General features: G+C 73.4%; 48 protein-coding genes (1 of these 48 running past the window's edge). 23 read left to right on the top strand and 25 right to left on the bottom strand.

The genetic code is table 11. The annotated features are described in order from the left end of the window. From ACZ67M_RS32165 to fxsA, 3 genes are all read left to right on the top strand, one after another. Positions 1-331 carry the end of an amidohydrolase gene (locus ACZ67M_RS32165; RefSeq protein WP_361366688.1) on the top strand. 1,274 nt of this gene lie to the left of the window's left edge, so 331 of the gene's 1,605 nt are visible here — the last part of the coding sequence; its start codon lies off the left edge, out of view; it ends in the stop codon at positions 329-331. A 527-nt stretch (positions 332-858) separates the two neighbouring features. Beyond that, positions 859-1,707 carry a polyprenol monophosphomannose synthase gene (locus tag ACZ67M_RS32160; RefSeq protein ID WP_469853816.1) on the top strand — a complete coding sequence of 283 codons (849 nt, stop codon included), beginning with the start codon at positions 859-861 and terminating at the stop codon, positions 1,705-1,707. A gap of 46 nt (positions 1,708-1,753) precedes the next feature. Continuing rightward, positions 1,754-2,326, top strand: a complete 573-nt coding sequence (fxsA, locus tag ACZ67M_RS32155; protein ID WP_361366694.1) for an FxsA family membrane protein — start codon at positions 1,754-1,756, stop codon at positions 2,324-2,326. Between the two features lie 118 nt (positions 2,327-2,444). Here the strand turns inward: fxsA and ACZ67M_RS32150 are convergent, their stop codons facing one another. The 4 genes from ACZ67M_RS32150 to yczE form a co-directional block, all read right to left on the bottom strand. Then, the gene (locus ACZ67M_RS32150; RefSeq protein ID WP_003977404.1) at positions 2,445-2,819 is read right to left on the bottom strand and encodes an RNA polymerase-binding protein RbpA; all 375 of its coding nucleotides are present in this window, start codon (positions 2,817-2,819) and stop codon (positions 2,445-2,447) included. Between the two features lie 277 nt (positions 2,820-3,096). Then, a complete protein-coding gene (locus tag ACZ67M_RS32145) occupies positions 3,097-4,443 on the bottom strand; it encodes an MFS transporter (protein ID WP_361366697.1) in 1,347 nt (448 codons plus the stop codon). A gap of 53 nt (positions 4,444-4,496) precedes the next feature. Further along, positions 4,497-5,264 carry a glycerophosphodiester phosphodiesterase gene (locus ACZ67M_RS32140; protein ID WP_469853815.1) on the bottom strand — a complete coding sequence of 256 codons (768 nt, stop codon included), beginning with the start codon at positions 5,262-5,264 and terminating at the stop codon, positions 4,497-4,499. Beyond that, entirely contained in the window at positions 5,261-5,929 is a 669-nt protein-coding gene (gene yczE / locus ACZ67M_RS32135) for a membrane protein YczE (RefSeq protein ID WP_361366703.1), read from the bottom strand. The genes ACZ67M_RS32140 and yczE overlap by 4 nt, the downstream gene beginning before the upstream one ends. Before the next feature lie 101 nt (positions 5,930-6,030). Between yczE and ACZ67M_RS32130 the strand changes: the two genes are divergently transcribed. Further along, complete coding sequence (locus ACZ67M_RS32130; protein WP_125490457.1) at positions 6,031-7,533, top strand: SCO1417 family PLP biosynthesis transcription factor; 1,503 nt, start codon at positions 6,031-6,033, stop codon at positions 7,531-7,533. Positions 7,534-7,637: 104 nt separating this feature from the next. Here ACZ67M_RS32130 and ACZ67M_RS32125 read toward each other — a convergent pair whose 3' ends face one another. Together ACZ67M_RS32125 and ACZ67M_RS32120 are read right to left on the bottom strand one after the other, a co-directional pair. Next, positions 7,638-9,461 (bottom strand): hypothetical protein, encoded by a 1,824-nt coding sequence (locus tag ACZ67M_RS32125; protein ID WP_469853814.1) that lies wholly within the window; start codon positions 9,459-9,461, stop codon positions 7,638-7,640. Between the two features lie 56 nt (positions 9,462-9,517). Continuing rightward, positions 9,518-9,712: a hypothetical protein gene (locus ACZ67M_RS32120; protein WP_003977410.1), complete on the bottom strand. Its 195-nt coding sequence runs from the start codon at positions 9,710-9,712 to the stop codon at positions 9,518-9,520. A 279-nt stretch (positions 9,713-9,991) separates the two neighbouring features. On the opposite strand from ACZ67M_RS32120, the gene ACZ67M_RS32115 reads away from it, so the two are divergent. From ACZ67M_RS32115 to ACZ67M_RS32095, 5 genes are all read left to right on the top strand, one after another. Next, complete coding sequence (locus ACZ67M_RS32115) at positions 9,992-10,384, top strand: ankyrin repeat domain-containing protein (protein ID WP_469853813.1); 393 nt, start codon at positions 9,992-9,994, stop codon at positions 10,382-10,384. A gap of 332 nt (positions 10,385-10,716) precedes the next feature. Next, entirely contained in the window at positions 10,717-12,135 is a 1,419-nt protein-coding gene (locus ACZ67M_RS32110; protein ID WP_469853812.1) for a HEAT repeat domain-containing protein, read from the top strand. Positions 12,136-12,334: 199 nt separating this feature from the next. Further along, positions 12,335-13,462, top strand: coding sequence for a glycosyltransferase family 4 protein (locus tag ACZ67M_RS32105; protein ID WP_451855699.1), 1,128 nt, complete (start codon positions 12,335-12,337; stop codon positions 13,460-13,462). Continuing rightward, on the top strand, positions 13,459-14,616 hold the full coding sequence (locus tag ACZ67M_RS32100) for a glycosyltransferase (RefSeq protein ID WP_392014405.1): 1,158 nt from the start codon (positions 13,459-13,461) through the stop codon (positions 14,614-14,616). Before ACZ67M_RS32105 ends, ACZ67M_RS32100 begins: the two co-directional genes overlap by 4 nt. After that, entirely contained in the window at positions 14,613-15,467 is an 855-nt protein-coding gene (locus tag ACZ67M_RS32095) for an SGNH/GDSL hydrolase family protein (RefSeq protein WP_392239203.1), read from the top strand. Before ACZ67M_RS32100 ends, ACZ67M_RS32095 begins: the two co-directional genes overlap by 4 nt. Positions 15,468-15,531: 64 nt before the next feature. On the opposite strand, the gene ACZ67M_RS32090 is transcribed toward ACZ67M_RS32095, so the two are convergent. Genes ACZ67M_RS32090 through ACZ67M_RS32070 form a run of 5 tightly spaced genes read right to left on the bottom strand, consistent with a single transcriptional unit; the run spans position 15,532 to position 19,983 of the window. Further along, positions 15,532-16,401 (bottom strand): 5-oxoprolinase subunit C family protein, encoded by an 870-nt coding sequence (locus tag ACZ67M_RS32090; protein WP_469853811.1) that lies wholly within the window; start codon positions 16,399-16,401, stop codon positions 15,532-15,534. Continuing rightward, positions 16,398-17,033 (bottom strand): 5-oxoprolinase subunit B family protein, encoded by a 636-nt coding sequence (locus tag ACZ67M_RS32085; RefSeq protein ID WP_469853810.1) that lies wholly within the window; start codon positions 17,031-17,033, stop codon positions 16,398-16,400. Before ACZ67M_RS32085 ends, ACZ67M_RS32090 begins: the two co-directional genes overlap by 4 nt. After that, positions 17,030-17,788 (bottom strand): LamB/YcsF family protein, encoded by a 759-nt coding sequence (locus tag ACZ67M_RS32080; RefSeq protein WP_469853809.1) that lies wholly within the window; start codon positions 17,786-17,788, stop codon positions 17,030-17,032. The genes ACZ67M_RS32085 and ACZ67M_RS32080 overlap by 4 nt, the downstream gene beginning before the upstream one ends. Positions 17,789-17,833: 45 nt before the next feature. Beyond that, entirely contained in the window at positions 17,834-18,667 is an 834-nt protein-coding gene (locus ACZ67M_RS32075) for a putative hydro-lyase (RefSeq protein WP_469853808.1), read from the bottom strand. Further along, entirely contained in the window at positions 18,664-19,983 is a 1,320-nt protein-coding gene (locus ACZ67M_RS32070) for an MFS transporter (protein ID WP_450734267.1), read from the bottom strand. The genes ACZ67M_RS32075 and ACZ67M_RS32070 overlap by 4 nt, the downstream gene beginning before the upstream one ends. A gap of 119 nt (positions 19,984-20,102) precedes the next feature. On the opposite strand from ACZ67M_RS32070, the gene ACZ67M_RS32065 reads away from it, so the two are divergent. The 4 genes from ACZ67M_RS32065 (at position 20,103) to ACZ67M_RS32050 (ending at position 28,208) form a co-directional block, all read left to right on the top strand. Further along, positions 20,103-20,801 carry a GntR family transcriptional regulator gene (locus ACZ67M_RS32065; protein ID WP_392014423.1) on the top strand — a complete coding sequence of 233 codons (699 nt, stop codon included), beginning with the start codon at positions 20,103-20,105 and terminating at the stop codon, positions 20,799-20,801. Positions 20,802-20,972: 171 nt separating this feature from the next. Continuing rightward, the gene (locus ACZ67M_RS32060; protein WP_122617117.1) at positions 20,973-22,499 is read left to right on the top strand and encodes a hypothetical protein; all 1,527 of its coding nucleotides are present in this window, start codon (positions 20,973-20,975) and stop codon (positions 22,497-22,499) included. 103 nt (positions 22,500-22,602) lie between these two features. After that, complete coding sequence (locus tag ACZ67M_RS32055; protein WP_469853807.1) at positions 22,603-23,484, top strand: hypothetical protein; 882 nt, start codon at positions 22,603-22,605, stop codon at positions 23,482-23,484. 59 nt (positions 23,485-23,543) lie between these two features. Beyond that, entirely contained in the window at positions 23,544-28,208 is a 4,665-nt protein-coding gene (locus ACZ67M_RS32050; RefSeq protein ID WP_469853806.1) for a coiled-coil domain-containing protein, read from the top strand. Here the strand turns inward: ACZ67M_RS32050 and ACZ67M_RS32045 are convergent. From ACZ67M_RS32045 to ACZ67M_RS32025, 5 genes are all read right to left on the bottom strand, one after another. Beyond that, positions 28,197-29,318 (bottom strand): aromatic ring-hydroxylating oxygenase subunit alpha, encoded by a 1,122-nt coding sequence (locus ACZ67M_RS32045; protein WP_361366749.1) that lies wholly within the window; start codon positions 29,316-29,318, stop codon positions 28,197-28,199. The genes ACZ67M_RS32050 and ACZ67M_RS32045 overlap by 12 nt on opposite strands. Further along, positions 29,315-30,484 (bottom strand): N-methyl-L-tryptophan oxidase, encoded by a 1,170-nt coding sequence (gene solA / locus ACZ67M_RS32040; protein WP_469853805.1) that lies wholly within the window; start codon positions 30,482-30,484, stop codon positions 29,315-29,317. Before solA ends, ACZ67M_RS32045 begins: the two co-directional genes overlap by 4 nt. A gap of 18 nt (positions 30,485-30,502) precedes the next feature. Continuing rightward, positions 30,503-32,959 carry a GcvT family protein gene (locus ACZ67M_RS32035; RefSeq protein WP_469853804.1) on the bottom strand — a complete coding sequence of 819 codons (2,457 nt, stop codon included), beginning with the start codon at positions 32,957-32,959 and terminating at the stop codon, positions 30,503-30,505. Further along, entirely contained in the window at positions 32,956-34,041 is a 1,086-nt protein-coding gene (locus ACZ67M_RS32030; protein ID WP_392014437.1) for an S-(hydroxymethyl)mycothiol dehydrogenase, read from the bottom strand. Before ACZ67M_RS32030 ends, ACZ67M_RS32035 begins: the two co-directional genes overlap by 4 nt. A gap of 237 nt (positions 34,042-34,278) precedes the next feature. Next, positions 34,279-35,022, bottom strand: coding sequence for an IclR family transcriptional regulator (locus ACZ67M_RS32025; RefSeq protein WP_361366811.1), 744 nt, complete (start codon positions 35,020-35,022; stop codon positions 34,279-34,281). Positions 35,023-35,307: 285 nt separating this feature from the next. On the opposite strand from ACZ67M_RS32025, the gene ACZ67M_RS32020 reads away from it, so the two are divergent. Both ACZ67M_RS32020 and ACZ67M_RS32015 read left to right on the top strand, forming a co-directional pair. Continuing rightward, a complete protein-coding gene (locus ACZ67M_RS32020; protein ID WP_361366761.1) occupies positions 35,308-35,631 on the top strand; it encodes a bifunctional 3-phenylpropionate/cinnamic acid dioxygenase ferredoxin subunit in 324 nt (107 codons plus the stop codon). Further along, positions 35,628-36,833: an NAD(P)/FAD-dependent oxidoreductase gene (locus ACZ67M_RS32015; protein WP_469853803.1), complete on the top strand. Its 1,206-nt coding sequence runs from the start codon at positions 35,628-35,630 to the stop codon at positions 36,831-36,833. The genes ACZ67M_RS32020 and ACZ67M_RS32015 overlap by 4 nt, the downstream gene beginning before the upstream one ends. 109 nt (positions 36,834-36,942) lie before the next feature. On the opposite strand, the gene ACZ67M_RS32010 is transcribed toward ACZ67M_RS32015, so the two are convergent. Next, complete coding sequence (locus tag ACZ67M_RS32010) at positions 36,943-37,509, bottom strand: hypothetical protein (RefSeq protein WP_469853926.1); 567 nt, start codon at positions 37,507-37,509, stop codon at positions 36,943-36,945. Positions 37,510-37,936: 427 nt separating this feature from the next. Between ACZ67M_RS32010 and ACZ67M_RS32005 the strand changes: the two genes are divergently transcribed. From ACZ67M_RS32005 to ACZ67M_RS31990, 4 genes are read left to right on the top strand one after another with little or no spacing between them, the layout of a single operon-like run. Then, positions 37,937-40,648 (top strand): nitrate- and nitrite sensing domain-containing protein, encoded by a 2,712-nt coding sequence (locus tag ACZ67M_RS32005; RefSeq protein ID WP_469853802.1) that lies wholly within the window; start codon positions 37,937-37,939, stop codon positions 40,646-40,648. After that, a complete protein-coding gene (locus ACZ67M_RS32000; RefSeq protein WP_064726831.1) occupies positions 40,645-41,079 on the top strand; it encodes a roadblock/LC7 domain-containing protein in 435 nt (144 codons plus the stop codon). The genes ACZ67M_RS32005 and ACZ67M_RS32000 overlap by 4 nt, the downstream gene beginning before the upstream one ends. A gap of 10 nt (positions 41,080-41,089) precedes the next feature. Beyond that, the gene (locus ACZ67M_RS31995; RefSeq protein WP_161329009.1) at positions 41,090-41,485 is read left to right on the top strand and encodes a DUF742 domain-containing protein; all 396 of its coding nucleotides are present in this window, start codon (positions 41,090-41,092) and stop codon (positions 41,483-41,485) included. 46 nt (positions 41,486-41,531) lie between these two features. Continuing rightward, on the top strand, positions 41,532-42,137 hold the full coding sequence (locus tag ACZ67M_RS31990; protein ID WP_361366773.1) for a GTP-binding protein: 606 nt from the start codon (positions 41,532-41,534) through the stop codon (positions 42,135-42,137). On the opposite strand, the gene ACZ67M_RS31985 is transcribed toward ACZ67M_RS31990, so the two are convergent. The 4 genes from ACZ67M_RS31985 to ACZ67M_RS31970 form a co-directional block, all read right to left on the bottom strand. Next, a complete protein-coding gene (locus ACZ67M_RS31985) occupies positions 42,127-43,431 on the bottom strand; it encodes a serine hydrolase domain-containing protein (RefSeq protein WP_469853801.1) in 1,305 nt (434 codons plus the stop codon). The genes ACZ67M_RS31990 and ACZ67M_RS31985 overlap by 11 nt on opposite strands. A gap of 123 nt (positions 43,432-43,554) precedes the next feature. Beyond that, complete coding sequence (glpK, locus tag ACZ67M_RS31980) at positions 43,555-45,090, bottom strand: glycerol kinase GlpK (RefSeq protein WP_469853800.1); 1,536 nt, start codon at positions 45,088-45,090, stop codon at positions 43,555-43,557. A 39-nt stretch (positions 45,091-45,129) separates the two neighbouring features. Next, positions 45,130-45,879 (bottom strand): MIP/aquaporin family protein, encoded by a 750-nt coding sequence (locus ACZ67M_RS31975; RefSeq protein ID WP_361366781.1) that lies wholly within the window; start codon positions 45,877-45,879, stop codon positions 45,130-45,132. A gap of 328 nt (positions 45,880-46,207) precedes the next feature. Further along, entirely contained in the window at positions 46,208-47,833 is a 1,626-nt protein-coding gene (locus tag ACZ67M_RS31970; RefSeq protein ID WP_361366784.1) for a GGDEF domain-containing protein, read from the bottom strand. 149 nt (positions 47,834-47,982) lie between these two features. On the opposite strand from ACZ67M_RS31970, the gene ACZ67M_RS31965 reads away from it, so the two are divergent. Both ACZ67M_RS31965 and ACZ67M_RS31960 read left to right on the top strand, forming a co-directional pair. After that, a complete protein-coding gene (locus ACZ67M_RS31965; protein ID WP_392014455.1) occupies positions 47,983-48,792 on the top strand; it encodes a M15 family metallopeptidase in 810 nt (269 codons plus the stop codon). A gap of 48 nt (positions 48,793-48,840) precedes the next feature. Continuing rightward, complete coding sequence (locus ACZ67M_RS31960) at positions 48,841-49,377, top strand: NUDIX domain-containing protein (protein WP_361366789.1); 537 nt, start codon at positions 48,841-48,843, stop codon at positions 49,375-49,377. Here the strand turns inward: ACZ67M_RS31960 and ACZ67M_RS31955 are convergent. Continuing rightward, entirely contained in the window at positions 49,368-51,746 is a 2,379-nt protein-coding gene (locus tag ACZ67M_RS31955; protein ID WP_469853799.1) for a glycoside hydrolase family 31 protein, read from the bottom strand. The genes ACZ67M_RS31960 and ACZ67M_RS31955 overlap by 10 nt on opposite strands. Before the next feature lie 212 nt (positions 51,747-51,958). On the opposite strand from ACZ67M_RS31955, the gene ACZ67M_RS31950 reads away from it, so the two are divergent. After that, on the top strand, positions 51,959-53,935 hold the full coding sequence (locus tag ACZ67M_RS31950) for an acetoacetate--CoA ligase (RefSeq protein WP_385799516.1): 1,977 nt from the start codon (positions 51,959-51,961) through the stop codon (positions 53,933-53,935). Positions 53,936-54,057: 122 nt separating this feature from the next. Beyond that, a complete protein-coding gene (locus ACZ67M_RS31945) occupies positions 54,058-54,948 on the top strand; it encodes a hypothetical protein (RefSeq protein WP_469853798.1) in 891 nt (296 codons plus the stop codon). Between the two features lie 69 nt (positions 54,949-55,017). Here ACZ67M_RS31945 and ptsP read toward each other — a convergent pair whose 3' ends face one another. From ptsP to ACZ67M_RS31930, 3 genes are all read right to left on the bottom strand, one after another. After that, positions 55,018-56,688 (bottom strand): phosphoenolpyruvate--protein phosphotransferase, encoded by a 1,671-nt coding sequence (gene ptsP / locus ACZ67M_RS31940; RefSeq protein ID WP_469853925.1) that lies wholly within the window; start codon positions 56,686-56,688, stop codon positions 55,018-55,020. A 77-nt stretch (positions 56,689-56,765) separates the two neighbouring features. After that, a complete protein-coding gene (locus ACZ67M_RS31935; RefSeq protein ID WP_125495409.1) occupies positions 56,766-57,215 on the bottom strand; it encodes a PTS sugar transporter subunit IIA in 450 nt (149 codons plus the stop codon). A gap of 242 nt (positions 57,216-57,457) precedes the next feature. Further along, on the bottom strand, positions 57,458-57,671 hold a 214-nt coding region (locus ACZ67M_RS31930; protein WP_469853797.1), incomplete at its 5' end, for a hypothetical protein.

Raw genomic sequence — 57,671 nt, 5'->3', positions numbered from 1 at the left:
GTGGGGCACCGTCCGGGCCGCCGCCTTCCACCACACGCCGGAACACCGGGTCTCCGTGCGCGCGGCGTTCACGGCGCACACGCGCGGCGGCTGGCGGGCGGTCGGGCGCGACGACGCGGGAGTGCTGGTGCCGGGCGTGCCCGCCGACTACGCCGTGTGGCGCACCGGCGAACTCGTGGTCCAGGCCCCGGACGACCGGGTGGCCCGCTGGTCCACCGACCCGCGCTCCGGCACTCCTGGCCTGCCGGATCTGACCCCGGGCCGGGACCTGCCGGTCTGCCTGCGCACCGTCGTGGGGGGCCGCACCGTGTTCGTGCGGCCGGGCGAGTGATTGCGACGGCCGACAGGGCGATGATCTTCGGGCGCGTCCGACGTGCGTCTCCTCCGCGCTGACCTGGGCTTTGACGCGAAAGGCGCAGGTGGAACGACTGTTGACAGGCGACGGCGGGGGGCCGGTAGGTTCGGCCGGGTCCACCACCGGACGCCCGACCGGGGAATCTTCCGCGCACCGTCGCGGCGCCGCTGAGTCAGGGACGGTGCGCCGAACCCGGTGCACCGCCACTGGCAGCCAGGCTCAGCGCTCGCGCCACGACGAGGGATCGTTCCGGCCGGTCGGGAGGTGTGACCCCGGGTGGGGCCCGGGCGCTCAGTAGACAACGGCTTTCGGTCGACCCGCAGCCAGCGGGCCCCAGGTCGGCCCGAAGGGCGCCGGGCCCCCATCCGCCGCGCAAACGGTCCGAAACGGCCATCCCTACCCCGGTCTTGGGAAAGCGACACCACCGTACGCACGTCCTGTCACGTCACCGCAGGCGGCGGCGATTAAGGTGGTGCTCTGCGTACGGACACGAAGGGGCAGTGGTGAACGACGGCGACGGGACGCCCGCGGCGGCGGGGCAGGGGAGGCGGTTCGGTCCCCTGGGCACGGTCCTGGTGATCATCCCGACCTACAACGAGGCGGAGAACATCAAGGCGATCGTCGCGCGCGTGCGCGAGGCGGTCCCCGAGGCCCACGTGCTCGTGGCCGACGACAACAGCCCCGACGGCACCGGCAAGCTCGCCGACGAGCTGGCGGCGGAGGACGATCACGTCCAGGTCCTGCACCGCAAGGGCAAGGAGGGCCTGGGCGCCGCCTACCTCGCGGGCTTCCGCTGGGGACTGGAGCACGGCTACGGCGTGCTGGTCGAGATGGACGCCGACGGCTCCCACCAGCCCGAGGAACTGCCCCGGCTGCTGACCGCCCTCAAGGGCGCCGACCTGGTGCTCGGCTCCCGCTGGGTGCCCGGCGGCCGGGTGGTGAACTGGCCCAGGTCGCGCGAGATCATCTCCCGCGGCGGCAGCATGTACTCGCGGATCGCGCTGGACCTGCCGCTGCGCGACATCACCGGCGGTTACCGCGCCTTCCGCTCCGAGACCCTGGAAGGGCTCGGACTGGAGGAGGTCGCTTCCCAGGGCTACTGCTTCCAGGTCGACCTGGCCCGCCGGGCGATCAAGGCCGGTTACCACGTCGTCGAGGTGCCGATCACGTTCGTCGAGCGGGAGCTGGGCGACTCCAAGATGAGCCGGGACATCCTCGTGGAGGCGCTCTGGCGGGTCACCACGTGGGGCGTGGGGGAGAGGGTCGGCAAGGTCCTGGGACGCGACAAGCAGCCCGGCAGGCCGGCCGTGCAGGGCGACAAGTCGGCACAGGCGTCCGACAGGAACGCCTGATCGTCCTCTTACGCCGCGCTGAGCCGGGGCCAGGCACACTGGGGGTATGACGACTGGCGCTCAGACCCCCAGGTCCCCCGGCCGGCCTCCGCGCTCCCGGCTGCGCACCTTCCTGCCGCTGGGCATCGCCGCCTGGCTCGTCCTGGAGATCTGGCTGCTGACCGTGGTGGCCGGCGCGTCCAGCGGCTTCGTGGTCTTCCTGCTGCTGGTCGCGGGCATCGTCCTCGGCTCCGTGGTCATCAAGGCGGCGGGCCGCCGGGCCTTCAGGAACCTCACCGAGACGTTGCAGCAGCAGCAGTCCGGAGTCCCGCCCGAGGCCCGTCCGAACAGCGAGGGCAACGGCCTGATGATGCTGGGCGGGCTGCTCCTGATCCTGCCCGGTCTCATCTCGGACGCGCTCGGCCTGCTGATGCTGGTGCCGCCGGTGCAGAAGGCCGTCAGCCGCTTCGCGCAGCGCACGGTGGAGCGCAGGATCCGCGAGGCCGGCCCGGGCACCCTGGGCGACGCCTTCCGGCAGGCCCGGATGCACCGCCCGGACGGCAAGGTGGTCCAGGGCGAGGTCGTCCGGGACGACCCGGACGACGCGCCGCGGGGCCCCCGCCCGCCGCTGACCCACTGAGCCCTCCGGGGGCCGCCGGATCGCCGACGGCCCCCGGACACACCAAAACCGCGGGTGCCGCACGTGAAGCTCACGTACGGCACCCGCGGTGTTCGGTTGTGTCGCCTACGGTTTCCCGCTACGCACTCTTGCGGCTGTCTCGCGGATGGACCGCGATGTTCATCGCGCCGGAGCGCAGAACGGCCAGCCGCTCCTCGAGGACCTCTTCGAGCTCCTCGCGGGTGCGCCGCTCCATCAGCATGTCCCAGTGCGTACGCGCGGGCTTGGCCTTCTTCTCCTCAGGGCCGTCGCCGTCCACCAGGAGTGCCTGGGCCCCGCAGACCTTGCACTCCCACTCCGGCGGAATCTCCGCCTCGACCGAGAAGGGCATCTCGAAGCGGTGCCCCTTCTCGCATGCGTACTCCACGGCCTGGCGCGGGGCCAGGTCGATGCCGCGGTCCGTCTCGTAGCTGGTCACCACGAGGCGCGTGCCGCGAAGAGCTCGCTCACTCATGAATCGTGCCTCCCGGGCTTGTCGCCCACAGGACAGGTGTCGCTGTCGTCGTCATCCGGTCAACGTCCGGGCGGCGGTAAAGATTCCCGTCCCGACTCCCGATCCGGGCCCTGCGTCGCCGTCGCAGCCGCAGCCTTGCAACCAGTGCAGTACCCGCCAACGTCCGGTTTGTCACCTCTGATAACAGATGTGACATTGCGTTTCGGCACCTTTGACGCGCAGTAACGGTCCGCCTGGCAGGCCAAACGCGTACACTACAGCCCTTTCGCGTCGAGTGCTAAATCCTTTCGGGTACCGGGTTGCCCGCGTCGCCGATCGCACGCCGCACCGGCACCCGCGCGAGCAGCACGAAACCGAGCACGAAGAACGCCACCAGCGAGATGATGGCGTCCCGGTAGCTCCCGGTCAGCTGGTAGGTGAGCCCGAAGAGCAGCGGCCCGAGCCAGCTCATCCCGCGGTCGCTCAGCTCGTACGCCGAGAAGTACTCGGCCTCCTTGCCGGGCGGCACCAGTTGGGAGAAGAGGGAACGGGAGAGCGCCTGGCTGCCGCCCAGGACCAGCCCGATCCCGGCGGCCAGCACGAAGAACCACACGGGCGCCCCGGCCGGCAGGAAGTACCCGGCGGCGAGGGTCGCCGTCCAGGCCACCAGCGACCCGAGGATGGTCCGCTTGGCCCCGTACGTCCTGGCCAGCCGCCCCAGAGCCAGCGCGCCCACCACCGCGAGCACCTGGACCAGCAGGACCGCCACGATGAGGGTGGACTGCCCGAGGCCGAGCTCCTCGGATCCGTAGACCGACGCCTGGGTGATCACCGTCTGGATGCCGTCGTTGTAGACGAGGTACGCCAGCAGGAAGGCCAGTGTCAGCGGGTGGCGGCGCATGTCGCGGATGGTCGCCGCGAGCTGCTTCCAGCCGGTCCCCGCGGCCTCCCGCGCGGGGGTGCGGCGGTCGCGCAGCCGTCGTAGCGGGATGAGCGCGAAGGCGCCCCACCACAGTCCGGCGGACGCCAGGCAGATGCGGACCGCTGCGCTCTCGCTCAGTCCGAAGGAGTCGTGGGCGGTGTACAGGATCAGGTTCGCGATCAGGACCAGGGCTCCGGCCGCGTATCCGAAGGCCCACCCGCGCGAGGAGACGGCGTCGCGTTCCTCGGGCGGTGCGATCTGCGGCAGGTACGAGTTGTAGAGCATCATCGCCACCGACTGGGCGGCGTTGGCGACGACCAGGAGCACGCCGCCCAGCACATAGCGGTCGCCGTCCAGGAAGAACATCCCCGCCGTGGCCGCGGCGCCCGTGTACGCGGCCGCGGCCAGCAGCGGCTTCTTGCGGCCCGAGCGGTCGGCCGCGGCGCCCACCAGGGGCATCACCAGGACCGCCACGATCACCGAGAGGGACACCGAGTAGGCGAAGAAGGACCCGGCGCGCACCGGTATCCCCAGCGGATGGACGTACCCGTCGCCGTCCGCGGCCGACTCGGCGACCGACGTCAGATAGGGACCCAGGAACACGGTGAGCACGCTCGTCGAGTAGACGGAGCACGCCCAGTCGTAGAAGTACCAGCCGCGCTGTTCGCGCCGCCGGTCGGCGGCCCCGTCGGCCGCGTCCGTCCGCAGGGTGTCGGTGCCCACCCGTGCCCTCGCTTCCCCGTGCCCGCGCACCGCCCCGGGCGACCGGCCGGGACTCAGGCCCAGACGCCGCGGTCCTCCATGACCTTGCGCAGTGTGTCTATGTGATCGGTCATGATGCCATCCACTCCCAGGTCCAGGAGCCGGTGCATGCGGTCCGCATCGTTCACCGTCCAGACGTGCACCTGGAGCCCGCGCGCGTGGGCGGCGCGCAGGAAGCGGCGGTCCACGACCCGGATGCCCGACTGGACCTCCGGAACCTGCGCGGCCACCGAAGCACGGCGTGGGGCGACCGGAACACCCCACGAGCGCAGCCGGAGGCCCAGGACGCCGCGGATGCCGTACGAGGTCGCCAGGCGCGGGCCCGCCAGACGCTGGGCGCGCGCCACGCGTGCCTCCGAGAAGGAGCCGACGCAGACCCGGTCCCAGGCGTTCGTCCGCCCGATCAGCTCCAGGAGGGGCACCAGCGCGGGCTCCGCCTTCACGTCGATGTTCCAGCGCACCTCGGGGAAGGTCTCGAGGAGTTCCTCGAAGAGCGGCACCGGCTCCTCGCCCGCCACGCGCGCGTGACGCACCCGCTCCCACGGCAGGTCGGCGATCCGCCCGGCCCCGTCGGTCACCCGGTCCAGGGTCGCGTCGTGGAAGGCGACGAGCCTCCCGTCGCGCGTGGCGTGGACGTCGGTCTCGATGTACCGGTAGCCCGCCTCGACCGCCCGCCGGAACTGCCGCAGCGTGTTCTCCAGACCTTCCGCCGAACCGCCCCGGTGGGCGAAGGCGATCGGGCCGGGGTGGTCGAGGTAGGGGTGGCGTATCGGGGTGGTCACCGACGCAGTATCGCGCGCCGGGGTTCACCGGCGGCAACCACCGTGCTGCCGGAAGGTGCCGGGAGCACGGCGAAGACGCGCAGGAACACCTGGGCGAGCGGACCGATCGCCACCGCGTACAGGAGGGTGCCGAGACCGACCGTGCCGCCGAGGGCGAAGCCCGTGACCACGACGGTGATCTCGACGGCCGTGCGCACCAGGCGTACCGAGAGGCCCGTGCGCCGGTTCAGGCCGGTCATCAGGCCGTCGCGCGGGCCGGGGCCGAACCGCGCGGCGATGTACAGCCCGGTCGCCGCCCCGTTCAGGACGATCCCGCCGACCATCGCGGCGATCCGCAGCGGCAGCCCCTGGGCGTCCGGCAGGACGGACAGCGTCGCGTCCATCGCCGCGCCGATCACCAGCACGTTGGAGACCGTGCCCAGGCCCGGCCGCTGGCGCAGCGGGATCCACAGGAGCAGCACGGCGGCGCCCAGGACGGTCAGCACCACGCCCATGGACAGGCCGGTGCGTTCGGCCAGTCCCTGGTGCAGCACGTTCCACGGCTCCAGGCCGAGTCCCGACCGGACCAGCAGCGCCGAACTCGCGCCGTACAGCGCGAGTCCGCCGTAGAGCTGGGTCAGCCGCCGTGTGAGGTGCCTGTGCCGGACCTCGGCCTGCCTGGACAAGATCTGCCCCCTGTGTGGTCGTAGTGGCCTGCTCCATGACACCCTGTGGCTTGAGAAGGAGAAGCAACCATGGCCAATTCGGGGAAGGTGGACTGATTTCCATGGCGCAGTGGACCTCGGCCGTGGGGGCCGGTCAGCTCGCCCGGCTGCTCGGCTCCCAGCAGGACCGCCCCGCCGGGCCCGGCACCCGCCGCCCGCCCGCCTACCGCGCGCTCGCCGACGGCATCCGGCTGCTGGTCCTCGAAGGCCGCGTTCCGGTCGCCGCCCGGCTGCCCGCCGAACGCGAACTGGCCCTCGCCCTGACCGTCAGCCGTACCACCGTCGCCGCCGCCTACGAGGCGCTGCGCGCGGAGGGCTTCCTGGAGTCCCGGCGCGGCGCGGGCAGCTGGACGGCCGTGCCGGCCGGGAACCCGCTGCCGGCGCGTGGTCTCGAACCGCTGCCGCCCGAAGCGCTCGGTTCGATGATCGACCTGGGCTGCGCGGCGCTCCCCGCGCCCGAGCCCTGGCTCACCCGGGCCGTGCAGGGCGCCCTGGAGGAGCTGCCGCCGTACGCGCACACCCACGGCGACTATCCGGCGGGACTGCCGACGCTGCGCGCGATGATCGCCGAGAGGTACACCGCGCGCGGGATCCCGACCATGCCCGAGCAGATCATGGTCACCACGGGCGCGATGGGCGCGATCGACGCCATCTGCCACCTCTTCGGGGGGCGCGGAGAGCGGATCGCCGTGGAATCGCCCTCCTACGCGAACATCCTCCAGCTGATGCGGGAGGCCGGCGCCCGGCTCGTCCCCGTCGCGATGGCCGAGGGGCTGACCGGCTGGGACGTCGACCGCTGGCGCCAGGTGCTGCGCGAGGCCGCTCCGCGCGTCGCCTATGTCGTCGCCGACTTCCACAACCCCACCGGCGCGCTCGCCGAGGAGGACCAGCGACGCCGCCTCGTGGACGCGGCCCGGTCGGCGGGCACGGTGCTCGTGGCCGACGAGACGATGAGCGAGCTGTGGCTGGACGACGACGTCGAGATGCCGCGGCCGGTGTGCGCCTTCGACCCGGCCGGGTCCACCGTCGTCACCGTCGGTTCCGCGAGCAAGGCCTTCTGGGCAGGGATGCGCATCGGCTGGGTCCGCGCCGCGCCGGACGTCATCCGCAGCCTGGTCGCCGCGCGGGCCTACGCCGACCTGGGCACGCCCGTACTGGAGCAGCTGGCCGTGAACTGGCTGTTCAGCACCGGCGGCTGGGAACAGGCCGTGGCGGTCCGCCGCGAGCAGGCCAGGCAGAACCGGGACGAGCTGGTGGCGGCGGTGCGGCGGGAGCTGCCCGACTGGGAGTTCGAGGTGCCCAGGGGCGGGCTCACCCTGTGGGTGCGGACGGGCGGCCTCTCCGGCTCCCGGCTCGCGGAGGCGGGGGAGCGGGTGGGCGTACGGGTCCCGTCCGGTCCGCGCTTCGGGGTCGACGGCGCCTTCGAGGGGTATGTCCGGCTGCCCTTCACCGTGGGCGGCGCGGTGGCCGAGGAGGCGGCGTCCCGGCTGGCCGCGGCGGCCCGCCTGGTGGAGAGCGGCGGAGCCGGGAGCGGCGGCGAGGCGCCGCGGACGTTCGTGGCGTAGGCCGGGTTCGGCGGGGCGTGGCGGTCGGCGGAAACGCGGCCGGGGCGGAGCGGTGGGTCGCTCCGCCCCGGCCGCGGTCACCTTCTCAGGCCGCGGTCTCCTCTTCAGGAGGTCTCCGCCGCGCCGGCCTTGGCCGGGACCGGCTCCGCCGCGACGGCCGTGACGGGGACCGGCTCCGCGGGGACCTGTTCCGGCGCCGCGGGCTCAGCGGTCGCCTCCGGCCCGCCCAGTGCCTCGGGCGCCTCCGTCGTCGTCTCCGTCGCCACCGGCGTGGGTCCGGGCTCCGTCGGGGCTTCCTCCGGCTCGGTCCCGTTGGGTGCCGGCCGGGCCTTCTTCTCCATCGACACCGCCTTGGCCTCCGCCGTCGCCTCCGCCGCCTCCGCCTCCGCGGGGACCGGCGCCCGCTCCCCGTCCGCCGGGGTCGTGCGCGGGGGGAGCAGGTCGAGCACCGCCTGCCGGTGGGCGTCGCTCGTGGCGTCGTCGTAGGGGTCGGGGGTGGCCGGGACCTGGAGGCGGTGGACCGCTCCCGTGCCGAGGCGGGCGTACCCACGACCGGGGGGAACCTGGTCGACGGGCGTGGTGTGCGGGGGAGCACCCAGCGCGGCGGTCAGTTCGTCCGCCGTGGCCGGGCCGAGCACCACACGCGCCCGTGTGTGCTGCCGTACGCCGTCGCTGAGGCCCTCCAGGGCGTCCAGCTGGTCGGCGACGACCACGGTCACGTGCGCGGCGCGGCCGTGCCGCAGGGGTACCTGGAGCAGGGACTGCGGGTCCCTGCGGCCCTCGGCCGTGGCGAGGTGCGTGAAGGCGCTCGGACGGTCCACGAGGACCCACAGGGGCCGCCGGGTGTCGTCCGGCGCGGGCTGCCCCTCCTGACGGGCCCGGTTGACGGCGATCAGCCGGCGCTCGGTCTCGGCGGCGGCCCACTCCAGGCTGGTCAGCGCCCCGGTGAGACCGGACTCGACGGCCAGGACGCCGTCCCGGCCGACCAGGCAGGCGTACTCACCGGTGCCGCCGCCGTCGACGATCAGGATGTCTCCGTGGTGCAGCGCCTGGAGGGCGACCGAGCGCAGCAGGGTGGAGGTGCCGGTGCCGGGCCGGCCAAGGACCAGCAGGTGGGGTTCGGTCGAGCGGATGCCGGTGCGCCAGACGACCGGCGGGACGTCGCGCCGCTCCTCGCCGTGGGTGAGCGGGAGGGTGCGCTGGACCCGGGTGGGGTCGGTGAAGCCGAGGACGGTCTCGCCGGGCGCGGTGACGAAACGCTGGGCGGCGATGTCGGTGGGGAGCGCCGGGAGCACGTCGACGGTGAGGTGGTTGGCCTCCTCGTCCCACGTGAAGTGGTACTCCCGGCCCCGGCCGGACTTCGCGGTGAGCAGGTGCTCGATGCGGGTCCGGGAGCCGGCCTCGCCGTCGGTGAAGTAGGCGGGGTAGCGGATCACCAGGTGGGTGAAGCGGCCGCCGTCGTCGAACTCGTAGGCCGGGAACGCCTTCTCCCAGGAGCCGCCGTGGGCGTACAGGGGGTCGGGGTCCTCGGCGAGCGAGAAGTACGGGACCAGGGCCTCGTAGAGGGACTGGAGGCGCTGGGTCTGGGAGTCGTCGGGGCCTTCCGGCGTCGCCGGGGTGCGGTCCCTGCCCTGCCAGGCTGCCGCCGCCATCAGGGCGATGACGGCGAGCAGCGGGCCGTACGGCACGAGCGCCACGACCAGGACCACCGAGGCCACCAGGAACAGCAGCGCGCCGCGCCGGTCCTTGGGGGTCTCGGTCCATCTGCTCCGCCCGGCTGCGGCCAGCCTGCGCAGGCCGCGGCCGATCGTGATCAGCGGCTGGAGGACGTCGGTGGCGCTGTCGGCCGCCGTCCGGGCCAGCACCCGGCTCCGGGCGAGCTGTGCGCCGCCGTTGCTCAGAATGCGGGGGAGGGGCCGCCGGGCCACTGATGCCTCCTGGTGCGTACGTGGGGGTGTCGGGTGGGGGTGAGGGGTGAGGGGGGTCAGAACTTGATTCCGCCTAGGAGGCCCGCCAGGCTCTCGCCGCCCGCCTTGATGCTCGGCGCGATCGCCGTACTCGCGAGATAGAACCCGAACAGGACCGCGACCAGCGCGTGCGAGGCCTTGAGGCCGTCCTTGCGGAAGAAGATGAAGACGACGATGCCGAGCAGGACCACGCCTGAGATCGAGAGGATCATGTGAGTTCTCCTGGTTCACGGGGACAGTCACCATGAGTACTTCCAGGCTCACAGCATGTATCCATACGATAAAAGGTGCAAATGGGGGAAATTCGGCAGAAATACCCTGATTGGCGGCGTGTTTGTTGGGCCGGACGAGTGCTTCGCGAGCCAGTACCCTGGCGATTCACTCGTGCGGCGGCACCGCTCGCCGCCGTGCGGGGCAGTACCCGGGGAGTACCCCGGCAATGTGCGCAGTCCCGCAGTCCCCAACGTTCGCAGTGAGAGGCGGTCCGGCCGATGAGTGAAGCCCCCGACCCCGAGGTCGTGGAGCTGGCGACCAAGATCTTCGATCTGGCCCGGCAGGGGCGGACCGAGGAACTGGTGGCGTACGTGGACGCCGGAGTTCCGGCCGATCTCACCAACGACCGCGGGGACTCCCTCGTCATGCTCGCCGCCTATCACGGCCACGCCGACGCCGTACGCGCGCTGCTGGGCCGCGGCGCCGACGCCGACCGCGTCAACGACCGGGGTCAGACCCCGCTCGCCGGAGCCGCCTTCAAGGGTGAGACGGAAGTGACGAAGGCGCTTCTCGAGGCCGGCGCGGACCCGGCCGCGGGCACCCCGTCGGCCGTGGACACGGCGCGGATGTTCGCCCGGAGTGACCTGCTGGAGCTGTTCGGCGTGCAGTGACCGGACGTCGGCCCGGATCCTCCGAGGATCCGATCCGCACATTCTGACCAGGTAAAACACTGAAAACGGGGGAGGCGGTACAAGGCCGCCGAAATTTCGGTCGCGGCAGATGTGACCGCCGGGCCATCATGACGACGTGGTTCACGGACGTGATGGCTGGGCAGATGTTGCCGCACCGCGCGGGCCGTGACACGGCTCGCAAGGGCCACCGACGAGAGGCAGGAACATGGTCTTCAGCAAGCAAGAGACGGCGGGCGCTCCGACGTGTTGGCGCACGGCCAGGTAACGCGTGTTCCCCGGTTGCGTCGACGCTTGATGTGAGGCTGTTTCCCATGTTCGATCCGGTCATAGCGCCCAGCGGTACGCTGCTCGGCCTGCTTCAGCGGGGTCGCGGCGACGGCACGTTGCACGCGCTCACCGCCCCGCGCCCCGAAGCGCTGGCGGCTCTGAACCATTGCGTTCTCCACGACCCCCGCCACGACTGGCAGGTCGAGAACCGCTCCCTCTACTACGCCCGCCTCTACCTCGACCTCAACGGCGAGCTGCACGCGATCGAGGCCCACCTCTTCGACCCAGAGGACGTCCTGGACGCCGACGAGTCGCGCACCGGGCTGGCCCTCGCGGTCCTCGGGCACCTCGCGTCCTACGGCAGGCTGGACGCGCTCGAACTGCTGCGCCGGTACGCCGCCCACGGCGTCAACTGGGCGTGGGCCCTGGACGAGCTGGCGCTGCGCGACGACGACGCGGGGCTGCGCGCCCTCGCCGCGCCCGTGCTGGCGCGTTTCCCGCGCGATCCCGAGGGCGACGCCGAGCTGGCCGTCGCCGTGCGGGACGCCTTCGAACCGCGGCCCTGGCGGCTGTGGGCCGACGATCCCCGCGAATCGATCGCCACGCGTGTGCGTGCCGCCCACGAGGCGGGCAGCTTCGACCGCTGGCAACGGCAGATGAACCCCACCGGCCCGCGTCCCGGCTGGAGCGTGCGGGCCGTGTTCGAGTGGGCCGAGCAGGGCATCGAGCGCGGCGCCGTGCTCCACGTGCCGGCCGCCCGCTGCCTCACCGCCGTCGCGGGACCCGAGGACCGGCCCGAGATCGTCGAGGCCGCCCGGTCCGGCACCGAGGGCGCGCGCAGCACCGCCCTGCACTACCTCGCCGACGCCAATGATCCCGACGTGCTCGACCTGATCGAGGGCGCCGCCACCACCGGCCCGGCCCCGGTCGTGGAGGCCGCCGTCGCCGCCTACGAGCGCATGCGCAGCCTCGCCGCGGTCGACCGGGCCCGCGGCTGGGTGCACCGCCCCGACGCCCTCGGCGCCGCCGCCGGACGGGTGCTCGCCTGCCGGGGCGCGGCGCAGGACCGCGACCTCGTCCTCGCCGCCCTGCGCGAGGCCGTACGCGGCGAAGGCCCCGACGCGCCGACCCTGTGGACCCTCGTCGACGGCACCGGGCGCCTCGGCATCGCCTGTGCCGCCCCCGTGCTGCGCCACATCTACCGCGAGACCGCCTCCTCCCACCTGCGTGGCCGGGCCGCCCGTGCGCTGGCCGCCACCGACCCGTCGTTCGCCGCGGGCTTCGCCATCGAGTGCCTGTGGGACTGCGAGGAGACCACCCGCGAGGTCGCCGCCCGGCACGCCGAGACCGGCGACAACCGGGTCGTCGAACGGCTCCGCAGGCTGGCCGCCGATCCGGCCGAGGAGGACGAGGTCCAGACGGCCGTGCGCAGCCGCTTCGGACCGGACGCGCCCGCCGTGTGAGACGACCCGGGGACGGGTGGCGCCGGACCGTGCCCGGCCGGGCGCCACCGTCCCCGGGTGAACGACGGATGGCGCGCGGGCCCGCCGGACATGGCCTTCGGCCGGCCCGCCCGGGCGCACGGGCAACGCTCATGGGACGTTTCCCGGCCGGAAAGATCGACGTTGACGCGAGCACGTCCAGTCCGGCGACAACACCGGTATGCGTGTCGTCATCGTGACCGAATCCTTTCCCCCCGATGTGAACGGCGTCGCCCACTGCGCGCTGCAGACCGCCCGGCACCTCGTCGACCGCGGTCACGAATGCGTCGTCGTCGCACCGGCCACCGCCGCCGGCCACGCGGCGGACGCCTCCGCTCCGTGCCCGCTCGTCCGCGTTCCCTCCCTCCCGCTCCCCGGCTACCCCCAGGTCCGCGTCGCCCTGCCCAGCCGGCGCGTGGCCGCCGCCATCGCCGAACACCGCGCGGACGTCGTCCACCTGGCCAGCCCCTTCGTCCTCGGCGTCCGGGGCATGGCCGCCGCCGCCCGCCTCGGCGTGCCCGCCGTGGCCGTCTACCAGACCGACCTGGCCGGCTACGCCCGCACGTACATGGGGGCGGGCGAGGCGGCCGCCTGGCGCCGCATCCGCTCCGTGCACGCCGCCGCCGACCTCACCCTCGCCCCCTCCGGCGCGGCCCTGCGCGACCTCAGGGCGCACGGCGTGCCCCGCCTCGGCCTGTGGCCGCGCGGTGTGGACACCGTCCGCTTCCGGCCCGACCGGCGCGACGAGGAACTGCGCCGCGGGCTCGCCCCGAACGGCGAGCTGATCGTCGGCTACGTGGGCCGCCTCGCCCCCGAGAAGCAGGTGGAGCTGCTGTCCGGCGTCTGCGCCCTCCAGGGCGTGCGCGTGGTGGTCGTCGGGGACGGGCCCAGCCGGCCGGGCCTGGAACAGGCGTTGCCCGGCGCCGTCTTCCTCGGCCGCCGCACCGGCGAGGAACTGGCCCGGGTCTTCGCCTCCCTGGACGTCTTCGTGCACACCGGCCCCTTCGAGACGTTCTGCCAGACCGTCCAGGAGGCCATGGCCAGCGGCGTGCCCGTCGTCGCCCCGGCGGCCGGCGGCCCGCTCGATCTGGTGGCCCACGGCAGCACCGGCCTGCTGGTGCCACCGCGCGACGCCGCCGCCGTACGGGACGCCGTGTGGTCCCTGTCCGCGGACCCCGTACTGCGGGCCGCGTACGGGGCGGCCGGCCGGGCGAAGGTCGAGGGACGCACGTGGGCGGCCGTCGGCGACCGCCTGATCGGGCACTACAGGGACGTGCTGGCCTCGCGGAAGGCGGTGCTGGCGGCATGAACGCGCTGCGGATCGTCCGGCTCGCCAACTTCGTCGCACCCGCCTCGGGCGGCCTGCGCACCGCGCTGCGCGAGCTGGGCCGCGGATACCGGGCGGCCGGACACGACCCCGTCCTCGTGGTCCCGGGCGAGCACGCCGACGACCGGGAGACCGAGCAGGGCCGGGTGATCACCCTCCCCGGGCCGCTCCTGCCCGGCACCGGCGGCTACCGCGTCCTGACCGACAGGCGGCGCGTGAGCGCGCTCCTGGCGGACCTGGCACCCGACCGCCTGGAGGTGTCCGACCGCACCACGCTGCGCTGGACCGGCCGGTGGGCCCGGCGCGCCAGGGTCCCCGCCGTGATGGTCTCCCACGAGACCACCGACGGCGTGCTGCGCACCTGGGGCCTGCCCGAGCCGGCCGCCCGGCGCGCCGCCGACGCACTCAACATCCGCACGGCGCACACCTACGCGCGCGTGGTGTGCACCACCGAGTTCGCCGAGCGGGAGTTCGTCCGCGTCGGCGCCCGCAACGTCGTACGGGCGCCACTCGGCGTCGACCTGACCGGGCGCCACCCCTCGCTGCGCGACCCGGGTCTGCGGGCTCGTTTCGCGCGCGGGGACGAGGTCCTGCTGGCGGCGTGCTCCCGGCTGTCGGTCGAGAAGCGGCCCGGCACGGCTCTCGACGCCCTCGACGCGCTCCGGCGGCGCGGCGTCCGGGCGGTGCTGGTGGTGGCCGGTGACGGACCGCTGCGCGCGCGGCTCGAACAGCGGGCACGGGAGCGCGGGCTGCCGGTGGCCTTCCTCGGTCACGTCGCCGACCCCGGGCTGCTGGGCGCGCTCCAGGCGTCCGCCGACCTGTGCCTGGCTCCCGGACCGGCGGAGACCTTCGGGCTCGCCGCGCTGGAGGCGATGGCCTGCGGCACGCCCGTGGTCGCGAGCGCGTCGTCGGCGCTGCCCGAGGTGATCGGCTCCGCCGGGGCCGTCGCCGCCGACCACGGTGAGGCCTTCGCGGACGCCGTCGAGTCGCTGCTCGGACGCCGGGAGGCGGACCGCCGCGGGACGGCACGCGCGCGTGCCGAGTGCTTCGGCTGGGACACGGCGGTCGAGGCGTTCCTCGCCGCGCACGACGCGGCCGTCCCCACGCGCCCCGCGCTGCCGGAGACCGTGTCATGAGACGCCTCCGCTTCGTGGCCCTCGGCGACTCGCTGACCGAGGGCGTGGGCGACCCGGTGGGGCACGGGTGGCGGGGCTGGGCCGCGCTGCTGGCCACCGGACTCGCCGAGCAGCCCGTCCTCTTCACCAACCTCGCCCGCAGCGGCGCGCAGACCGTCGACGTGGCCGAGCGGCAGCTGCCGGCCGGCCTCGCCCTGCGCCCCGACCTCGTGTCCGTCGTCGTCGGCGTCAACGACACCCTGCGCCGCACCTTCGACCTCGGGGCGATCGCCGCCCGCCTCGACACGGTGTACGCCGCCTGCACCGGGCGCGGCGCGCTGCTGCTGACGGCGTGTCTGCCGGACCCCGGGACGATGCTCGGGCTGCCGGACGCGCTCGCCCGTCCACTGGCCCGGCGGCAACGGGCGGTCAACGCCGTGGTGCACGCCCTGTCCGACCGGTACGGGGCGGTGCACCTGCACGCGTGCGAGGGCGGCTGGACGACGGACCGCTCGATGTGGAGCGTGGACCGGCTGCATCCCGGCGAGCGGGGCCACCGCCAGCTGGCCCTGCGCTTCCACGCGCTGCTCGCCGAGCGCGGCGTCGCCACCGGTCCCGCGCCCTCGCCCGACAACGAGTTCGCCGCCCCCACCCGGGCGGCGAGTCTGTGGTGGCTGGCCACCGCGGGCACCGGCTGGGTGGCGCGGCGCTGCACCGACCTGCTGCCCCAACTGCTGACCCTGGCCGCCGGCGAACTGCGCCACCACGCACGCGGGACGAGCGCCCGGCTCGACCTGCGCACGTCCGCGGCTGTCACCGCCGCCCTCGAGGCGCTCGCGTCGAACGGCGGACGGGAGGCGGAGGCGGCCTGAGAGCCGCCACCGGAAGGCTACGGGCTGGGACGTCCGGTGCCGGACGCACCTCCACCTGCGCGGGTCAGCGCTCGCGTACCGCCACGAACCGCACCGGCGTCCCCGGTACCGCCTGGGCCGCCGCGGGGAGGTCGCGGGAGCGGACGACGCCGATCACCGGATAGCCGCCGGTCGTCGGATGGTCGGCCAGGAACACCACGGGCCGGCCGTCCGGCGGCACCTGGACCGCCCCGAGCACCATGCCCTCGCTGGGCAGCTCGCCCGCACGGGCACGCTCCAGCGGGGGTCCCTCCACACGCAGTCCGATGCGGTTGCTCGCGGCCGACACCCGGTACGCGCGCGAGGTGAACGTCCGTACCGCCCCAGGCGTGAACCAGTCCGCGCGCGGGCCCGGCGTCACCCGCAGGATCAGCTCCGCCGGGGGTGCCGGCTGCGGGGCGACGTCCACGCACGCGTGCCGCCCGCGCGGCCGCCCCAGGGCGAGCACCATGCCGTCCGAGAGGGGCGGCGGTCCCAGGCCGGACAGCAGGTCGGTGGAGCGGCTGCCCAGCACCTGCTCGGCCAGGACGCCGCCCGAGACGGCCACATAGGAGCGGACGCCGGAGCCGGCCGGCCCCACGTCGAGCAGCGCGCCCGCCGGCACACCGACCGGCGCGCCCCAGGACACCGGCCTCCCGTCCACCGTCACCGGGCAGGGCGCGCCGCCGACCGCCACGGTCACCGCGCACCGGGGGCGCAGGGCGCAGCCGGTGAGGGTGGTCTCCAGGACCGCCGCCTCGGGCGGATTGCCGACCAGTCGGTTGACCAGTGCGGCCGCGGGCGCGTCGAGCGCCCCGGAGCGGGGGACGCCGAGGTGCGCGTGACCGTGGCGGCCCCGGTCCTGCACGGTGGTCAGGGCCCCGGCCCGGACGACGGCGAGCGCACGGTCCGTCATGAGCGGCCCTGCCGTTCCCGGGGTCCGTCGGGGACGAACCGGACGCGCGTGCCGGGCGACAGCAGTGCCGCGGGCACGCGCGTGTGGTCCCACAGCACGGCGTCCGTGGTGCCGATCAACTGCCAGCCGCCCGGCGACGAGCGCGGGTACACGCCCGTGTAGGGACCGGCCAGCGCCACCGAACCGGCCGGGACGGCCGTGCGCGGGGTGTCCCGGCGCGGCACGTCGTACCGGGCGGGGAGGCCGGTCAGATAGCCGAAGCCGGGCGCGAACCCGCAGAAGGCGACCCGGAACTCGGTGTCCGCGTGGATGCGCGCCACCTCCCGCGGCTCCACTCCCCAGTGCGCGCCCACGTCGGCCAGGTCGGGGCCGTCGTAGCGGAGGGGGATCTCGACGACGTGCCCCGCGCGCGGGGGAGCGGGCGGAACCTCGGCGGCGGTCAGTTCGGCCGCGAGCCGGGCTCGGTCGGCGACACCGTCGAGCAGGACGGTGCGGGCCGCCGGGACGACCTCCCGCGCGGCCAGCGTGCCCTCCGCGCGGCGCCGCAGCAGCTCCGCGCGGAGCGCCTCCGCCTCCTCGCCCGAGGAGACCTCGATCAGCAGGGCGTCGTCGCCGACCGGCAGGACGTTCACGCGAAGGCCTCCACCCGGACGCCCGACGCCTCCAGCCGCTCCCGCACCCGGCGGGCCAGGTCCACCGCGCCGGGCGTGTCGCCGTGCACGCACAGGGAGCGCGCGCGGACCGTCACGACCGCTCCCGACCGGTCGGTGACCGTGCCGGAGCGGGCCAGCTCCACGGAGCGGGCCACGACGGAGTCGGGTTCGGTGACCACCGCGCCCTCCTCCCCGCGCGGCACCAGCGTGGCCCGGTCGGTGTACGCCCGGTCCGCGAAGGCCTCCGGCACGGCGGGCAGTCCCGCCTCCGCGGCCCGCTCCAGGACCCGCGAGCCGGGCAGCCCGAGGACGGGCAGCGCGCCGCCCGCCAGGAGCACGCCGTCGACGACCGCCGCCGCCTGCTCCTCGTCCCGGACCACCCGGTTGTAGAGGGCGCCGTGCGGTTTGACGTACGCCACGCGCGTGCCCGCCGCGCGGGCAAAGACCGCCAGGGCGCCGATCTGGTAGGCCACCTCCGCCGCCAGCTCGGCGGGCGGCACGTCCATGGCGCGCCGTCCGAACCCGGCCAGGTCCCGGTAGGAGACCTGGGCGCCGACCGTCACGCCCCGCTCGGCCGCCAGCTCGCACACCCGCCGCATGGTGGCCGGGTCGCCGGCGTGGAACCCGCACGCGACGTTGGCGCTGGTGACGACGGAGAGCAGGCCCTCGTCGTCGGTGAGCCGCCAGCGGCCGAAGCCCTCGCCGAGGTCGGCGTTGAGGTCGATCGAGGTCATGTCTCCAGTGTCTCCGCTCTCGGGCGCCCGCAGGGGCACCCGGGGTCAGGCGACGCGGTACTGCTCGTCGCGGGCGTCGGTGAGGAACATCTGCCCCGGCGCGTGGGTCACGGCGAAGGGCGGCCGCGAGGCCATGACGGCCGCCTGCGGGGTCACCCCGCAGGCCCAGAACACGGGGATGTCGTCCGGCTCGGCGTCCACCGCGTCGCCGAAGTCGGGCCGGCCCAGGTCCTCGATGCCGAGCGCCGACGGGTCGCCGCAGTGCACCGGGCTGCCGTGCACCGCCGGGAGCAGGCTGGTCTCGTGGATCGCCGCCGACAGGTGCGCGGGCGGCACGGGGCGCATCGACACCACCATCGGGCCGTGCAGCCGCCCCGCCGGACGGCACTGACGCGTGGTGACGTACATCGGGACGTTGCGGCCCTGCTCGACGTGCCGGATCGGGACGCCGGCCGAGGACAGCGCCCACTCGAAGGTGAAGCTGCACCCGATCAGGAACGTCACCAGATCGTCCCGCCAGTGCGCCCGCACGTCCGTCGGCTCCTCCACCAGCTCGCCGTCCCGCCACACCCGGTAGCGCGGCAGATCGGTGCGCAGGTCCGCGCCGTCGGCGAGCACGGTGGTCCAGGACCCGGCGTCGGTGACGTCGAGCACCGGGCAGGGCTGCGGGTTGCGGGTGCAGAACAGCAGCATGTCGTACGCCCAGTCGGCGGGCACCGAGATCAGGTTGGCCTGGGTGTGGCCCGCCGCGACCCCCGCCGTGGGACCGGCCAGCCCCTCCCGGAAGAGGGAGCGGGCGGTTTTCGGGCTCCACGCGTGCGCCTGCCGTTCGACGAGGGCGAGCGGCCGGTCCTCGGCCACGTGCGGTGAGTGGTTCACGCCAGTTCCCTTCCGCGCGTCTCCGGCAGCCACAGCAGGGCCAGCGCCGCGATTCCGTAGCCGATGGCACCGAAGACCAGCGCGCCGCCCACACCCCAGCTGTCGGCCAGGAAGCCGACCGTGGTCGGGAAGACGGCGCCCACGGCGCGTCCGGTGTTGTACGTGAAGCCCTGGCCCGCGCCGCGTGCCGTCGTCGGGTACAGCTCGCTCAGGTACGAGCCGAAGCCGCTGAAGATGGCCGACATGCAGAAGCCGAGCGGGAAACCGAGGACCAGGAGCAGGGTGTTGGCGCCGTCGGGGATGTTCGCGTACGCCAGGATGCAGACCGCCGACAGCAGGGCGAACAGCCAGATGTTGCGTTTGCGGCCCAGCACGTCGGTGAGCCAGCCGCCGGTGAGGTAGCCGATGAAGGCGCCCGAGATGAGGAAGGTCAGGTAGCCGCCGGTGCCGACGACCGACAGGTCCCGTTCGTCCTTCAGGTAGGTCGGCACCCAGGTGGCGAGGGTGTAGTAGCCGCCCTGGACGCCGGTGGAGAGCAGGCTGGCGAAGAGCGTGACGCGCAGCAGGCCGGGCGCGCTCGCGGTGCCGGGCTTGAAGATCGCCGCGAAAGAGCCCTTGCTCGCGCCCTGCTCCCGGATCTCGGTGGCCTTGGGCGCGTCGTGGACGCTGCGCCTGACCCAGACGACGAGCAGCGCCGGCAGCGCACCCGTCCAGAACATGACACGCCAGGCCAGGTCGTCGCCGACCAGCGAGAACACCAGCGTGTACACAACCACCGCGAGCCCCCAGCCCACGGCCCAGGAGCTCTGGATCGCGCCGAGGGTGCGGCCCCGGTGCTTGGCGCTCGCGTACTCGGCCACCAGGATCGCGCCGACCGCCCACTCACCGCCGAAGCCGAGCCCCTGGAGGGCGCGGAAGACCAGCAGCGTCTCGTAGTTGGGGGCGAAACCGCAGGCCACCGTGAACACGGCGTAGGTGATCACGGTGAGCATCAGTGCCTTGACCCGGCCGACGCGGTCCGCCAGGACGCCCGCGAGGGCGCCGCCGATCGCCGAGACGACCAGGGTCACCGTCGTGAGCAGGCCGGTCTGGCCGCTGTCCAGGCCGAAGTACGCGGCCAGCGCCACCATGGTGAGCGGCAGTGTGAAGTAGTCGTAGGAGTCGAGGGCGTATCCGCCGAACGCGCCGCCGAACGCGCGACGGCCCCGCGGGCCGAGGGCGCGCAGCCAGCCGAACGGGCCGTCGTCCGTGGTGTGTTCATCCGCGCCGGGACGCGCCTCGGTGGACAGGGCCCGTGGGGGAGGGGTTGTGCTCATGGGCACCTCGCATGGGGAGGACGGAGGGTGCGTGCACTTCCTGGCACCGTAGAGGATCGTTCAACGATCCCTCAATACCCCTGTTGTTTCGTTCTGGTATCTGCGATTGAATTCCGGGCATGGCAGAGCAGTTGACGGGACTGGCCGACGACCGCGCCCTCCTGGGCCGGACCAGCACCGCCGAGCGGGTCTCGGACATCCTCAGGAGCCGGATCGCCGAGGGCTACTTCCCACCCGGCACCCGCCTGTCCGAGGACAGCATCGGCGGCGCGCTCGGCGTCTCGCGCAACACCCTGCGCGAGTCGTTCCGGCTGCTCACCCACGAACGCCTGCTCGTCCACGAGCTGAACCGGGGCGTCTTCGTCCGCGTCCTGACCGTCGAGGACGTCGAGGACATCTACCGCACCCGCTCCCTCGTCGAGTGCGCCGTCGTACGCGGCCTCGGAGAGCCCCCCTACGCCCTCGAAGGGCTCACCGAGGCCGTCGAGGACGGGCGCCGGTCGGCCCGCGAAGGTGACTGGAAAGCCGTCGGTACGGCCAACATCCACTTCCACCGGGAACTGGTCGCCCTCGCCGGCAGCGAGCGCACCGACGAACTGATGCGCAGCGTCTTCGCCGAACTCCGCCTGGCCTTCCACGTCGTGGACGACCCACGACGCCTGCACGAGCCGTACATCGCACGGAACGCGGAGCTTCTGACGGCCCTGGAGAACGGCGAACGGGAGACGGCGGAGCGCCTGCTCGCGGTCTACCTCGACAACTCCCTCAAGCGCGTCGTCGAGGTCTACCTGCGGCGGGTCGGGGACGACACCCCCTAGGCGAGCCGACCGGACAGGTCGGTGACGCGGCCGGCCGGGGTGTGCCCGCCGCCCCCGTCCCCGCGGCACCGGCCACGCCCCCCGGTGATCCCCGCGGCCGGCGGACCGCCGTGCCGGGGCGCATCTGCGTCGTTTGGGTCGATGTCAGACCGAGGACCTAGTCTGTGCACCGTGACTTCGCCTGCACCGACGGACAGCGTTCCGCCCCAGCTCAGCGCGGGGCCGCGCCCTGCCCCGGGCCCGGCCGCCGACGAGGGACTGGCGCGGCGGCTGCGCGCGCTCGCCTGCACGGCGCCGCTGCACGACCTGGACGCCCGCAAGGCCAACCTCGCGGGCGAGTACTCGGTGTACGGCATGGCCGAGGTCGCCCTCGCCGCCATCGACCTCGTCACGCTGAACATGGACTTCGACACCGGCGCCGACCACGACCAGATAGTGGCCAGGCTGATCCCGCGCGTCGCCGCCCAGGCCCCGCGCCGTCCCGCCGCCGAGCACGAGCGGGTGGCCCGCTGGGTCCTGGAGAACCTGATCAACGTCGGCAGCGTCGACCGCGGCTTCCGCGCGGTCTACGGCACCTTCGGACCGGACGGTACCTACGTCCGCCGGGACTACGACTTCAAGCTCCTGGAGGAGGTCCCCGGCCCCGGCGGCACCGTCTACCTGCGCACCACGGACGAGGCGGTCAACGTCCTGGTCGGCGCCCTGGACACCGACGTCACCAGCGCCCAGATCGCCGCCGAGGTCAAGCTGGAGGTGCTGATCAGCCGGGGCCGCCTCGCCGACGCCCAGCTCGCCGCCGAGCAGGCCCGGTACCGGACGGTGCAGTACTCCGAGACCCTCCGCCGCGCCCTGGACGCCACCCGGCGCAACGTGCGCGCGGTGGACTGGCTGAGCGCCGTCCCCGACATGATCGCCGAGGCCCTGGACCACGTCGCCGACCGGTACCGCCACGAGAACGCGATCCTCACCAACATCCGCAAGGCCCGCGACGAGTCCGAGGACCACGAGCACAAGCGCCGCGCGGCCGAGCTGGTCGACATCGTCAAGGACTGCATCCGCCGCCACACCCAGCTCCAGTCCCGCCTCCTGGAGGCCGGCCCCCTCTTCCGCGCCGAACAGGACCGGCAGGCCTTCGCCACGCCCCTGACCACCTCCGGCCTCGATCTCTACGGCCATCTGGTCGCCCCCGTCCTGCCGTTGCCCCTGGAGCGGGCGCTGCGCGTCACCGACGCCTTCTTCGCCCGCGGCACCGGACTGCGCACGCCCGTCTCCGTCCGGGTCGGCGACCTCGTCGACATACTCCTGACCCCGCCGGTGGAGCGGGAGCACCTGGGCGCCGAGATGCCGGAACCCGACCTGATCGCCACCCCGGACGACAGCCGCTTCAGCGAGGAGCAGCTCGCGGCCGCCATGGAGCTGCTCGACCTCCCGCACGACGCCCCGCGCCGGCTGTCGGGACTGCTGGCCGACGCCCGCGCCCAGGACCCCGAACTGCCCTACCTCGTCGCCCTGCTGGCCGTGCACGCGGCCAGCCCGCCGGTCGGCACCGCCTACCGGCAGGGCGAGCCGAAACTGCTGTTCGCCGTGGACGACGGCACCGAGCTGGACGACCACGAGTTCGGCGGCGCCGACCTCATCGTCGGCACCGCGCTGCTGGACGCGGCGGGCATGGCCGCCGCCCGCTCGGAGGCGGCATGACCGTCACCCACCGCCACACCCGCCACCGCCATACGCCCCGACGATCCGAACAACACGAGTGCCGGCACGGCATCGAGCGCCGGCACAGCGAGGAGAACCGACCGTGACCGAGCACGTCGACCGGAGCGAACCGGAGGCGGGTGCCGCGCCGGCCACCGCGGCCGTCACGCCCGCCGACGCCGCCGACGCGGCGCGGCTCGTCTCCTTCGGCCTCCAGCCCAAGCTGCTGCCCGCCCGCGACCAGGAGTACGCCGACCTGCTGCGCCGGTACCGCGAGGACCCGCCCTTCGCGCGTCTCGCCGACGCCGTCGCGGCCGGCCTCGGACTGATCGTGCTGGAAGTCTCCCCACGCGCGGGGATGGCCGTCACCGCCGCCGAGGACTCGGTGTTCGCCGTCCGCATGGGCGACTACGCGCGCCGCGCCGCCACCGACTCCGGCGACCGCTTCCTGCATGGCCTCGCCCACCTCGCCCTCGCCGCCATGGCCTACCCCCGCCCCGAGGACCTCGCCGACGACGGCTACATCGGCCGCGTCACGGTCAACGGCGTGGACGCCTTCGTCCGCCAGGCCTGCCGCCGGCTGGAGGAGCGCGCCGACGAGCAGGGCGAGAACACCGACCCGGCCACCGACGCCCCCGGCCTGGAGGCCGCCTGGCGGATCTGGGCCAGACGCAGCTCCACCGGCGCCACCAAGGACGCCCGCAGGCTCCCCGGCTCCACCACCGGCATCGTCGGCAAGGCCGCCGGGTTCCTCACCGAGTCCGGCTTCCTCCAGCGCACCGGCGACGACAGCGGCGGCACCTACCGCACGACCGCGCGGTACCAGCTCCAGGTGCGCGACATGGCGGGCAGCGCCGCCATGGCCGAGCTGCTGGACCTGGGCGTCGTCCCGGTCACCGACGGCACGGCGACGCTGCTGCCCGCCGAGGAGACGGAAGACCTGGAGCTGGTGGCCGACGCCGGGCTGCCGTTCCACTCACCCTGACCCCGCGCCCAGCGCCGCCCCCACCTCCCCGACGTCCCGAAGACTTACGAGAGTCCGCCATGTACGAGCTGTCCCGGGTCCGCCTCTACTCCATCGGACCCGCCGGTGCGCGCTACGCCGACACCGTGCTTGACCTGCGCGGTGTGGGCGAGCCCGTGCCCGACCCCGCGCCCACGCAGGCGGAGTTCTTCGAGGAGGAGCCGGTCGGCCCGCCGCGCCGCCCCGCCCCCGCGGGGGTGCTGTTCCTGGAGAACGGCGGCGGCAAGTCCGTCCTGCTCAAGCTGATCTTCTCGGTGATGCTGCCGGGCCACCGCAACACCCTGGGCGGCGCCAGCTCGGGCGTCCTGCGCAAGTTCCTGCTCGCCGACGACTGCGGACACGTCGCGCTGGAGTGGCAGCACGTCCAGAGCGGCGAGTGCGTCGTCGTCGGCAAGGCCAGCGAGTGGCGCGGGCGCCAGGTCTCCAACGACCCCCGCAAGTTCGCCGAGGCCTGGTACTCCTTCAGGCCCGGGCCCGGACTGACCCTGGACAACCTGCCCGTCGCCGAGGCCACCGCCGTACGCCCGCCCGTGGAGGGCGTCTCCGGCGCCCAGGGCAGGCGGCGCACCATGAAGGGCTTCCGCGACGCCCTCACCGAGGCCGCCAAGGCCTACCCGCACCTGGAGGTGCACTGGGAGGAGATCCACGACCGCTGGATCGAGCACCTCGGCGACCTCGGCCTCGACCCCGAACTCTTCCGCTACCAGCGCGAGATGAACGCCGACGAGGGCGAGGCCGCCGGCCTCTTCGCCGTCAAGAAGGACGCCGACTTCACCGACCTGCTGCTGCGCGCGGTCACCGACACCCGTGACACCGACGGACTCGCCGACCTGGTGAGCGGCTTCGGCAACAAGCTGGGCCGGCGCGCCGAGCTGATCGCCGAACGCGACTTCACCGCCGGGTCCGTCGAGCTGCTCGGCCGGATCGTCGAGGCCGCCGAGGTCCGCACCCGCGCGCGCGACATCCACACCGCGGCCGAGCGCCGGACCAGGACCCTCGCCCGGCGGCTCACCGCGCGCGGCGCCCAGGAGCGGGTCAGGGCCTCGGACCTCGCCCAGCGGGTCACCGCCGCCGCCCGCGCCGTCACCCACGCCGAGTCGGCCCGCGACCGCAGCGCCCTCATCGCCGCCGAACTCGCCTACCGGCACGCCTCGCTCGCCCTGACCGGCGCCGAGAAGTCCGCCGCCGCCCAGAAGCGCGAACTCGCCGACGCGCGCACCCTGCACTCCGCCTGGCAGGCCGCCGAGGCCGTACTGCGCCACCGCGCCGCCGCCGACCGCGTCGCCCGCGTGTCCGCCGCCATCCAGGAGGCCGAGCGGGACGCGGCCCCCGCGCTCGCCGCCCGCGCCAAGGCCGCCGTCGACCTCGTCCGCGCCCTGCACGCGGCGGCCGGCCGGGCCGAGGGCCACGCCAACGAGGAGGAGGAGCGGTCCGCCGCCCTCCAGGAGGTCAGCGACGCGGCGCACCGCGACTCCACCACCGCCGCCACCGAGGCACAGCGCGCCCGCAGCGAGGTGGGGCACCTGCGCCAGCGCCTCACCGAGGTCGAGCAGGAGACCACCGAAGCGGTCCGGGCCGGCTGGCTCGACGACACCGCGCCCGACGCCGACCCCGCCCGCGCGGCCCTCGCCGCCAGCGACGCCGAGAAGAGCACCGTCGCGGCCTGGGACACCGCCCGTGAGTCGGCACGCCGGGCCACGGAGCACGCGCGCGAGACGGCGTCCGCCGAGAGCCGCGCCGAACTGACGGCCGCCCGCGCGGCCGACGCCGCCACCGCGGCCGAACGCGCCCACGAGGCCGAGCGCCGCACGGCCGGGGCACTGGCCGTCGAGGAACGCCTCGCGGAGCTGCTCGGCCTCGCCGCCGGCACCCGACCCGGAATCCCGCAGCCCCGCCACGACGCGGACCACGACCCCGCGCCCGCGCGGGCCGACGGCGCCCTGACGCCCCAGGAACTCGACCGCTTCGCCGACGAACTGCGCGAACTGCTCGACGACACCGTCTCCTCCGCCGAACGCCAGTTGTTCGACCTGCGCACCGCCGCCGCCGACGACTCCCGCATCCTCGGCGCGCTCGGCGACGGCGGACTGCTGCCGCCCGGCCCCGACGTGCTGGCCACCGTGGAGTTCCTGGGCGAGCACGGCATCCCCGCCCTGCCCGGCTGGCGCTACCTCGCGCAGGCCGTCGACCCCGCCGACCACGCGCGCGTGCTGGCCGCCCGGCCCGAACTGGTCGACGGCGTCATCATCACCGACCCCGACTCGCACACCCGCGCGCGCGACGTCCTCGGCGACGCGGCCCTCCTCCCACGTTCGGCCGTCGCCGTCGGCACCGCCGCCGCCCTGCTCGCCCCCACCCCGGCCCCCGACTCCGACGCCGGGGACGTCTTCCTCGTACCGCCGAACCCCGCGATGCACGACGAGCACGCGGCCGACGAGGAGCGGCACGCGCTGCGCGCGCGGGCGACCCGGCGGGACGAGGAGATCCGCACCCTCGCCGCCCGGCTCGGCAAGGACCGCGAGCTGGCCGCCCGGCTGGCCTCCTGGCGCACCGGCTGCCCCGCCGGACGCCTCACCGAACTCGCCCGGACCGCCGAGGAGGCGCGTGCCTTCGCCGACGAGGCCGAGGCCGAACTGACCGAGGCGCGCACCGCGCGGACCGAGGCGGACGAGGCCGCCGCCGAGGCCGTGCATCTGCGGGACGAGCGTCAGGAGGCCGCGCAGAAGGCCCGCCGCGCCGCCGACGCCCTCGCCGGGCTCGCCTTCCGGCTGCGCGAACGGGCGGGCTGGCAGGTCCGCCTGAGGGAACTGGCCGACGAGGGCGCCGAGGCCGAGGCCCGCGCCCAGGCCTGCCTGGACCGGGCCCGCGCTGCCGACGAGGACCGCCGCGCCGCCCAGCGCGCCGCCGACGACGCCCGCCGCACCGCCCGCGCGCTGCGCGCCGAGCGCTCCGAGATCGCCGGCGCCCCCGACGACGTCACCGAGGACGGACCGGACACGCCCGGCAACGGCCCGCAAGCGCCGAAGGCGTCCCTGCCGGACCTGCGCGAGGCCTACCGCGCCGCGTCCCAGGTGTACGAGAAGGTCGGCGTCGGCGCCGACCTGCGCGCCGAACAGGCCCGCGCCGAGAGCGACGAGAGCGCCGCGCGCGGGGACCTGGACCGGCTCAGCAACAAGGTCCGCACCCGGGCCGGGCAGCTCCTGGAGTCGCCCGACGGCTCCGACGGACCGTCCCGGCAGGCCGCCGCCGCCCGCGCCGAGGAGCTGGTGCAGCTCCTGGAGACCCGTATGTCGAGCGCCAGCGAACAGCTCGGCCGCCTGCGCGGCGAGGCCGAACGGCAAGCGCCCGAGGAGGGCGACGCCCACACCGAGCTGCCCGAGGAACTCCTCCCCCGCGACGCCGGCCACGCCCAGACCCTGCTGCGCACGGCCACCACCGAACTCGCCTCCCACACCGAGGCGCTCACCCAGGCCCGCGACGCCCACGCCGGACTGCTCGACACGCACCGCGCCGCCGAGGACGCCGCCGGCGGCTTCGACGAGATCGCCGCGATGCTCCGCGACCTGCTGCGCGAGCACGCGGCCGACGAGGAGCAGGAAGAGCCCGAGCCGTATCCGGGCGGTCTGGAGGAGGCCCGCCAGTCGGCCGGTGAGGCCCGCCGTTCGCTGCGCGGTTGCGCCGCCGACCTGTCCGCCGCCGAGGCCGGGGTCCGCGAGGCGAGCGACGTCCTGGTCCGGCACGCCAACTCCACCCGCTACGAGCAGGTCCGCACCCCCGCGCGGCAGCAGATCCGCGAGCTGCCCGCCGCGACGCTGCCCGAGCACGCGGCCAAGTGGGGGGACGCCTTCGCGCCCCGGCTCCGCGTCCTCACCGACGAACTCGCGCAGCTGGAGCGCAACCGCGACTCGATCGTGGACCGGCTGCGCGGCCTGGTCGAGTCGGCCCTCGCCACCCTCCGCTCCGCCCAGCGCCTCTCCCGGCTGCCGGAAGGACTGGGGGAGTGGTCCGGGCAGGAGTTCCTGCGCATCCGCTTCGAGGAACCCGACCAGGCCACCCTCACCGAACGGCTCGGCGAGGTGGTCGACGAGGCCACCCGGGCCGCCGTGAAGAAGAACTCCGACCTGCGCCGCGACGGCATGTCCCTGCTGCTGCGGGGCGTCGCCGCCGCCCTGGCGCCCAAGGGCGTCGCCGTCGAGATCCTCAAGCCCGACGCCGTGCTGCGCGCCGAGCGCGTCCCCGTCGGCCAGATGGGCGACGTCTTCTCCGGCGGCCAGCTGCTCACCGCGGCCATCGCCCTGTACTGCACGATGGCCGCGCTCCGCAGCAACGACCGGGGCCGCGACCGGCACCGCCACGCGGGGACCCTGTTCCTCGACAACCCCATCGGGCGCGCCAACGCCACCTACCTGTTGGAGCTCCAGCGGGCCGTGTCCGACGCCCTCGGCGTCCAGCTGCTGTACACCACCGGCCTGTTCGACACGACCGCCCTCGCCGAGTTCCCGCTGGTCATCCGGCTGCGCAACGACGCCGACCTCAGGGCCGGCCTGAAGTACATCAGCGTCGAGGAGCACCTGCGGCCCGGCCTGCCCCAGCCGGCCCCGGCCGCCGAGGGGGAGGGGGAGACGGTGCACAGCGAGATCACGGCGACCCGGATGTTCAAGCGCCCCGCGCCGTCAGCCTCCTAGCCGCTCCCGCAGCCACTGGTGGAAGAGCCCGATGTGGTGCTCGGTCGGCACCAGCACGCCGCCCCCGCGGTAGGCGCGGGACGACATCGCGGGCTGGGTCCGCTCGCACGCCTCGAAGTCCTGCGTGTTGACCCGGTGGAACAGCTCCACCGACCGGGACAGGTCCGCCCCCGACGCCACCACGTCGGGGGCGTACAGCCAGTCGCACTCCACGACCGTGCGGTCCTCGGCGAGCGGGAACATGCGGTGCAGGATCACGTGGTCCGGTACGAGGTTGACGAAGACCGTCGGCCTGACGGTGACGGCGTAGTAGCGGCGGTCCTGGCTCTCCGCCACCTCGGGCAGCCGGTCGAAGCCCTCGCCGCCGTCGACGGTGAAGCCCTTGACCTCCTCGCCGAACTCGGCGCCGTGGCCCACGTAGTACTGGGCCGCGTAACCGTCGGCGAACTCGGGCAGCACGTCGGTGAGTTCGGGGTGGATGGTGGCGCAGTGGTAGCACTCCATGAAGTTCTCGACGATCAGCTTCCAGTTGGCCCGCACGTCGTACCGGACGCGTCGGCCGAGGGCCAGCCGCTCCGTCCCGTAGCGCTCGATCGCCGCCGGGTCGCCGAGCCGTTCGACGACGGCACCGCGCACCGTCTCCTCGAAGGAGGGCGGCTCGTCGGCCAGGCACACCCAGGCGTAGCCGAGCCATTCACGCAGGGCGACCTCGGCCAGGCCGTACGCGGCGCGGTCGACGTCCTGCATCTTCGTCAGGCCGGGCGCGGCGACCAGCCGGCCGTCGAGGTCGTACGTCCAGGCGTGGTACGGGCACTGGAGATTGCGCCGCACCTCGCCCGACTCCTCCAGGCAGAGCCGGGCACCACGATGGCGGCAGATGTTGAGGAAGGCGCGCAGCGCGCCCGTACGGGTGCGGGTGACGATGACGCTCTCGGATCCGACCTGCACGGTGCGAAAGGCACCGGGCCGTTCCAGGTCGGCGCCGCGGACGGCGCAGAACCACAGCGACTCGAAGACCTGCCGCTGTTCCTGACGGAAGATCTCCGGGTCGGTGTAGTAGCGGCCGGGCAGGGTCGCGATGAGGCTGGGGGACAGGGGGGTCGTCGTCACGTGCTGGCTCCTCGGGCGGGCGCGGCGGTGAGGCGAGCGGGGTCGAAGAGACCGATCGGGTGCGCGGTGCCGCCGGTCAGGGCCAGGTCGGCGAGGATCTCGCCGACGACCGGCACGAACTTGAAGCCGTGCCCGGAGAATCCGCAGGCCACGGTGACCGAATCGCGGTGCGCGGGATGGCGGGCGATGACGAAGTGCTCGTCCGCCGTGGTGGTGTACATGCAGGTGGCGGCCTTGAGGAAGGTGCCGGGCAGATCGGGGAGACGGTCGGACATGTGGTCCGCCATGGCCCGGACCTCGTGGTCGTGCACGGTCCGGTCGATGGCCTCCGGGGTGGTGACCTGCCCCTTGCGGAAGAAGGCGACCTTGGCGCCGTGGTCCGGGCCGTCGATGGCGGGGAAGCCGTACACCTGGACGCCGGCCGCGTCCTCCCAGACGTAGATCGGCTGGTTGGCCGGGAGGAAGCGGTCTATGCCGTTCCGGGGCTGGAACCAGTACATGACCTGCCGCTCCACGGTGAACGGCACCCCGAGGTCGGCGAGCAGCCGCGGCGCCCAGGCGCCCGGGCAGATCACCAACCGGCCGGCGGTGTAGGTGTTCTCGCCGGTGTGCACACGGACGCCGTCCCGGTACGGCTCCCAGCGCGTCACCGGTTCCTCGAAGTGCAGGTCGGCGCCCTGGCGGGTGGCGAGCTGGAGATGGGCGGCGACCGTGTTCTCGGGGCGCAGCAGGCCGGCCTTGGCCTCGTACAGGGCGACCTCGTCGTCCCGCGGGGCGAGCGTCGGAAACCGGCGGCGGATCTCCCGCGCGTCCAGCATCTCGTGCGGCAGGCCCCACTCGCGGGCCGACCGCAGGGAGCCCGACACGGTCCACGAGTCGGGCCGGCCCACCATCACGCCGCCGCACAGCAGGGCGATGTCCCGGCCGGTGGCCCGCTCCAGGTCGGCGTACAGCTCGTAGGCGCGCAGCAGCAGGGGGACGTACGCCGGGTCCTCGAAGTACGACTGCCGGGTGACCCGGGAACCTCCGTGGCTGGAGCCCCGGTTGTGCACGGGGCCGAACCGCTCCAGTCCCAGCACGCGGGCGCCCCGCGCGGACAGGTGGTGGGCGGCGGCGCTGCCCATGCCGCCGAGGCCGATGACGATCACGTCGTAGGTGGGGGACAAGAAGGGCCTCCTGGCGTCCTAGCGGCGGATACGGGTCATCCTCGGGTCGAACAGCGGCTCCTCGGCGACCGTGGCGGGCACCTTCTCGCCGAAGTACTCCACGTGCACACCGGTGCCGGCGGCCAGGCCGGCGGGGAGCCAGGCGTACGCGACGCAGCGGCCGAGGGTGTAGCCGTACGAGGCGCTGGTCACGTACCCGGCGGGCGAGCCGTCCACGTGGACCGGCTCCTTGCCGAGGACCACGGCCGCCGGGTCGTCGAGGAGCAGCGGCGTCAGGCGTCGGCCGGGCTCGCCCGCGCGGGCCAGCGCGGCCCGGCCGACGAAGTCCGCCTTGTCCATGCGGACCGCGAAGCCGACACCGGCCTCGTACGGGTTGTCCTCGGCGGTCATGTCCGTGCCCCAGGCCCGGTATCCCTTCTCCAGGCGCAGGGAGTTGAAGGCCGAGCGTCCGGCGGCGATCACGCCGAGGTCCCGGCCGGCCTCCCACAGCGTGTCCCAGAGCCGCAGGCCCAGGTCGGCGGTGGTGTACAGCTCCCAGCCCAGCTCACCGACGTAGCTCAGGCGCATCGCGGTCACCGGGACGTGGCCGACGTACGTCTCCCGGGCGCGGAAGTAGCCGAACGCCTCGTGCGTGAAGTCGTCCGGCGTCAGCGGCTGGACGAGGTCGCGGGCGAGCGGGCCCCAGACGCCGACGCAGCAGGTGCCGGAGGTGATGTCCCTGATGTGCACCTCCCCGCCGGGCGCGTGGCGCAGGAGGTGGTCGAGGTCGGCGGGGGAGTTGGCGCCGACCTGGAAGCGGTCGGGGGCGAGGGGGGCGACAGTGAGGTCGGAGCGAATGCCTCCAGATTCGTCGAGGAGGAGGGTGTAGGTGACCGCGCCGGGCTTCTTGCGCAGGTTGTTGCTGGTCATGCGGTCCAGGAAGGCGAGGGCGCCCGGCCCGGTGACCTCCAGGCGGCGCAGCGGTGTCATGTCGTACAGGGCGACCCGCTCGCGGGTGACCCGGGCCTCCGCCGCCGCGATCGGAGACCAGTGCCGGGCCGACCAGGCGTCGCGGCCGGGAAGGCGCGCGTCCGGGGCGAGCCCGGCGTTGGCCTCGTACCAGTGCGGGCGTTCCCAGCCGCCGCCCTCCAGGAAGTACGCGCCGAGTTCCCGCTGCCGCGCGTGGAACGGGCTGACCCTGAGCGGACGCGGCCGCTCCATCGGCTGGAGCGGGTGGATCACGTCGTACACCTCGGTGAACTGCCGCGCGCCGCGTTCGCGGACGTACGCCGGTGACCGCTGAGCCTCCTCGAAGCGCGTGAGGTCGCACTCGTGGACGTCGAGCGACGGCCGTCCGTTCACCATCCACTCGGCGACGGCCTTGGCGACACCGGCCGAGTGGGTGACCCACACCGCCTCCGCGAGCCAGAAGCCCCGCAGGTCACGGGACTCGCCGAGGACCGGCATGCCGTCCGGGGTGAAGGAGAAGACGCCGTTGAAGCCCGACTCGATGTCCGAGCGGCGCAGGGCGGGCATCAGCCGGCGGCAGTCCTCCCAGCTCGGCGCCCAGTCCTGCGGGGTGAAGGGGTACGACGACGGCATGTCCATGTGCCGGGCGCGTGACTCGTCGTAGCCGGGCACGGCGAACGGGTCGACGGGCAGCGGCCGGTGGGCGTAGGAGCCGACGCCGAGGCGGTCGCCGTGCTCACGGAAGTACAGGTCGCGGTCCTGGAAGCGGAGGATCGGCTTCGATGCCTCCTGGGTGGCGCCGCTCAGCTCGGGCAGCGGCCCCGTCCTCGCGTACTGGTGGGCCAGCGGTTGCAGGGGTACGTCGACGCCGGCCATGCGGCCGACGACCGGTCCCCAGAATCCGGCGGCGGAGACGACGTGGTCGGCGGGGAAGGCGCCGCGGTCGGTGACGACGCCCGTGACCCGGCCGTCCTGCCGCTCGATGCCGGTGACCGTGTGCCGTTCCAGGAATCGGGCGCCCCGCGCGGTGGCGCGGTCCAGCTGGGCGCGGCAGGCGGGCACGGCGCGGGCCAGTCCGTCCCCCGGGGTGTGGAATCCGCCGAGGACCACCGACTCGTCGAGCAGCGGCCAGAGTTCCTTGCAGCGTGCGGCGTCGACGATCTCGCCGGTCACGCCCCAGGAGGCGGCGTATCCGGCCCTGCGGTGCAGGTCGGCGAGGCGCTCCGGCGTGGTGGCCAGCTCCAGGCCGCCGACCCGCTGGAAGCACGGGGCGCCGTCCCACGTGAGGGACGTGAACTTCTCGACCGTGTACCGCGCGAACGCCGTCAGGGTGCGCGACGGACTGGTCCGGAAGACGAGGCCGGGCGCGTGCGAGGTGGAGCCGCCCGGAGCGGGCAGCGGGCCCTGTTCGAGGACGGTGACGTCCGTCCAGCCGCGCGCGGTCAGTTCGTCGGCGAGGGAGCAGCCGACGACGCCCGCGCCGATGACCACCACGCGGGGCGGGGGCCGCAGGCCGTGGCCGCTCACAGGACCACCACCGAGCGCAGCACCTCGCCGCGTCGCATCCTGCCGAACGCCTCCTCGACCCGGTCCAGCGTCGTCGTCTCCGACACGAAGGCGCCCAGGTCGAGCAGCCCGTACAGGTACTGGTCGATCAGGAACGGGAAGTCGCGGCTCGGCAGACAGTCGCCGTACCAGGACGACTTGATCGCACCGCCGCGCGAAAACACGTCGATGAGCGGCAGTTCGACCGTCGTCTCCGGCGTGGGCACGCCGACCTGGACCAGCACTCCGGCGTGGTCACGCATGTAGAAGGCCTGGCGGAACGTCTCCGGGTGGCCCACGGCGTCGATCGCGATGTCCACGCCGTGGCCGTCGGTGAGGGCGCGAACCGCCTCGACCGGGTCCGTGCCGCGGGAGTCGACGGTGTGCGTCGCGCCGAACCGTTCCGCCCGGTCCAGTTTCCGGCCGTCCACGTCGACCGCGATGATCTTCATGGCGCCGTTCAGGGCGGCACCGGCGATCGCCGCGTCGCCCACGCCGCCGCAGCCGATCACGGCGACCGAGTCGCCGCGGCCGACGCCGCCGGTGTTGACGGCGGCGCCATAACCGGCCATCACCCCGCAGCCGACCAGACCGGCCGCCTCGGGCCGGGCGGCCGGGTCCACCTTCACGGCCTGGCCCGCGGCGACCAGCGTCTTCTCGGCGAAGGCGCCGATGCCGAGGGCGGTGGTCAGCGGAGTGCCGTCCAGCAGGGTCATCGGACGAGCGGCGTTGCGCGAGTCGAAGCAGTACCAGGGGCGGCCGCGGCGGCAGGACCGGCAGCCACCGCAGGGAGCCCGCCAGGCCAGCACGACGTAGTCGCCCGGCACGAGGTCGGTGACGCCCTCGCCGACCGCCTCGACGGTGCCGGCCGCCTCATGGCCCAGCAGGAACGGGAAGTCGTCGGTGATCGCGCCCTCGCGGTAGTGCAGATCCGTGTGACAGACCCCGCAGGCCTGCACCGCGACCAGAACCTCGCCGGGCCCGGGATCCGGGACGACGACCGTCCGCACCTCGACGGGTGCGCCCCTCTTCACAGCGACTACGGCACGGACCTCGTGTGACACGAGAAGCTCCTCTGCTGTTGCGCATTGCACGATGGGTTGCGCGATGAGAAACATAGTGGGAACGCCGTCGAGGGGCCGTCAAGAGGTACGGGTTAACCCTTGGCAAAACGAGCGGGCTGCCGGCGCGGGGTAAGAAACACGCCGGACACGCAACGGCGCGGAACCCGGGCCCCCGGAAGGGAGTTCGGGTCCCGCGCCGCCGGACGGGACGTCGGCGGGGCCGCCCCGCCGGAGGGCTCAGCCGCCGTAGCCCATGCGGCGGGACAGCTCGACCCCCGCGGCATGGGCGCGCTCGGCCAGGTCCGGCAACCGCTCCGGCGTCAGCCGGTACACCGGGCCCGAGACACTGATCGAGGCGATCACCTTGCCGTCGTGCGAGCGCACCGGCGCCGCCACGGCCGCGAGCCCGATCTCCAACTCCTCCTGGGTGATCGCGTATCCCTGCTCGGTCACCGTCTCCAACTCGCCGCGCAGCACCGCCGCGCCGGTGACGGTGTGCTCGGTGAACCGGTGCAGCGGACGGGCCAGCAGCCCCTCGCGCAGGGTGGTCGGCAGATGGGCGAGCAGTACCTTCCCGCTGGCGGTGGCGTGCAGCGGGGTGCGCCGGCCGAGCCAGTTCTGCGCGGTGACCGAGGCGGTGCCGCGGGCCTGCATGACGTTGACCGCCGCGTCGTCGTCCAGCACCGCGATGTTCGACGTCTCGCCGAGTTCGTCGGCCAGTTCGCGGCAGACGGGCACACCCTCCTGCGAGATGTCCAGCCGCACGGCCGCCGCTCCCGCCAGCCGCAGCACGCCGGCGCCCAGGTAGTACTTGCCGCGCTCCTTCTCCTGCGCCACCAGACCGCGGTTCTCCAACACGCCGAGCAGCCGGAACGCCGTGGACTTGTGCACGTCCAGTTCGTCGGCGATCTCGGTGACACCCGCCTCCCCGAGCCGGGCGAGGATCTCCAGCACGGTTACGGCGCGGTCCACCGACTGCACGCCGCTGACCGCGCCCCTGCCTGACTGCTTGTTCTCCACGCGGTCCTCACCAGGGTCGGGCTGCTGCTGTGTGCGGGTCATGGCTCAACTCTCACCACCTGGCGGCCCGATCGGGCCGCATCTGCGGGAACCCCTTGACGCCACGGGCGCCCGCCCGGATTCTGTTGCGCATAGCGCTCTCCAGTGCGCCATGTGAAACATCATGTTACCGAAGCGTCCGGATCCCGGAAGGGTACGCGCTCCGCACCCCGCCGAACCACGCGTTCCGGACCGAGAGGGGAGCCCATGATTCCCGTCTGCCGTCTCGAAGACCTCCCCAAGGGCGGGTCCGTCCGCGTCGAGACCACTCCGCCGATCGCCGTCTTCCACACCGACGACGGCGATCTCTACGCCATCGACGACACCTGCAGCCACCAGGACGCCTCCCTCTCCGAGGGCTGGCTGGAGGGCTGCCTGGTCGAATGCCCCCTGCACGCCGCCTCGTTCGACCTGCGCACGGGCCTCCCGACCTGCCTCCCGGCCCGCCGGGCGGTGCGCACCCACCGGGTCGGCGTCGAGGACGGCTTCGTCCACGTCCACCTCGCCGCGGAGGAGGGAAGCGCCGCATGAGGACCGTGACCGTGGTCGGTGCCTCCCTGTCCGGGCTGTACGCCGCCCGGGAACTGCGGGCCCAGGGGTTCGACGGACGCCTTGTCGTGGTCGGCGACGAACCCCACCCGCCCTACGACCGGCCGCCCCTGTCCAAGGAGTTCCTCACCGGCCGGGCCGACGAGGAGGACCTGGCGCTCGGCGACGCCGAGGAGACCGCCGAACTGGACGCCGACTGGCTGCTCGGTGTCCGCGCCCGCGGCCTGGACGCCCGCGGACGGACCGTGCTGCTCGACGACGGCCGCACCGTGTCCACGGACGGCGTCGTCGTCGCCACCGGGGCATCGGCACGGCACCTGCGCGGCGGCGGCCTCGCCGGGGTCCACACCCTGCGCACCCTGGACGACGCCCGCGCCCTGCGCGCGCGCCTCACCCGCGGTCCGTGCCGGGTGGTCGTGGTCGGTGGCGGCTTCGTCGGCGCGGAGACCGCGTCCTCGTGCGCCGCCCTCGGTCACGACGTCACCGTCGTCGAGGCCGCCGCGATGCCGCTCGTGCCGCACCTCGGCGCGGAACTGGCCGCCGTCTGCGCCTCGCTGCACGGCCGTGCCGGAGTCGGGCTGGTCACCGGCGCGTCCGTGGCCGCGCTGCGCGGCACGGCGGCCGTCACCGGGGTCGACCTCACCGACGGCCGTGCGCTGCCCGCGGACGTGGTGGTCGTCGGTATCGGTGCCACCCCCAACACCGCCTGGCTGGCGGGCTCGCCCCTGCTCCTGAACGACGGCGTCCTGTGCGACGACGGCTGTGTGACCGCCCTGCCGCAGGTGGTCGCCGTCGGGGACGTGGCCCGCGTCGGCGGCACCCGCGCGGAGCACTGGACCTCCGCCACCCAGCAGCCCCGGGCCGCGGTGCGGAACCTCCTCGCCGGACGCACGCTGGAGAGCGCGAGGTCGGTGCCGTACTTCTGGTCCGACCAGTACGGCTCCCGCCTCCAGTTCGCCGGGCGGCGCCGGGACGGCGACACCGTGCGCGTCGCCGGGGGCGGGATCGCCGGCGGCGCGCCCGACGAGGGCGGCTTCCTGGCCCGCTACGAACGAGACGGGCGTACGACCGCCGTGCTCGCCGTGGACCGGCCCCGCGCCTTCATGCGGGCCCGCCGCGAACTCGCCGCCGAAGAGGCGGGAACACCGGTGACCGTCGGTGGGGCGGGACCGGGCGCGCGGTGAGGCGTGACCCGGCGAGGGACGTCGGCGGAGACACCCGTCCGGCGTGCCGTGCGCCGCGGTCCGCCAACGGCGCCCGGAGCGGGCCTGTTGCCCAGGGTCGTTCAGTCGCTCAAGGGTGTGACAGCCGGCTCGCGCCACCGCCCCGCCGGCGTATCCGCTCCTGGCTCCGCTCGGCGGACCGCTCCTGGCGCCGGGCCCGGCGACTCTCGCGCCGCATGGCCCGCGCGGTGCTGCTCGGCTCCGACACCACGCCGTGCCGCTGGTTCCAGACCTGCCGCGTCACCCACACGTCCAGCACGCCCCACGTGGCCACCACCGTGCCCGCCACACTGCCGATCACCATCGGGAACGCCAGCCAGGACTCCGCCATCGTGCACAGGAAGGCCACCATCGCCATGATCAGCGTCACCGCGACGAAGATCACCGCGCGGACGGCCGCCGTGCGCACCGGATCCGGCAGCCGACGGCGCCGCGCGGGCTCCTCCCTCCACAACGGCCGGTAGCCGGGCGGCTGCTCGCGCGCCGCCCGCCTCCCCGGTCCCTCCGGCCGGTCATGCGCCGGTCCGCCCCCACCGGCTGCCGGAATGTCGCGATCCGGTGCCTTGGGGACCGATCGGGCGGTCACCCGGGCCGCACCGCCGTCCTCGGGCGCCCCGCGCCGCTCCGCCGTGCCCATCGACATGTCACTCCCCACCGCCAGCAGACAGCTCGACCGTGTCCCACGACACGGCTCCCCTCTGGCTGCCCGGCTTGCGCTGCTTTACGCCGCCCAGAGGCAGGATGCGGCTCCTGTGGCCGATTCCGCCTCCATTTCCCGTAGTGAACGACGAACGACCTGCCCTCAAGATTCCCGAAAGGCCCGCGCAGTCGAAGAATTTCGGCCAATCCGCCCGGTCGAGCCGGAGCCGAACCCTCCCCGCACACCCCGATCCCGGTACGCAATCTCCCGCAATGACCGGACAACTGACCATCACCGTCCCCTGGCGCAGAGGTTCGTCCGCGGGACGGGCCTTCGAGTTACGTAAGCGTCAGTAGTAGGCTCGCGCCGTTTGTTGACGCACATGTGTACCCCCCGCCGAAGGGGGGTCGAGCTGGGGGAGGCCATGCGCTTTCGCGGGAAGTCGATCCGCCGGAAGATCGTGGCGCTGCTTCTCGTGCCGCTGGTGTCCCTGACCGCGATCTGGGCGTTCGCCACGGTACTCACGGGGCGCGAGGCGGAACGGTTGTTCAGCGTCTCCACCGTCGTCGAGGAGATCGGCTACCCGATCGAGGACACCGTCCGCGTCCTCCAGCAGGAACGCCGCCAGACCCTCGTCCACCTCGCCGACCCGCGCGCCTCCGACGGGTTCGCCGCCCTCCAGCGCAGCCGCACCGCCACGGACGACGCCGTCGCCGAGATCCGCAACAACGCCGCCGACCCCGGTGTGCGCGACGACCTGGGACAGGCCGAGGAGGAGCGGCTCACCGCCGTACTGGACGCCTTCGACGGCATCGGCTCGCTGCGCCGCAGCGTCGAGGACGGCACCGTCGACCGCGCGCAGGCGCTCGGCCTCTACAACCGCCTGGTCGACCCCTGCCACGACCTGCTCGCGAGTCTGAACGTCGTCGACAACGTCGGCCTGGACAAGCAGTACCGTGCGCTCGTCAACCTCTCCCGCGCCCGCGAACTCCTCTCCCGCGAGGACGCCCTCCTCGGCTCCGCCCTGGTCACCGGCCGCCTCACCAGCGCCGAGATCCGGGACGTCTCCGACCTCGTGGCGCAGCGCACCCTGATGTACGGCATCAACCTGCCGCTGCTGCCGTCCGCCGAACGCGGCCGCTACGAGCGCTTCTGGAAGAACGCCTCCTCCGCCCCGCTGCGGACCGCCGAGGAGGCCGCACTCTCCGCCGGCGCCGGGACACCCCGCGGCGTCACCGCCAAGAGCTGGGACACCGCCGCGGGCAGCGTCCTGGAGGAACTCGGCGCCCTCGACGACGACGCGGCCGACCGCTACCAGGACCGGGTCGACCCGGTCGCGACGAACGTCATCGCCAAGGTGGTCGTCGCCGGCGCGCTCGGCCTGATCGCCCTGCTCTACTCCCTGTTCCTCTCGGTACGCGTCGGCCGCTCCCTGATCCGTGACCTCAAGCAGCTGAGACTGGAGGCCCACGAGGCGTCCGGCGTCCGGCTGCCCAGCGTCATGCGGCGCCTCTCCGCGGGCGAGGAGGTCGACGTGGAGACCGAGGTGCCGCGCCTGGAGTACGACAGGAACGAGATCGGCGAGGTCGGCCAGGCCCTCAACACGTTGCAGCGGGCCGCCGTGGAGGCCGCCGTCAAGCAGGCCGAACTGCGCGCCGGTGTCTCCGAGGTCTTCGTCAACCTCGCGCGCCGCAGCCAGGTGCTGCTGCACAAGCAGCTCACGCTGCTGGACACCATGGAGCGCAGGACCGAGGACACCGAGGAACTCGCCGACCTGTTCCGCCTCGACCACCTGACCACGCGGATGCGCCGGCACGCCGAGGGCCTCGTCATCCTCTCCGGCGCCGCCCCGTCCCGGCAGTGGCGCAAGCCCGTCCAGCTCATGGACGTGGTGCGGGCCGCTGTCGCCGAGGTCGAGGACTACGAGCGCATCGAGGTCCGCAGGCTGCCGCGGGTGGCCGTCACCGGACCGGCGGTCGCCGACCTGACCCACCTGGTGGCCGAACTCCTGGAGAACGCCACGGTGTTCTCGCCACCGCACACCGCCGTCCAGGTCCTGGGCGAGCGCGTCGCCAACGGCTTCACCCTGGAGATCCACGACCGCGGCCTCGGGATGGCGGCCGACGCCCTTCTGGACGCCAACCTCCGGCTCGCCGAGACCCCCGAGTTCGAGCTGTCCGACACCGACCGGCTCGGCCTGTTCGTCGTCAGCCGGCTCGCCCAGCGGCAGAACGTCCGGGTCTCCCTCCAGCCCTCCCCGTACGGCGGCACCACCGCGGTCGTCTTCGTCCCCGACGCGCTGCTCTCGGACGACGCCCCCGACACCAACGGCATCGGCTTCCGCCTCGACCGTCCCCAGCATGTCAAGGAGAAGGGGCGGGAGGAGAGCCGTCGTTCGGCCCTGTCCCACGTGCCGGCACGGCTTCCGGAGCGCCCGGCCGCGCTGCTGGACGGACCGGTGGAACTGGAGGCGCCCGTCGACCTGGACGCCCTCGACGGCCTGCCGGGCGGGCTCGACGACGAGGACGGCGAACGCGGCGGCCTGTTCCGCCCGCGCCGCTCGCTCGCCGCGGCCGACGACGACCGGCCGGGGCAGGACGGCGACCTGGCCGACGCGGACGCACCCCTCCCGCTGCCCCGCCGCCGCACCCCCAAGCTGGTCAGTTCGCACGGCCGTCCGGTCCCCCCACGGGACGCCCGGGACCGGGCGGACGACCGGCCCCCGGAGGACGCGGACGCCGACGGCACGCGCGTCCCGGCCGCACCGCGGGCGGGAGCGGACGAACCGCCCGCGCTGCCCTCCCGCCGGAAACGCGGACACCCCGCGGGCCGTGACGGCGGCCAACCCTCCGCAGCCGGCCGTGTCGAAGACCGGGACGCCGACGCCGCGGAGTCCGGTGCGCTGCCCCGGCGCGTACGGCAGGCCAACCTCGCGCCCCAGCTCCGGCAGGGCCCCGAACCGTCCGAGGACCGCTCCGACCCCGCCGACCGTGACGCCGACGAGGTCCGCAGCCGGATGGCCTCACTCCAGCGCGGCTGGCGGCGCGGACGTGAGGAGAACGCCGCGGGTGACGACGTCCCCGGCGGCACGGCACCAACAGCACCAAATGGAACGACAGAGGGGGACGGTCGATGACCGCACCGAAGGCGACCGGCCACAGCGCGACCAAGTCCGGGGAGCTGAACTGGCTCCTCGACGACCTGGTGGACCGGGTCGCGAGCATCCGCAAGGCAGTCGTCCTGTCCGGCGACGGCCTGGCGACGGGTGCGTCCAAGGACCTGACCAGGGAGGACAGCGAGCACCTGGCCGCCGTGGCGTCGGGCTTCCACAGCCTCGCCAAGGGCGTGGGCCGCCACTTCGAGGCGGGCAGCGTCCGGCAGACGGTCGTCGAACTCGACGACGCCTTCCTGTTCGTCACCGCCGCCGGCGACGGCAGCTGCCTCGCCGTACTCTCGGACGCCGACTCGGACGTCGGTCAGGTCGCCTACGAGATGACCCTCCTCGTCAAGCGGGTCGGCGCACACCTGGCCACCGCTCCACGCACCGATGTGCCCTCGGGCGGGTAAGTGGGATGACATGAGCGCAGACGGTCAGGGAAGAAACCACTGGTTCGACGACGAGGCCGGCCCCGTCGTCCGTCCGTACGCCATGACGCGCGGTCGCACCACCAGCGCGGCCCAGCACCGCCTCGACCTGATCGCGGTGGTCGTCACGGAACCCCACGCGGACGACCCCGAGGCGGACGTCACCCTCTCGCCGGAGCACGTGGACATCGTCGGACTGTGCCGGGAGACCCCGCAGTCGGTGGCCGAACTCGCCGCCGAACTCGACCTGCCGATCGGGGTCGTACGGGTCCTGGTCGGCGACCTCGTGGACGTCGACCTCGTCCACGTCAACCGGCCCGTACCCCCGGCCGAACTGCCGGACGAGAACATCCTGCGCGACGTGATCAATGGACTGAGGGCCCTGTGAACCCTTCCGTCGGCCCGTCGAGCGGCACGTTAAGGAGTAGAGACCGATGATCTTCGGGCGTTCCCAGCGCGGCAAGCCGCCGGTCGAGCCCGTCACGCTCAAGATTCTGGTGGCCGGCGGCTTCGGCGTGGGCAAGACCACCCTCGTCGGCGCGGTCAGCGAGATCCGGCCGCTGCGCACCGAGGAACTCCTCACCGAGGCCGGGCGGCCCGTCGACGATCTGAGCGGGGTGGAGGCGAAGCACACCACCACGGTGGCCATGGACTTCGGACGCATCACGCTCCGCGAGGACCTGGTGCTCTATCTGTTCGGCACGCCCGGCCAGGAGCGGTTCTGGTTCATGTGGGACGAGCTGTCCGAGGGGGCGCTGGGGGCGGTCGTCCTGGCCGACACCCGCCGCCTGGAGGACTGCTTCGCCGCCGTCGACTACTTCGAACGGCGCTCCATCCCCTTCCTGGTCGGCGTCAACTGCTTCGAGGGCTCGGCCCGCTATCCCACCGAGACCGTCCGCCAGGCCCTCGACCTGGACGACGGCGTGCCCGTGGTGATGTGCGACGCGCGTGACCGGGAGTCGGTCAAGGAGGTCCTCGTCGGCGTGGTCCAGCACGCGATGGCCCAGGCGGCCGACCGCCGCCGGGTCGTCACGACCTGACCGGCGCCGCCCACCGGTCACAGAACTCCGCCTCCAGCACCGCGTCCTCGGCGGCCTGGCTGCCCCAGTCACCGTTTCTGTTGAGGGTCAGCACGTGGCGGCCGTTGCGGGTGGCCGCCACTCGGGACAGCGAGCCGGGGACCTGGCCGCCGTGGCCCCACACGGTCACGCCGCAGGAGAGTGTGTCGCCCCGGATCCCCAGCCCGTAGACGGCGGCTGCCTCGGTGGGGCCGGGTGTCCGCCGCGTCGTCGCCGGCTCCTCCTCCCCTTCCCCTGCTTCCTCGACGACGGGCACCGCTGCGAACATCTCCTTCATCTGCTGCCGGGGCAGCAGTTCGCCGCGGAGCAGTGCGCCGAAGAACCGGTTGACGTCGCGGGTGTTGGAGATGATCTCGCCGGCGGCACCGGCGACGGAGGGGTTGAACTCCGTGACGTCGTGCACGGGGGCATTCGGGGTGTCGTCATAGAGCCTGGAGTAGTGCTTCCCGTGCCGGCGGGGCAGGGCGGGCGACGAACCGGGCACGAGGGTGGAGCCGAGCCTCAGCGGTTCCACGATCCGCCGCTCGACCTGCTCGGCGTAGTCGTCGTCCGTGGCCTTCTCGATGACCAGGCCGGCCAGGATGTAGTTGGTGTCGGAGTAGGCCCAGCCGGTGCCGGGAGCGAACAGCGGCGGGTGGGACAGGCCGATGCCCACCAGCTCTTCGGGGGTGGAGCCGTCATAGCGGTGGACGAGGAAGGACTCGCCGGTGAACTTGGCGAGGAAGCCCGCGTCGCGGTTGTAGTTGAAGATGCCGCTGGTGTGGTTGAGCAGGTGGCGCAGGGTGACCTTTCGGCCGTCGTTGCCCTGGCCCCGCACGAGACCCGGCAGCCAGTCCTCGACAGTGTCGTCGAGCGAGAGGACGCCTTCCGCGTCCAGTTGCAGCAGCACCGTGGCGGTGAAGGTCTTGGTGAGGCTGCCGACCCGGAAGTGGTCGGTGGGACGGCGCTGTTCGCCCGTATCCAGGTCCGCCACGCCCGCGTCGCCGGACCACCGGTGACGGCCTTCGCGTACGGCAGCGAGCGCACCGGGTGTGCCCTCCGCGACGATCGCGTCCAACGCCGCCCGAGTCGCGGCGTGCCCGCCCCGTGAGCCGTCCCACTGGCCGCCCGCGGTGCCGGCCGCGGCCGGCACCGCCGCGACGGTGCCGGTGGCCACCAGCGCGCACACCGACGCCACCACGCCCGCCCGGAGTCCCGCTCGGCCCGGCTTCCCCGTGTCACCCTGCCGCCCCGACGGGCGCACTCGATCAGTCATCGGCTTCCCCCTGACGCCTCTGATGCTCGGACGCGACGGTCATCGCGTTCCGTGATTCCCATCCAATCCGAGCGGAATGTCAGGAACATCAGGGAGAACCCCGAAACGCCCCCGGCCCGACCCTCAGTCGGCCGGACCCGGCCCGTCCTCGTCCTCCAGCCAGCCGAAGCTCTTCTCCACCGCCCTGCGCCAGTTGCGGTACTCGCGGTCGCGCACCGAGGACTCCATCGCGGGCGCCCACTCGGCGTCCCGCTGCCAGTGCGCCCGGAGGGCGTCGAGACTGTTCCACACCCCGGTGGCCAGTCCGGCCGCGTACGCCGCGCCGAGGCAGGTCGTCTCGGAGACCTGGGGCCGGATCACCGGCACCCCCAGCACGTCCGCCTGGTGCTGCATCAGCAGCCCGTTCTTCGTCATGCCCCCGTCGACCTTCAGAGTCGTGATGCGCACCCCCGAGTCCTGGTACATCGCGTCCACGACCTCACGCGTCTGCCAGCTCGTCGCCTCCAGCACCGCCCGCGCGAGATGCGCCTTGGTGACGTACCGGGTGAGGCCGGTGACCACCCCGCGCGCGTCGGAGCGCCAGTACGGCGCGAACAGGCCGGAGAACGCGGGCACGATGTACGCGCCCCCGTTGTCCGCCACGCTCGCCGCCAGTGGCTCGATCTCGTCGGCGTCGCGGATGATGCCGAGTTGGTCGCGGAACCACTGCACCAGGGCGCCGGTGACGGCGATCGAACCCTCCAGGCAGTAGACGGGCGCCTCGTCGCCGATCTTGTAGCCCATGGTCGTGAGCAGCCCGCTCTTCGACGGCACCGGCCGGTCACCGGTGTTGAGCAGCAGGAAACTGCCCGTGCCGTAGGTGTTCTTCGCCGTGCCCACGTCGTAGCAGGCCTGCCCGAACACGGCCGCCTGCTGGTCGCCGAGCGCGGAGGCCACGGGCACGCCGGCGAGCTGGCCGACGGCGGTGCCGTACACCTCGGCGGACGACCTGATCTCCGGCAGCACGGCCTCGGGGATGTTCATCGCCGCAAGGATGGCCGGGTCCCACTGGAGGGTGTGGAGGTCCATCAGCATGGTGCGCCCGGCGTTGGTGACGTCGGTGACGTGCCGCCCGCCCTCGGTGCCGCCGGTGAGGTTCCAGATCAGCCAGGAGTCGATGGTGCCGAAGGCGATCTCACCGCGCTCGGCTCGGGCCCTTAGGCCGGGCACGTTGTCGAGCAGCCAGGCCGCCTTCGGCCCGGAGAAGTAGCTGGCCAGGGGCAGCCCGGTCGACTCGCGGAAACGGTCCTGCCCGTCCGTGCCGCCCAACTGGCGGCACAGCGCCGAGGTACGGGTGTCCTGCCACACGATGGCGTTGTGGACCGGCTTGCCGGTCGCCCGGTCCCACAGCACGGTCGTCTCGCGCTGGTTGGTGATGCCCAGTGCGCTGAGCTGGTCGGCCCGCAGCCCGGCCTTGGCGATCGCCCCGGCGACCACCGCCTGCACCTTGGACCAGATCTCGGTGGCGTCGTGCTCCACCCAGCCCGGCTTGGGGAAGATCTGGCGGTGTTCGCGCTGGTCGACGGCGACGATCGCGCCGTTCTGGTCGAAGACGATGCAGCGGCTGGAGGTGGTGCCCTGGTCGATCGCGGCGACGTACTTCGTGGAGTGGTCCGTCATGGCTGCCCCTTGGGCTGGAATCGGAGGACGGAGGGCCGTTCAGAAGGCCATGTTGTAGATGAACCCGGCGAGCACCCCGCCGATCAGCGGCCCGGCCACCGGCACCCAGGCGTAACCCCAGTCGGAGGTGCCCTTGTTGGGGATCGGCAGGAAGGTGTGCACGAGGCGCGGACCGAGGTCGCGCGCGGGGTTGATGGCGTAACCGGTCGGCCCGCCGAGGGAGAGGCCGATCCCGACCACGAGCAGCGAGACGATCAGCACCAGCGTCCCGGACTCGCCGAGCCCCTCGGTGAGTCCGAAGGCCAGGATCGGCAGCACGAGCCCGACGGTCGCGATGATCTCCGTGACCAGGTTGGCGACCGGGTTCCGGATCTCCGGGATCGTAGAGAAGATGCCGAGCGTCGGCACCGGCTCGTCCGCGGTGCCCTCGGTGGTACCGGTCTGGCGGACGTTGGCCTGGAACTGGGCGAAGTAGGTGAGATAGCACAGGACGGCGCCGAGCATCGCCCCCACCAGCTGTCCGAGCAGGTAGACCCAGACCTTGCCCCACTCGCCGGTGTCGACGGCGATCCCGAGGGTGACGGCGGGGTTGAGATGCCCGCCGGACAGCGGCGCCGCGGTGTACGCGCCCGCCAGCACACCGAACCCCCAGCCGAACGCGATCACCACCCACCCCGACGCCCGCGCCTTGCTGTACCGGAGGGTCACGGCGGCGCAGACACCCGCGCCGAAGAGGATGAGGATCGCCGTACCGATGGTCTCGCCGACGAAGATGTCTCCGTTGCTCATGGCGGCTCCTAGGCCCTGGCCCGGGACGGTCGGCCCCGGTCCTCACGTGCGGGGTGCGTTCCCATGGCGAGTTCCGCCGCGGGGGCGTGGGTGACGAGCGTGCCGTGGCAGCCGAACCGCCCGTGGGGGAGCGGGCCCCGGGCACCGGGGAACCCGCGCGACGCAGTGCCGGAATACGCCGAGATGTACGGCGATGTCGACTGACACCGGAAGTGTTCACCGGCGTCCAGGGAGCGTCAAGGTGGCCGACGGCAACGGTTCCGGCGACACACCGCCACGCGCGCGTGGCCGACCGTATGCCCGGCCCCCTGGCGCGGCGGGCGTCCGCTCAGCCCGCGGGCGCCGCCGACCGGTCCGCGCCGCGCCGGACCTCATGCCCCGGCGCACCCGCCCGGCCCAGCACCCAACTCGCGCCGCGCAACGCCTTGGCGGCCTTCTTGAGCGGTGCCAGGCCCGCCGCGGCCTGCCGGTGGTCCGGCACGCTGCCCGGCGCGCACAGGACCGTCGCCAGGGAGAGCGTGACGGGGTGCCCGCCGGCCGACCACGAAACGTCCAGCACGGAGGCGACCAGCGGATCCAGCCCGTCCGGGTCGGTGAGCACCAGGAAGTCGTCCCCGCCGATGTGCCCCACGCGCGTGGTCCCCCTCGCCGACCGGAGCAGCGCCTGCCCGACCGACCGGATCAACTCGTCCCCCGCGGCGAATCCGGCCCCGTCGTTCACCTGCTTGAAGTGGTCCACGTCGAGCCAGCTCAGCGCGAACGCCCGCCCGTCCGCGATCCGCCGGTCCACCTCGTCCGTGATGGCGTCCGAACCGGGCAGCCGGGTCAGCGGGTTGAGCCCGGCCGCCTCCTCCACCCGGCTCTCGGCCAGCGCCCGCACCAGGTCCGCGAGCCGTACGACGCCCACGCACCGCCCGTACGCGTCCACCACGGCCACGTCGTCCGACGTCCGGCCCCGGCCGCCGACCGCCACCACGTCCAGCACCTCCCAGGCCGTCGCGTCCACGCCCACCGTCCGCGGCGCGTCGCCCAGCTTCGCGGCCGGGCGGTCGGCGTAGAGAGCGTGCCCGTAGCGTGCCGACATGGACAGCAGGAAGCGGGAGCGGTGCACCGACCGCACCGGCACGCCGTCGCGGTCCACGAGCAGCACCCCGGACACGTCGGGCGACCCGGTCAGCAGGGCCCGCACCTGCCCCGCCGAGGCCGTCACGGGCAGCAGCGCGGCCGGACGCACGAACTGCCGTACCGACGGCCCCGACCGCGGCGCCGGCACGACGCCCGGCGGGCCGGACGGAACGTACACGTCCGCCGCGGGCAGCCGGGCCGGCGGCGCGAACAGCTCGCCCTGCGCCCACTGCGCCCCGGCCGCCCGCGCGACGGCGTACTGCCTCTCCGTCTCGACCCCCTCGACGGACAGCAGCGCCCCCATCTCGTCGCACAGCACCCGCATCGCCCGCACGGCCGCAGGCCTGGCCAGCAGCGAAGCGTCGAGCTTGACCAGTTCCGGCGCCAGGTCCGTCAGCAGCCGCAGCGGCGCGTCGCCGTCCCCGACCCCGTCCGCGCAGATCCGGAACCCCTGCGCCCGCAGCACGGTCAACGCCTCCAGCAGGGCCTGCCGCGGCACGTGCGTGTACGGCGGACAGACGTCGAGCGTCACCTCCCACGGCATCCGGCCCGCCTCCCGCACGGCGTCGTGCAGGGGCTGTAGCCCGCCCAGGTCGGCGAGGGTGCCCGCGAACACGTTGACGTGCAGCGGCAGCAGCGTCTCCTTGCGCACCGCCGCGCGCAGCGCCGACACCGCGAGGCGGCCGTCGAGTTCGGGGTCGCGGCGCGCCTCGGCCAGAATGTCGCCGCTCTCCGGGCGGGCGAGTATCTCCAGCGCCGCGACCCCGCCGGTCATCAGATTGACCACCGGTTGGAAGGCGAAGCGGAGAGGATCCGTCCAGGAGCGCACGGGAGCAGGATCGCGTCGCCGGCACCCACGCGGGCCCAGTTCATGAGACGTTCACGCGGGATTCCGGCTCACCGGCACCGCACACGCGCGGTGAGTCGCCGGGCCGCCCCCTTCCCTCACGGGAGTCGGTCCTGATAGATGCAGGGAACATGACACGACTCTCGACCGCGCTGCGCGCTCTGGCCACCGCCTTCGCCGCCCTGCTCGCCGCCACGGCCGTACCCGCCACCGCGCAGGCCAGGCCCGAACCGAAGGCCCCGGAGAACTTCGTGGCCTTGAGAAGCGTCGATCCGACGATCATCCAGGAGATCCGCTACGTCACCCCGCACAACTTCGTCGGCGAACCGGTCGACGGCTACCGGCAACCGCTGTGCATCCTCACCCGCCCCGCCGCCAAGGCCCTCCACAAGGCGCAGACCCGGCTGCTGCGCCAGGGCTACTCGCTGAAGGTGTACGACTGCTACCGGCCGCAGCGCGCCGTCGACCACTTCGTCCGCTGGGCCGAGGACCTCGACGACCAGGCCATGAAGGCCGAGTTCTACCCGGAGGTCGACAAGACCCGCCTCTTCGACGACGGCTACATCGCGGAGAAGTCCGGCCACAGCCGGGGCTCGACCATGGACCTGACGATCGTACGGCTCCCGGCGAAGCCCACCCCGCCGTACCGGCCCGGACAGCCCCTGGTGCCGTGCTTCGCTCCACAGGGCGAACGCTTCCCCGACAACTCCGTCGACATGGGCACCGGATACGACTGCTTCGACACCCGCTCCCACACCCTCGACCCCCGCATCCAGGGCACCCAGCGCGCCAACCGCCTCCTGCTCAAGGACACCTTGGAGGACGTCGGCCTAGTAAACCTTCCCGAGGAGTGGTGGCACTTCACGTACAAGCCCGAGCCCTACCCGGACACCTACTTCGACTTCCCGGTCTCCACCAGGTCCCTCGCCGGCCGCCGCTGAACGGGCTGCCGGAGCCGCCCGCTCCGCGAATCGGATACAGTCCGCCGCGTGTCCGAAACTCAAACCTCCGTTCCCAACTCCGCGCCGAATTCGCACTGTTCGAGCTGCGGCACGCCCTACGGAGAGGGCGTCTCCGGCTGGCCCCGCACCTGCCCCGCCTGCGGCACCGTGGCCTACCGCAACCCACTGCCGGTCGCGGTGGCCCTCCAGCCCGTGTACGACACGCAGGGCACCGCCCTGGTGGTCATCACCCGCACCGTGGCCCCCGCGCGCGGGGGCGTCGCTCTGCCCGGCGGCTACATCGACGACCGGGAGGACTGGCGGCAGGCCGTCGTCCGCGAACTCAAGGAGGAGACCGGCATCGACGCGGCGAGCCACGACGTACGGCTCGCCGACGCCATGAGCTCGCCCGACGGCCACCTGCTGCTCTTCGGTTCCCTCCCCGAACGTCCTGTCGAGAGCCTCCCCGCCTCCCACGCCACCGACGAGACAGAGGGCTGGCACCTCCTGCGCCGGTCGGAGGAGCTGGCCTTCCCGCTCCACACCAGGGCCGTACGGTCCTGGTTCGAGGGCCGCTACCTCTGAGCGGGCCGCTCGGCCGTCCCCCGCACACGCACCGGACAGAACAGCTCCCCGGCCCCGTCCCCGCCCTCGCGCCGGACGACCACCCGCTCATCCTCCCAGCGCGACACGTAGCGCTCGATCTCCGGTTCCACCCACCCGTCGCCCGCGTCCCGCACGACCAGCCCACCGCCGGTCCGCCCCCGCGCGGGCGCCCACACCTCCAACTCCGGCGTGCCGTCCTCCCCGCGCACCGGAATCACCGCTCCCGCGCGCGCGAACACCGGGATCCGTGCCAACGGAGCCTCCACGAGCACCTGCGCCGGCCCCTCGTACGCCCGCTCCGTCACCACGTCGTACCACCGCCCCCGCGGCAACTGCACCGCACGCCGGTCCGCCCCCGGACCGAGCACCGGCGCCACCAGCAGACAGTCACCCAGCAGGAACGCGTCCTCGCAGTCCCGCAACGCCCGCTCCTCCGGCGACGACCACCACAGCGGACGCACGTACGGCGCACCCGTACGCCGGGCCAGATGCGCCAGCGTCACGAAGTACGGCAGCAGCCGACGACGCTCGGCGAGCGCCACGCGCGCGTGCTCCAGCACCTCGTCCCCGAACTCCCACGGCTCCCTGCGCCCCGCCCGAGGTCCTCCGTGGGTGCGGAACAACGGCAGATGGGCCGCCAGCTGGAACCACCGCAGATACAGCTCCGGCGACGGACTCCCGTCGGTCCCGCCCACGTCCGGCCCCGCATACGGCACCCCGCACAGCCCGAGACCCAGCACCGACGCCAGCGACGCCCGCAGCCCCGGCCAGCCCGTGGCCACGTCCCCCGACCACGTGCCGCCGTACCGCTGAAGCCCGGCCCACCCGGAGCGCGAGACGACGAACGGCCGCTCGCCGGGCACCAGGGCCCGCAGCCCCTCGTACGCGGCGCGGGCCATGCACAGGCCGTAGACGTTGTGCGCCTCCCGGTGGTCACCGCCCCTGCCCTCCAGCCGGTGGCGGGCCGAGCGCGGCAGCGTCGGCTCCCCGAAGGCGGCGAACGACGTCGGCGCGTTCAGGTCGTGCCACACACCGGCGAACCCCTGCCCCAGCCGCTCCTCGTAACGTTCGCCCCACCACTCGCGCGCACGCGCGTGGGTGAAATCCGGGAAGACCACGTCCCCGGCCCGTGCCGCACCCCGGACAACCGGCCCGGAGGCCTCCCGGACGAACACGTCCTCGCGTGTCCCACCGTCGTACACCGGGTTGCCGGGCACTGCGGGCACCGCCGGTTCGACGACCGACACCAGCCGGATCCCGTCCCGCCGCAGCTCCTCGGCGAGGACCGGCAGCTTGGGAAACCGCTCCTCGTCCACGGTGAACACCTGGTGGGCGTCCGCATGACCGACGCCCAGGTGCACCGCGTCCAGCGGCAGATCACGCTCCTGGTAGCCGGTGACGACCCGCCGGACCTCCTCCTCGTCACCGGATCCCCACAGCGCGTGATGGTGACCCAGCGCCCATGACGGCGGCAACGCGGGCGCCCCGGTCAGCGAGGCCCAGGCAAGCAGCACACGCGCGGGCGTGCCCACCATCACCCAGCACCGCAGCGGACCGCCGTCCATCCGCAGCACGCTCCGCCCGGGCCGGTCGTGCCCGGAGCCCGCCCCCTCCTCGCCCTCCCGCAGGTCCACCGTGCCGTCCCACGTGCTGTCGTGGAAGACCAGATGCGTCCCGGCGTCGGCCACCACCAACTGCACCGGCATCGTGACGGACAACGGGTCCGCGCCCGGTACGGAGGGCACGCCCGAGTCGGTGTTCCACAGCCGGTACGTGCCCTCCCGCAGCCGGGGCCCCGCGGACCGCCCGCCGAGCCCGAAGAACCGGGCGTCCGCCGCCACCTCCGACCGCTGCGTCCAGCGCGCCGGCCCGCCGTCGGCCGGCTCCCACCAGCGCGGCGGCAGCTCACGCCGCAGCACCACGCCCCCCGGGGTCCGCACCTCGACGGCTCCGTGCCGGGACACGGCCACCGTGGCGCGCTCCGCGACCACCCGCCGGCCGCCGTCCTTGTCCGGCTCCAGCACCGCCCGCGGATCCGGCTCGGGACAACGGCCCGCCAACGCGTACGACGGCTCCGGCCCGGCCCCGTCCCACCCCCAGAAGACCGCCCCGTTCACGGCGACGAGGATGCGCAGCTCCGAGCGGCCGAACCGGATCACCCCACCACCCGGCCCGGGCTCCACCTCCCGCATCGGCCCCGGCACCCTCGCCCGCTCCGCACCCCGCGGCGGCAGTCCCGCCGCATCGGCCCGCCTCCGGCGCCACGCCGCCCGCACGCTACGCAACCCCTGCGCCGGCCCCGCCGAACCGAACGTCTTCATCGAACGCACCAGGTCACGACCGTCCATGCCGCTCACCCTGCCATCGACGAGCGCGCCCAGGGGCGTCGTTCAACTGCCGTTCACCCGTGACGGGACCACATCTTCACGACACCGACTATGTGGGGCACGCCCTGGTGCGGAAGTCGATCACATGGCATCGTCCGTGTCAGCCGCGTCACGCGCACACCCCAGCCCGTGCGCGGAGGACGCACACGACGCGCACAGTCCGGGAGCCGCCCATGTCGACCGTCACCCCCCAGCCGCTCTGGCAGCCAGACCCCCAGCGCGTCGCCCAGGCGCGGATCACCAGGTTCCAGACCTGGGCGTCCGACCACCACGACGCCCCCGCCGACGGCGGCTACCCCGCACTGCACCGCTGGTCCGTGAACGAGCCGGAAGCCTTCTGGAAAGCCGTCACGGAATGGTTCGACGTCCGCTTTTCGACCCCCTACGCGCGCGTACTGGGCGACCGCGCGATGCCCGGAGCCCAGTGGTTCCCCGGCGCCACCCTCAACTACGCCGAGCACGCCCTGCGCGCCGCGGCCACCCGCGCGGACGAACCGGCCCTCCTCCACGTCGACGAGAGCCACGAGACCGTCCCCGTCACCTGGGGCGAGCTGCGCCGCCAGGTCGGCTCGCTCGCCGCCGAACTGCGGGCCCTCGGCGTCCGCCCCGGGGACCGCGTCAGCGGCTACCTCCCGAACATCCCCCAGGCCGTGGTCGCCCTCCTCGCCACCGCGGCCGTCGGCGGCGTCTGGACCTCTTGCGCCCCCGACTTCGGCGCCCGCAGCGTCCTGGACCGCTTCCAGCAGGTCGAACCCGTCGTCCTGTTCACCGTCGACGGCTACCGCTACGGAGGCAAGGAACACGACCGCCGCGACACCGTCGCCGAACTCCGCCGCGAACTGCCCACCCTGCGCGCCGTCGTCCACATCCCGCTCCTCGGCACCGAGGCCCCCGAGGGAGCGCTCGACTGGACCACCCTGACGGGCGCGGACACGGAACCCGTCTACGAACAGGTGCCCTTCGACCACCCCCTGTGGGTGCTGTACTCCTCCGGCACCACCGGCCTGCCCAAGGCCATCGTCCAGTCCCAGGGCGGCATCCTGGTCGAACACCTCAAACAGCTCGGGCTGCACTGCGACCTCGGCCCCGAGGACCGCTTCTTCTGGTACACGTCGACCGGCTGGATGATGTGGAACTTCCTCGTCTCCGGCCTGCTCACCGGGACGACGATCGTCCTCTACGACGGCAGCCCCGGATTCCCGGCGACGGACGCCCAGTGGCGCGTAGCCGAACGCACTGGCGCCACCCTCTTCGGCACCTCGGCCGCCTACGTCATGGCCTGCCGCAAGGCCGACGTCCACCCGGCCCGGGACCTGGACCTCTCCCGCATCCAGTGCGTCGCCACCACCGGCTCGCCGCTCCCGCCCGACGGCTTCCGCTGGCTGCACGACGAGTTCGCCGAGAACGGCGCGGACCTGTGGATCGCCTCCGTCAGCGGCGGCACCGACGTGTGCTCCTGCTTCGCGGGCGCGGTCCCCACCCTTCCCGTGTACATCGGCGAACTCCAGGCCCCGGGCCTGGGCACCGACCTCCAGGCCTGGGACCCCCAGGGCAACCCCCTCACCGACGAGGTCGGCGAACTGGTCGTCACCAACCCCATGCCGTCGATGCCGATCCGCTTCTGGAACGACCCCGACGGCAGCCGCTACCACGACAGCTACTTCGACACCTACCCCGGCGTCTGGCGGCACGGCGACTGGATCACCCTCACCTCACGCGGCTCCGTCGTCATCCACGGCCGCTCCGACTCGACCCTCAACCGGCAGGGCGTCCGCATGGGCTCCGCCGACATCTACGAAGCCGTCGAACGACTCCCCGAGATCAGGGAATCCCTCGTCATCGGCATCGAACAGCCGGACGGCGGCTACTGGATGCCCCTGTTCGTGCACCTCGCCCCGGGAGCCACCCTCGACGAGCCCCTGCTCGACCGCATCAAACGGACCATCCGCGAACAGCTCTCCCCGCGCCACGTCCCCGACGAGGTCATCGAGGTACCCGGCATCCCGCACACGCTGACCGGCAAACGCATCGAGGTACCGGTCAAGCGGCTCCTCCAGGGCACCCCCCTGGACAAGGCCGTCAACCCCGGCTCCATCGACAACCTCGACCTGCTCCACTTCTACGAGGACCTGGCCCGCAAACGCTCCTGACCAGGCACTCGACCGGCCGGCCGCCCTCGACCGCGGCCGGCCGGCCCGCGCCCGCCCGACGCCATTGTCAGTGCCGCCGATTACTGTGAGTGAGCATTGATCGACCGTGCACAGGGGGAAACATGGCGCACACCGACCAGACCATGCGACGCGTCCTGCGCCGCGAAATCGCGGGCACCATCGGACTGCTCACCGACGAACACGACTTCCGCGCCATGCGGCGCTACCGCAGCTTCACCTTCCACGACCACGCCGCCTATCTCCGCCAGGTCGAAGGTCTCCTGAGGGCACGAGCCGCAGAGGGCACCCACACCACGATCGCCCTCTTCGACCCGGAGGAGTACGCCGACTACTGCACCACGGCGGGCCTCGACCCCGACGCCCCCGCCAGCCGCACCCGGTTCACCGCCGAACTCGCCACCAACGGACCCACCGTCCCGTACGAGGGCCAGCCCCTCACCGACCTGCTGCCGGCCCTGGTCGACGAAGCCGTCCGCCAGGCCACCTGGGAGTACGCCTCCACCCTGCTCGCCCGCCTCGGCGCGTGCTCCACCTGCGGCGAGGATCTCGGCCGAGCCGCCTTCACCCGGGCCTCGCGCCTCCTGCTCCAGGTCCTGCGCACGGCCCCACCGGGCAACCGGCACCTGGTGTGCAGCGTCTCGGGATCCCCGGAAGACCTCGTCTCCGTCCTGCACGCCGACGAGGAGATCGACGGCTCCCCGCACCTCGACGAGGCCGAGGCCCTCGAATTCACCAGCGTCCTCGCACTCGGCCTGGCCACCCACAGCCCCGGCGGACTCGTCATGCGCATCAGCCCGGCGAGCGGCCCCGACCGCATCCACGGCTGGCGACTGCGCGGATACGGACTCGAACCCCTCACCGCCGGCGAGGTCTTCGACGCGTACTGCACCGACGTCGAGAACGGCGACCTCATCTCCCCGGAGTCCAACGTCGACTACTGCGCCCCGCCCGACCTCGGAGACGACCACCTGCCCCCGGGACACCACCACTGACGACCGCGGGGCGCCCCACCCGGAGGTGGAACGCCCCGCACACAGCGACGGCCGCGGCCCCGCCCGGCGCTACTCGCCGGACAGCACCGCCTGAGCCGCGTTGCGCGCCTCCTCGGCGCTCTCCGCCGCCCGGGCGGCCGCGGCGGCCCGCTCGCACTGCGCCAGCGTGAACTTCGCCAGCGTCGCCCGCACATACGGCAGCGACGCCGCACCCATGGAGAGGGAGGTGACACCCAGACCCGTCAGCACACACGCCAGCAGCGGATCCGACGCGGCCTCACCGCACACGCCGCAGCTCTTGCCCTCGGCCTTCGCCGCCTCGGCGGACAGCGCGACCAGGTCGAGCAGCGCAGGCTGCCACGGGTCCTGCAACCGGGACACCGCACCCACCTGACGGTCGGCGGCGAAGGTGTACTGCGTGAGGTCGTTCGTGCCCAGCGACAGGAACTCGACCTCCTGGAGGACCGAGCGCGCACGCAGCGCGGCCGACGGGATCTCCACCATCGCGCCGAACTTCGCCCGCAGCCCGGCCTCGCGGCAGGCGTCCGCGAACGCCTTGGCGTCGGCCCGGTCGGCCACCATCGGCGCCATGACCTCGAGATAGACCGGCAGACCCTCCGCGGCCTTCGCCAGCGCCGTCAGCTGCGTCCGCAGCACGTCCGGGTGGTCAAGGAGCGTCCGCAGACCCCGCACACCCAGCGCCGGGTTCGGTTCGTCGCCCGGGGTCAGGAAATCCAGCGGCTTGTCCGCGCCGGCGTCCAGCACCCGCACGACGACCCGGCCCTCGGGGAACGCCTCCAGTACCTGCCGGTAGGCGGAGACCTGCTTCTCCTCCGTCGGCGCGTTCTTGCTGTCGTCGAGGAAGAGGAACTCGGTACGGAAGAGACCGACGCCCTCCGCTCCGGCCTCCACGGCCGCCGGTACGTCGGCGGGACCACCGATGTTCGCGAGCAGCGGCACCTTGTGCCCGTCCGACGTCGCACCCGGTCCGGTCGCGGCGGCCAGCGCCGCCTTGCGCTCGGCCGCCTCCGCCGCCAGCCGGTCCTTCTTCTCGGCGTCGGGGTTCACGAAGATCTCACCGGTGCTCCCGTCGACAGCCACGACCGTGCCCTCGGGAATCTCGCCCGCGCCGGGAAGCGCGACCACGGCCGGCACACCCAGCGCCCGCGCGAGGATCGCGCTGTGACTGGTGGGCCCGCCCTCCTCGGTGACGAAGCCGAGGACCAGCGTCGGGTCCAGCAGCGCGGTGTCGGCCGGCGCGAGATCCCGCGCGATGAGGACGTACGGCTCGTCGCTGTCGGGGACACCCGGCATCGGCACCCCGAGCAGCCGCGCGACGATGCGATTCCGCACGTCGTCGAGGTCGGCCACCCGACCGGCCAGGTACTCCCCGGCACCGGCCAGCAGGGCGCGATACGCGGCGAAGGCGTCGTAGACCGCCCGCTCGGCCGTGCTGCCGACGGTGATCCGCCGCTCCACGTCCGCCATCAGCTCGGGGTCCTGGGCCATCATGGCCTGCGCCTCGAGGACCGCCTGGGCCTCGCCCCCGGCCAGGTTGCCGCGCGCCATGAGATCGGCGGCCACAGCTTCCACGGCCTTGCGGGCACGACCCTGCTCGCGCTCCGCGTCCTCGGCCGGAATCTGCTTGGCCGGCGGCTCCAGCACCGCCGTTCCCATGTGCCGAACCTCGCCGATCGCCACGCCGTGGCTCACCCCGACGCCTCGCAGCGTTGTCTCCATCTCACCCGTCCCGATCATGCGGCGGGTCCCGCCGCCGCGTTGGTTGTCCTGCCGGCCGTCTGAGGACGGTGTCGACGTCACTTCCAGAGGAAGAGACTCTCGCCCGCCTTCACGTCGCCGTCCTCACGCAGTTCGGCGAGCGCCTCGGCCGTGGCCTCCAGGGCCACGATCGGGCAGATCGGGGACTTGCCCGCGGCCTCGACCCCGGCCGGGTCCCAGCGCACCACACCCTGGCCGCGGACCACGGTGTCGCCCTTGTTCACCAGGAGCTCGAACCCCTCGCCGTTGAGCTGCACCGTGTCGATGCCGAGGTGGGTCAGCACTCCGTGCCCGCTGTCGTCGACGACGACGAAGGCGTGCGGGTGCAGGGAAACGATGACGCCGTCGACGGGGGCGACCGCTTCGGAGGGTTCGCGCACGGGGTCGATGGCGGTGCCCGGGCCGACCATGGCCCCGGAGAAGACGGGATCGGGCACAGCGGCCAGGCCGATGGCGCGTCCTGCGAGCGGGGACGAGACGGTGGTCATGGGAAGCCTCCCAGGGCGGGGATCTGTACGAGCCGTCACTGCCTGTCCCGGACGGCACACTGTGCAGCAGCGTATGTCATAGGAAGTACCGGTTCCGCACGAGTGTTCCGAATAGAGGTCTAGACCACACTCGTCAGGGATTTGCACCCGTTCCGCGGCCCCGTGTACTGTTGTGACTCTGCCTGCGGTTGAGCGATGCCAAGCAACACGTCCTCGCCCGGCAGCAACCAACTCATCAGATCCTATCGCTGGATCGCCTTCTGCATGCTCGCAGGACGGTGGTCAGAAGCACCGGGAAAGCCTGATAGTGTTGGAAACACCGAAGGGAAGCGCCCGGAGGAAAGCCACGAGAGATTATCTCGGGTGAGTACAAAGGAAGCGTCCGTTCCTTGAGAACTCAACAGCGTGCCAAAAGTCAACGCCAGATATGTTGATACCTCCGGCCTGATCGGATAT

Source organism: Streptomyces sp. NPDC107500 (assembly GCF_055582785.1).
The sequence above is the reverse complement of the archived record's forward strand: the minus strand, read 5'-3'. Positions and strand labels throughout refer to the sequence as shown.

Excerpts from the sequence above, each read along its gene's own strand:
- ACZ67M_RS31965 (WP_392014455.1), top strand. The coding sequence starts at position 47,983 with ATGACACGACTCTCGACCGCGCTGCGCGCTCTGGCCACCGCCTTCGCC.
- ACZ67M_RS32015 (WP_469853803.1), top strand. The coding sequence starts at position 35,628 with ATGAGGACCGTGACCGTGGTCGGTGCCTCCCTGTCCGGGCTGTACGCC.
- ACZ67M_RS31995 (WP_161329009.1), top strand. The coding sequence starts at position 41,090 with ATGAGCGCAGACGGTCAGGGAAGAAACCACTGGTTCGACGACGAGGCC.
- ACZ67M_RS31985 (WP_469853801.1), bottom strand. The coding sequence starts at position 43,431 with ATGACTGATCGAGTGCGCCCGTCGGGGCGGCAGGGTGACACGGGGAAG.
- ptsP (WP_469853925.1), bottom strand. The coding sequence starts at position 56,688 with ATGGAGACAACGCTGCGAGGCGTCGGGGTGAGCCACGGCGTGGCGATC.
- ACZ67M_RS32110 (WP_469853812.1), top strand. The coding sequence starts at position 10,717 with ATGTTCGATCCGGTCATAGCGCCCAGCGGTACGCTGCTCGGCCTGCTT.
- ACZ67M_RS32115 (WP_469853813.1), top strand. The coding sequence starts at position 9,992 with ATGAGTGAAGCCCCCGACCCCGAGGTCGTGGAGCTGGCGACCAAGATC.
- ACZ67M_RS32090 (WP_469853811.1), bottom strand. The coding sequence starts at position 16,401 with ATGACGGACCGTGCGCTCGCCGTCGTCCGGGCCGGGGCCCTGACCACC.
- ACZ67M_RS32130 (WP_125490457.1), top strand. The coding sequence starts at position 6,031 with ATGGCGCAGTGGACCTCGGCCGTGGGGGCCGGTCAGCTCGCCCGGCTG.
- ACZ67M_RS31955 (WP_469853799.1), bottom strand. The coding sequence starts at position 51,746 with ATGGACGGTCGTGACCTGGTGCGTTCGATGAAGACGTTCGGTTCGGCG.
- ACZ67M_RS31990 (WP_361366773.1), top strand. The coding sequence starts at position 41,532 with ATGATCTTCGGGCGTTCCCAGCGCGGCAAGCCGCCGGTCGAGCCCGTC.
- ACZ67M_RS32100 (WP_392014405.1), top strand. The coding sequence starts at position 13,459 with ATGAACGCGCTGCGGATCGTCCGGCTCGCCAACTTCGTCGCACCCGCC.
- ACZ67M_RS32065 (WP_392014423.1), top strand. The coding sequence starts at position 20,103 with ATGGCAGAGCAGTTGACGGGACTGGCCGACGACCGCGCCCTCCTGGGC.
- glpK (WP_469853800.1), bottom strand. The coding sequence starts at position 45,090 with ATGACGGACCACTCCACGAAGTACGTCGCCGCGATCGACCAGGGCACC.
- ACZ67M_RS31945 (WP_469853798.1), top strand. The coding sequence starts at position 54,058 with ATGGCGCACACCGACCAGACCATGCGACGCGTCCTGCGCCGCGAAATC.
- ACZ67M_RS32080 (WP_469853809.1), bottom strand. The coding sequence starts at position 17,788 with ATGACCTCGATCGACCTCAACGCCGACCTCGGCGAGGGCTTCGGCCGC.
- ACZ67M_RS32005 (WP_469853802.1), top strand. The coding sequence starts at position 37,937 with ATGCGCTTTCGCGGGAAGTCGATCCGCCGGAAGATCGTGGCGCTGCTT.
- ACZ67M_RS32070 (WP_450734267.1), bottom strand. The coding sequence starts at position 19,983 with ATGAGCACAACCCCTCCCCCACGGGCCCTGTCCACCGAGGCGCGTCCC.
- ACZ67M_RS31935 (WP_125495409.1), bottom strand. The coding sequence starts at position 57,215 with ATGACCACCGTCTCGTCCCCGCTCGCAGGACGCGCCATCGGCCTGGCC.
- ACZ67M_RS32150 (WP_003977404.1), bottom strand. The coding sequence starts at position 2,819 with ATGAGTGAGCGAGCTCTTCGCGGCACGCGCCTCGTGGTGACCAGCTAC.
- ACZ67M_RS32120 (WP_003977410.1), bottom strand. The coding sequence starts at position 9,712 with ATGATCCTCTCGATCTCAGGCGTGGTCCTGCTCGGCATCGTCGTCTTC.
- ACZ67M_RS32050 (WP_469853806.1), top strand. The coding sequence starts at position 23,544 with ATGTACGAGCTGTCCCGGGTCCGCCTCTACTCCATCGGACCCGCCGGT.
- ACZ67M_RS32095 (WP_392239203.1), top strand. The coding sequence starts at position 14,613 with ATGAGACGCCTCCGCTTCGTGGCCCTCGGCGACTCGCTGACCGAGGGC.
- ACZ67M_RS32105 (WP_451855699.1), top strand. The coding sequence starts at position 12,335 with ATGCGTGTCGTCATCGTGACCGAATCCTTTCCCCCCGATGTGAACGGC.
- ACZ67M_RS32000 (WP_064726831.1), top strand. The coding sequence starts at position 40,645 with ATGACCGCACCGAAGGCGACCGGCCACAGCGCGACCAAGTCCGGGGAG.
- ACZ67M_RS32020 (WP_361366761.1), top strand. The coding sequence starts at position 35,308 with ATGATTCCCGTCTGCCGTCTCGAAGACCTCCCCAAGGGCGGGTCCGTC.
- fxsA (WP_361366694.1), top strand. The coding sequence starts at position 1,754 with ATGACGACTGGCGCTCAGACCCCCAGGTCCCCCGGCCGGCCTCCGCGC.
- ACZ67M_RS31975 (WP_361366781.1), bottom strand. The coding sequence starts at position 45,879 with ATGAGCAACGGAGACATCTTCGTCGGCGAGACCATCGGTACGGCGATC.
- ACZ67M_RS31950 (WP_385799516.1), top strand. The coding sequence starts at position 51,959 with ATGTCGACCGTCACCCCCCAGCCGCTCTGGCAGCCAGACCCCCAGCGC.
- ACZ67M_RS32010 (WP_469853926.1), bottom strand. The coding sequence starts at position 37,509 with ATGGGCACGGCGGAGCGGCGCGGGGCGCCCGAGGACGGCGGTGCGGCC.